The following is a 57,671-nucleotide window of genomic DNA, read 5'->3' as shown; positions in this document are numbered from 1 at the left end:
TGTAATGCTCAAACAAGGTCATGGAAAAATTATTAATTTAGCTTCTATGCTTAGTTTTTTTGGTGGATATACAGTTCCTGCATACGCTGCTAGCAAAGGAGCTGTTGCTCAGCTTACTAAAGCACTTGCTAATGAATGGGCTAATAAAAATATTAATGTTAATGCTATTGCTCCAGGGTATATGAATACTGAAATGAATGTTAATTTAGTAAATGATACTAATCGCAATCAAGAAATTTTAAATCGTATTCCTGCTGGACGTTGGGGTACTCCAAATGATATGAAAGGATTAGCTATCTTTTTATCGTCTTCTGCTTCTAACTATATTAACGGTGCAATAATCCCAGTTGATGGTGGATACTTATCTAGATAAATTAATAAGTCAATAAAATAAATAAGGAGTTTTTTTTATGAAAATTATTATTACTGATTGTGACCATAAAGATATTAATATTGAAACTAAAGTACTAAATGACGCTGGTTTAAATTTCGAACTCAAACAATGCCATAGTGAAGAAGATGTTATTCTTCAATGTCAAGATGCTGATGCACTTATTGTTCAATATGCAAAAATCACAAAAAAAGTTATGGATTCACTTCCAAATTTAAAAATGATTGTACGTTATGGTGTAGGAGTTGATACTATCGATATAGAAGAAGCTACTAAACATAATATTCAAGTTTGTAATGTACCTGATTATGGTATGAATGAAGTGGCAGATCATGCTATTGCTCTTATGATGGCTATGACTAGAAAAATAGTTTTAATGAATAATTATACTAAACAAGAAAAATGGGATTATACTTATTCTATTCCTATTCACAGAGCATGTAATCAGACTGTTGGGGTCATTGGATTAGGCCGTATAGGAAGAAATTTTGCAACTAAAGCTCATGCTTTAGGCTATAATATTATTGGATATGATCCTTATTTTAAAGAGTCTGATGATACTAAATTTATCACTATAAAAAGTTTAGATGAACTTATTTCTTCTGCAGATATTATTTCCTTACATATTCCAGCAGAAGGTAATCAAAATCTATTCAATAAAGAAACATTTAAAAAAATGAAAAATAATGCAATCATTATTAATGTTGCTCGTGGTGGTATCATTAATGAAGATGACTTATATGATGCTTTAAACTCTAAAGAAATTGCTGGAGCTGCTATTGATTGTGTTTGTAAGGAACCTATGTTACCAAAACATAAACTATTTACATTAGATAATTATATTGCTACACCTCATATGGCTTGGTACTCTGAGGAAGCATCTCAAGAATTAAAACGTAAAGTAGCAGAAGAATGCGTAAACTTTTTAAAACATTCTTTTGTTCGTTATCCAATTAATCATCTAAAATAAATTTTTTTAAAGGCACGCAAATTTATTAATTTACATGCCTTTTTTATTTATAAAAATTTTATAAAATCTTTATTGTAAAGTTTACACTTTTTTATATTCACTCTAAATCTAAATTATGTTAATATATTACTAACATAAATTTTATTTAGTCAGTTAAGTAAAATTATTATCTGTATATATTATATAAAGGTAGGTTGATGACATGATTGAGGATAGCACAAAATTTGAGCTAACAGATGAACTCAAAGAAAAAATTGATAATATCTTACAAGCTCACGATTATGATTACACTCAAATTGTTGGTATTCTAGTAGAAGTTCAAGAACAAATTCTCCAACATTATATTCCTAAAATTGTAGCTTACTATATTGTAGAAAAACTTCCTAACGTAAAACTTTCTGTCATTTATGACTGCATAACTTTCTACGATACTTTATCTGATAAACCTCGTGGACGTTACCCAATCGAAGTATGCGATAGCATCGCTTGCAAAGTAAATAATAATGAATTCTTAATTGATACATTGCGTCGTCTTTTAAATATTGATTTTGATACTGTAACTTATGATGGTAAATTCACTTTAGAAAAAGTATCTTGCTTTGGTGCTTGTGATGTTGCTCCAGCAGTGAAAATAAACGGCACAGTATATGGTCATTTAGACAGCGAAGAAAAAATTAGAGATTTATTACAAAAATTCATCTAAGAAACGGAGGTATTTTCATGAGTAGTGTAAAATACATAACTGAAAATTTTGGTAAATATGATGTATTTTCCATTGAATCATATATGAATATCGGTGGTTTTTCTGCTTTGAAAAAAGCAATTACTATGGATAAAGAAGATATTGCTAGTTTATTAACTGAAGCAAAAATCAAAGGTCGCGGTGGTGCAGCATATCCTATGGGACGTAAATGGTCTCAAGCTCGTGCTGTAGAACGTCCTCATCATTGTGTAATTTGTAACGCTGACGAAGGAGAAACTTGTACTTTTAAAGATCGTGAATTAATAAAAAATGACCCTTTCAATCTAATTGAAGCCATCATCATTGCTGGCTGGGCAGTAAATGCTGAAGATGGTTATATTTATATGCGTTCAGAATATAGTAGATTCCGCCCTCGCCTTTTAAATGCTATCAAACAAGCTGAAGAAAATGGTTTCTTAGGTGAAAATATTTTAGGTACTGGTTGGAATTACAAAATCCATCTATATTCTGGTGCTGGCGCATACGTTTGTGGTGAAGGTACTGCTCTTATCCGCTCTATGGAAGGTAAAGCTGGTCGCCCTCGCATGAAACCACCATTTATGAAACAAAGTGGTCTATTCGCTCGCCCTACTTGCATGAATAACGTAGAAAGCTTATCTATCGTACCTCATTTACTTCGTGATAGTGCTAAAACTTACATGAAATACGGTGTAGGTGAATCCTTAGGTACAAAACTTGTAAGCATTGGTGGTAACGTAAAAAAACCTGGTGTATATGAAATTCCATTCGGTACTACAATCCGTGAAATCATTTATGATTTAGCTGGTGGTATTCAAGGTGATCGCAAAATTCGCCTCATTCAATTCGGTGGTGCTTCTGGAAAAATAGCTGATGATAGTATTTTAGATGTTCCTTATACTTATGAAGATTTCAAAGAACATGATTTAGTCATCGGCTCTGGTTCTATTCTTGTAATCGATGAACGTACTTCTGTAATAGATTTCTTACGTTATACTCAAGATTTCTTCTTACATGAAAGTTGTGGTCAATGCACTCCATGTCGAGAAGGTAACCGCCATATCAAAATGTTCTTAGATAAAATCAAAGCTCAAACTCATACACAAGAAGACTTAGAAACTATGCAAACTTTTGCCAAAGTTATGCCTATGTCTTCACTTTGTGGTTTAGGAGAAACAGCACAAAATGCTTTAAAATCCGCTATGAAAATTTTTCCTGATACCTTTAAAATAAAAAACTAGGAGGCATTGGAAGTTAATGGAAGAGTTAATCAATCTTAAAATAAATAATATGCCTATAAGTGTAAAAAAAGGCACTAAAATTTTACAAGCAGCTCAAATGCTTCATATAGATATTCCTCATTTATGCTATCACCCTGACCAACGCATCAAAGCACGTTGTCGTATATGTTCTGTAGAAGTTGTCGGTCAACGCCGTTTACTTGCAGCTTGTTCTACTGAATGTTGGGAAGGTATGGAAGTATTCACTGATACAAAAGTTGTACGCGATACTCAACGTGGTATTTTACAATTAATCATGGCTGACCATGAAGAAAATTGCTTGACTTGCCCTCGTAATGGTAACTGCGTACTTCAAAAACTTTGCAGTCGTTTCAATGTTCTTCGTCCAAACATTCCTCATGTTGGTCAACATATCGAAAAACGTGGTGCTAATCCAAGCTTAGTGCATGACCCTGAAAAATGCGTTAAATGCGGTCGTTGTATCCGTGCTTGTAAAGAAATTCAAGGTATTGAAGTTTTAGGTTTTGCTGGACGCAGTACAAATATTCATGTAACAACTCCATTTGATGCTGAATTTGATAATACAAAATGTGTGCTTTGCGGACAATGTAGTCTTGCTTGCCCTGTAGGTGCATTAGTAGAAAAAGATGATACTGACCGTGTTCTTGATGCCATCTTTGACCCTAATAAAACTGTTATCGTTCAAACAGCTCCAAGTGTACGTATAGCTTTAGGCGATGAATTCGGTATGCCAAAAGGCTCTATCGTAACTAAAAAAATGGTTACTGCACTTCGCATGATTGGCTTTGATAAAGTATTTGATACAAACTACGGTGCTGACCTCACTATCACTGAAGAAGCTAATGAATTAATCGAACGTATAAAATCTGGCAAAAAAATGCCAATGGCTACTTCTTGCTGTCCTGGTTGGGTAAATTATATGGAAAAACATTATCCTGACCTTTTAGACCATTTATCTACTACAAAATCTCCTATGCAGATTTTCTCCGCTATCACTAAAACACATTATGCAAAACAAGAAAATCTCGACCCTAAAAATATTTTCACTGTAGCAATCATGCCATGTATTGCAAAAAAATATGAAATCACTCGTCCTGAAATGGCTCATGATGGTCGTCCTGATACTGACGCAGTATTGACAACTCGTGAATTAATCAAACTCATTAAATATATCGGTATTGATTTTGAAAATCTCCCTGAAAGTGAATTTGATAATCCTATGGGTACTGCTACAGGTGCTGCTGCTATCTTTGGTGCTACTGGTGGCGTTATGGAAGCTGCACTTCGTACTACTTACGAATGGCTCACAGGAGAAGAAATGAAAAATGTTGAATACACTCCTGTTCGCGGTTTTGATGGTATCAAAGAAGCTCAAATCAATATTGGCGATAAAACTATCAACATCGCTGTAGCTCATACTTTAAATAATGCCAAAATCCTCATGGATAAATTGCGTGCTGGCGAATGTAAATATGATTTCATCGAAGTAATGGCTTGCCCAGGTGGTTGCTTAGGTGGCGGTGGTCAACCTATCGGAACAACTATGGAAGTAAATAAAAAACGCATGGAATCCATCTATCAGATAGATAAAAATACTAAATATCGTAAATCTCATGAAAATCCATATTTAAAACAACTCTATAAAGATTTTCTTGAAAAACCAGGTAGTGAAATTGCTCATAAATTATTGCACACTCATTACCAAGCACGTAAAAAACAATTTGATTTTGAAAAATAATTTATTGAAATAATTCATTATGGAAACTAAATTAAATTCATTAAACATCATTGATGATTTAGTCATCAATCCCCAATTTAATAAATCAAAAATAAAAAAACTTCTTGATGAATTATCTCAAGAAGCCTATGCAGGGCCGCTTAGCAAATATCTATTTGCAGCGGCTCGCTTTGTTCGCGAAAAATCATATGGACATAATGTCTTTTTACGCGGTCTTATTGAATTTACCAATTACTGCAAAAATGATTGCTATTATTGCGGTATTCGCTGTTCTAATCATAAAGCTACTCGCTATCGCCTATCCTTAGAAGAAATATTATTATCTTGTGAAATAGGCTATAAAAATAATCTTCGCACCTTCGTCTTACAAGGAGGCGAAGATATATATTTTTCTGATGATAAAATGATACAAATAATTAAAGAGATAAAAAATAAATATCCCGAATGTGCTATCACTTTATCCATCGGTGAAAAAACAAGAGCAAGCTATCAAAAATATTTTGACGCTGGAGCAGATAGATATTTACTTCGTCATGAAACAGCTAATATTTCACATTATCAAAAACTTCACCCAGCAAAAATGGATTTAAATAATCGCTTAAACTGCCTAAAAATTTTAAAAGATATTGGCTATCAAGTGGGAGCTGGTATGATGATTGGCTCACCATATCAAACTTTAGACAATTTATTGAATGACTTAGAATTTTTAAGTGATTTTCGTCCTCATATGATAGGCACTGGCCCTTTTATTCCACATGAACAAACACCGTTTAAAGATAAAACGGCAGGTAGCGTTGATTTGACTTTAGTCATCTTGGCTATAATTCGTTTATTACTGCCTAAAATTTTATTGCCTGCAACAACTGCACTTGCCACATTAGCTCCGAATGGAACTATAAAAGGTCTTGAAGCTGGCGCTAATGTCATCATGCCTAATATTTCACCTTTAAATATTCGTTCACTTTATACTTTATATAATAATAAAAAAATAACAGGTGGCGAATCTTTAGAAGGTATCATAAAATTAACAAATGCCTTGCAAGAACATGGCTATCATGTAACCTCTGGTAGAGGCGATAGCTTAATGTCTTAATATATATTTCTAAAGAAAGAAGTTGATAGATTTGTACAATCCAAAATCCTCTAAAGCAGAAGAATTTATCAATCATGAAGAAATTTTATCTACTCTTGCTTATGCTGATGAACATAAACATGATAAAGCTTTAATCACTGAAATTTTAGCTAAAGCAAAACTTGAAAAAGGTCTTTCCCACCGCGAAGCTTCTGTGCTTTTAGCTTGTGATATTCCTGAACTCAATGAAGAAATTTTCACTCTAGCAAAAAAAATTAAAGATGATTTTTATGGCGATAGAATTGTTCTATTCGCGCCACTTTATCTTTCTAATTACTGTGTTAATGGCTGTGTATATTGCCCTTATCATGCTAAAAATAAACATATTGCTAGAAAAAAATTAACTCAAGAAGATATCAAACGCGAAGTCATCGCCCTTCAAGATATGGGACACAAACGCCTTGCTTTAGAAACAGGCGAAGACCCTGTAAATAATCCTATCGAATATGTACTTGAAAGCATCAAAACTATTTATAGCATAAAACATAAAAATGGTGCTATTCGCCGTGTCAATGTCAATATCGCTGCTACAACTGTTGAAAATTATCGCAAATTAAAAGAAGCAGGTATCGGCACTTATATTTTATTCCAAGAAACTTACCATAAAGAAAGCTATGAACAACTTCACCCAACAGGGCCAAAGCATAATTATGCTTATCATACAGAAGCTATGGATAGAGCTATGGAAGGTGGCATTGATGATGTTGGCTGTGGCGTATTATTTGGCTTAGAAAAATATCGCTATGAATTTGCAGGTCTACTCATGCACGCAGAACATCTTGAAGCACGCTTTGGCGTAGGTCCTCATACTATCAGCGTTCCTCGTATCCGTCGTGCTGATGATATCGACCCATCCACTTTTGATAATGGTATTGATGATGATACTTTTGCCAAAATCGTAGCTTGTATCCGCATTGCTGTTCCTTATACTGGCATGATTGTTTCCACTCGTGAAAGCCAAGCTTGTCGTGAAAAAGTATTGCAACTTGGTATCTCTCAAATCAGTGGTGGCTCTCGCACAAGCGTTGGTGGCTATGCCGAAAAAGAAGCTCCCGAAGAAAATTCCAGCCAATTTGATGTAAGCGATAATCGCTCCTTAGATGAAGTCGTAAATTGGCTTATGAAATTAGGTTTTGTCCCTAGCTTCTGTACAGCTTGCTATCGTGAAGGTAGAACAGGCGATAGATTTATGAGCTTATGTAAGAGTGGTCAAATCTCCAATTGCTGTTTACCTAACGCTTTAATGACACTTAAAGAATATCTTTGCGATTATGCTAGTGATGATACAAAACAAGTGGGCGATAAATTAATTCATGAACAATTAGCGCAAATTAAAAGCGATAAAGTTCGCGATATCGTAACTAAACAACTTCATTTAATCGCTGAAGGTCAACGTGATTTCAGATTTTAATAAAAAATAAGGTGTATATTATGGATTTAAATCAAACTCCACTTGCCAATCGCACCCATATCGCTTTTTTTGGTATTCGTAATGCTGGTAAATCTAGCATTATGAATGCCTTAACTAATCAAAATATCGCTGTAGTTTCTCCATTCAAAGGAACGACAACAGACCCAGTGCATAAAGCCATGGAACTTTTACCACTTGGCCCTGTAAATATCATTGATACAGCTGGTCTTGACGATATTGGCGAACTTGGCAAATTGCGTATAGAAAAAACTAAACAAATTTTAAATAAAACTGATATCGCTATTTTAGTCATTGACGCTACTTTAGATTTTACCGATTTTGACCGAAATATTTTAAAATTAATCACTGATAAAAACATTCCCTATATCGTAGCTTATAATAAAGTCGATTTAGTGCCTGATTTCAAACCTAAAAATGAAAATATTAAACAATATGTATATATCAGTGCCAAAGAAAAAACAGGTATTGAAGAATTAAAATCTAAACTTGTACAAGTAGCCAAAACTAAACAAGAAAAATTTATCTTAAAAGATATCGTAAATCCCAAAGATACTGTAATTTTGGTAATTCCTATTGATAAAGCAGCTCCTAAAGGGCGACTTATTTTACCTCAACAACAAGTAATTCGCGAATTGCTCGATATTGGCGCTACTGCCATCATGACTCAAGATGACAATTTAGAAAATACTTTAGCTAATCTAAAAACTAAACCAAAACTTATCATCACGGACAGCCAAGTTTTTGGCAAAGTAAATAAAATCGTTCCTCAAGATATAGAATTAACTTCTTTTTCAATTCTCTTTTCCCGCTATAAAGGAGATTTAAAGCGACAAGTAAATGCTGTTAAAGTCTTAGATACTATCAAAGATGATGATAAAATTTTAATTGCTGAAGGCTGTACACATCACCGCCAATGTGATGATATCGGCACTGTGAAATTACCTAATTGGATAAAAAATTATACTAAAGCCAACCCAGAATTTATTTTTACCTCCGGCACAGAATTTCCTGATGATTTATCTAAATATAAATTAATCATTCACTGCGGTGGCTGTATGCTCAATCAAGCGGAAATGCAATCAAGATTAAAAAAAGCTCATGAGCAAAATATACCCATGAGCAACTACGGTACTACTATTGCCTATATTCATGGCATTTTAAATAGAACCTTACATGTATTTTCTGATTTTTAATTTCATAAATTATAATTTTATTCTGCGTGCTACAGTTTTAATAACTTTAGCACCTTTATTTTTTATACTGCGAAGTGGTCTAAGTGGTGCAATACGAATTTTTATACGTGGTTTAACATCTTTGACCGTACCAAAATCGCCACGTTTTAAATAAGTCATTCTTATTTTTTCTGGCTTCATCAATTTTTTCAAAGCCTTAATTGCTTTTTCAGGTTTACCATCTTCTTGGCAAATAAATACATCGCTAGCAACATATTTTAATTTTGGATACGTACGCACTACTGCATGACCTTCTTGAAGTAAAATAAATACAATAGCTTGTTCTTCATTCCATAATTGAGCACGAACTTCTATCGGTGTATATCCAGCCATATTCATCGCCATGTCCAAGGACTCACGCAAATCTTCATAATTACTTAAATCTTTATTTTTACAATCGTACATATCTACAGTTAATTGTCTAGCTAAAATCTTCACATCGCTTCTCTCCCTGCCTTAAAATTTACTAATATTATATCATAGCTATAAAAATTATTATATATATCAATCGATTAATAATATATAATAATTATAGAATATATTAGCTTTAAGGAGTGATTTTTATGTTAAAAAAAGTTATGACTTTAATATGCTTTTGCTGTTATCTTTGCTTTATGCAAATAGGTTTTGCTCAAGACATTATCAAACAAGAAACACCCCAAAAACAGACATTGAAAGTAGCTATTTTACCTACGCTTTCCAGTAGCCAACGCTATCCAGATGTCAATCAATTACTCTATAACAATTTAACCCAAGAAATGCATGTTCCTCTAAATGATACCTTACAAGCAGTTGAATATATTGATGAAAACAGTATTTATGCTGCGATAAAACAATCCAACTTTACTTATAATCAAAATCTTGATACACTAAAAGATACAGCTGATTTATTAGATGCTGATGTCGTAGTTGGTTATACTATTCCTACTATGTATCAACATTATTATCATTCCATCTCTCGTTTAGATGGTTCTCCGCTTTTAAATAGTTATATATCAGTAAATCTTTGGGTATATTATCGCCCATTGAATAAAACATTTAAAATCTCTGATAGACGTCAATATTTTGATGAAATCTCTACATGGGGAATGTTAACTGAACTTGCTAAAGACGCTTCATCAAATCTCAATAAAAAAGCTGAACTAAAATCGCTATTAAAACAATCAATAAAAATAAAGAAAGGTGAATTATAATATGAATATCACTTACTCTCAAGAAAAAATTTTTGATGCTAAAACTCTTTTAGATTTCTTCACAGTATCTGGTAATCCTGATGCTAAATATGAAGAAACACTAGTTGAAGCAATCAACAATGCAGGCACTGTAGTTTCTGCATGGGATAAAGATACAAATGAACTTGCTGCACTTATCACTGTAGTTGATGATGGCAAAATGACAGCTTATATTCGCTATCTTGTTGTTGCACCAAACTATCGTGGTAAAGGTATCAATGATGAATTAATTGCTCAAGTAAAAGCTAAATATGAAAATTATCCTTATCTTTTTGCTTTTGCTCCAGATGATTTCCATGCTTCCTTCTTCTCCAAATTAGGATTTAATGTATTAGATGGTGCTAAAGTATTAGCTCGTTAATTTATAATACTAATACAAAACCGCATTTATTAACTTAAGTGCGGTTTTATTTTATACATATCGAGGTGTTTATCTATGGAATTAACTACTCTTTTATATTTTTTAATAGCTTCCGTGCTACTGACTTTAGCACCTGGCCCAGATATCATGTATTTACTTGCTAAAAGTCTAGCTGATGGCACTAAAGCAGGTATTAGCTTAGCCTTAGGCTTAACGACTGGTCTTATCTTTCATACAACGCTTGTAATCATTGGTGTTGCTGCTATCATTCAACAATCACCACTTGCCTTTGCCACCTTAAAATATATTGGTGCTGCTTATTTATTATATCTTGCTTGGGGAGCATTCCATGCTCAAGGCAATTTAAAATTAAATGCTGTAAATAATAGTACTTCCTTTTTTAAATTATATCGTCGTGGACTCATCATGAATGTTTTAAATCCTAAAGTATTATTATTTTTCTTAGCCTTCTTACCTCAATTTGTCAATTTAAATTCTGATAGTGTCAGCCTTCAAATTGCATTTTTAGGATTTATCTTTGGTTTACAAACACTTATAATATTTTCCCTAGTCGCTATCTGTGCTGGCAAAGTTCGTGACTATATTTTAAACGTAAAAAACTTCAACAAAATAATGGGCTATATTCAAGGTATTGTATTACTCTTTATTAGCTTAGCCCTAATCATAAGTTAATTTAAAAAGCTCTTATATAAATTTATAAGAGCTTTTAATATCTAATATAATATAATATTAATATAAAATAAGTTCTAAAATACTGATGGGAAAATAAAACCGTCTAAAATGTAATACATCTATCTTATCAAGCCTATTCATAAAAGAAGAACAGAAAATCTTTGCTAAAATTGCTTCAGGAGAAATTTCTACATCAGAAGCTAGAGAGCTTTTTAAAAACCTTTAAATATAAAATAATTATAACCACTAAAAACACCAATAAATAATATATCTATTGGTGTTTTTTTACTTTCTCAAAATTTATTTTTAATTTATAAATACTTAAGCCTATAAAACTAAATAAAAAATATTCATCTTTATATTTATATATTATATGGAGTCAAAAATACTTACCCTATATAATATATAACATCTTACCTAAAATACTGTATTGTAAGTTTATTAATTATGACATTATATATTTTAATAGAAATGAGAAAGCATAATTAAACTACTTAAACTATCTAACGAATTATCACTATAAATATTAGTTTCTATTTTGAATTCAAAAGATTCTTTATCCCAGCCATCGAAATTAGCTGTATCTTCTATTTGTAAAACATGTGTTATCCAATTTATATATCCTTCAGCACCAAAACATCTAAATTGTGCTTTTAAATTAATTTCAATAATTTTGGAATTATGCTTTTTAGCTGTACTTTTTATTAAACCAACAAAACCTTCATCATCAGGTCTAATACGTTGATTATCATCACTGAAAAAGATATTCACTTTGGATGATCTAATAACATCATCTACTTGGCTATCTCCTTTATACATATAAGTTCCTTTTCTTTTTAAGCGATGAGCTTCATCTACAATTAATACATCAAAAGTAAGTGTTTCACAATCATATAATCCCATTGATCCAAGAAAAACTTCTTTAAGTTTCTTTTTAGTATCTTTTTTATGTTTGGCAAGAATATCTATTATTGCTTCTTTAAAAGACACATTTGGTGCAATAAATCTAATATTTTTTTCTTGTTTCAACAAATATATAAATGCATTCATTGCAACTATTGATTTTCCCGTTCCTAGACCACCATTAACTATTATTGTTGTTCACTTATTGCTTTTTGAAACAAATTTCATAATGTTAGAATATACTATTTGTTGTTCATCTAATAATGTATAAACAGGATTTCCATCATAAAGTTCAGATACATATTCTATAAACTTTTTAGACGGTTTTATTTTCCCATTTTCTAATTCATCAACGATTTCCATCCCATTACCATTACTAACATATTCTTTTAAAAATAATTCAAGATTTTTAGTATCTTGTCTAAAAAATATAGGTGTATCTTCATATATTTTTTTATATCTTGAATTTAATAATGGTTCAGGAGATTTTTTTCATAATTATGTAAATACGCACAAGAATAAGGATGTAACTTATTAATACTTATAGCATCATTCATATCAGTTAGAAATTGCTTATATGAATAGGCTTGATAAGATAGATGTATTACATTTCTATAATCTTTACCTACAAAAGTATTAACAATATTATCTAAATCTGTTTCAGTTGCTTCACTCCATTGTTTTAATTCTACAATAACAAAATTTTTATTATATTTTTGATCATAACCACTAACAATAAAATCAATTCGTTTATTACTAGAAGAACTTTTATATTCTAATAAAATTCCACAATCGTCGGGAATATTAGCCTTTCGAATAATTCTTTCCATAAATTGTAAAGAATTATTCCAAGAATTTTTTTCAGCAGGAGAAACTTTATGTCCCATTTGTAATAAAAAAGCCTGTTCTAATTCATTTACTATACAATTATCATCTACATCATTTTTAAAACCATTAGCATTATTTTTATATAAAATCATAAATAATATCCCTCTCAAAACATATATTTTACATTAAGTCTAACACAAATAGCTATTTTAAGTATATAAAGTTAATCCCTAATCATTTGTTATTTTTCAAACATCCTTGACAGCTATATCAATTATCCCTATAATGAATATTATTAATTATTTAATGGAGGAAACTACTATGATTGAGGATATCACGCCAAAAACAGTAGGTGCACGAATAAAATATCTCAGAGAAAAAAAAGGTGAATCTCAAGAAATCCTTGGTAAAGCCATTGGATTATCTCAAAATTCCATTTCCAAATTAGAAAAAGGCGAAACTCAACTAACACTTGAAAATCAGTATAGCCTTGTAAAGCACTTTAATGTTTCTCATGACTACTTAATCTCTGGCAAAAATGAAAATTCTTTATTAGTTTTACTTGAGAAATATATATCTATGAATTACTCTCCTATTTTTGAGGGCGATCTAACATTCTATTGCCCTATATTAAAGATAGATAAAATTCTATTTAATTACTTAATTAGAACCGCTAGAGCGAAGCAAGATAATTATATTCCTGACGATATAAAACGAACTTGGATTGAGAGAGAAATTGATGCTTTCTATGAATCAAACGAAAAAAATCAGTTTACTGAATTCGAAAGCGTTATTCCTATTCCTCAAAGGTTAATTTCTCCAGATAAAAACAAAGAAAATTGGAAGCAAGCAGATTTACTACGAGAAATAAATAAAGAATTACTTAATTGTTTAAATGCAAATAATACGAGGTGATATAATGGCAGGATATACTACTAATTTAGGAAAATATATATGCGAAAGCAGTTTAAATGGTTTAGATATACTAGAAGATAATAGCATTAACTTAATTGTGACTTCACCACCTTTCAGTAATCAAAGAAAAAAGAAATATACAAATTTTGATGAAGTATCTCAAGACGAATATGTTGATTGGTTATTGCAATTTGCAAAAAAAGCATACAGCAAACTAGCACCTAATGGTTCATTTGTTATTGATATTAGGTCAGCCTACGAAAAGGGGTGCGCAGTAGAAAGCATTTATCCTTATGAGTTTTTAATTAGAATGGTAAAAGAATTAAAATATAACTTGTGTCAAACAGTTTATTGGAATAACACTAGTGCACTCCCACTTCCAATTCAATATGTTAATATCGAAAAAATCAGGCTCAAGAACTCCGTTAATATGAACATGTGGTTTACAAAAAAAGATGATGGGAGATGTAAAGCAAATAATAGAAAAGTTCTTGTTCCCTATAGCTCCAGAATGCAAAAATTAATAGACAAGCCAGAGTCTTTTATTAAAGGAGAGCAAGTTACTAGACCTAGTGGTAATGTTCTCACTATTAAGAGTTGGCAAAAAGATAACGGAGGCGCTATTTCGAGTAATTTACTTTCCTATCCAAATAGTTCAAGCAATGATAGCTATCAGAGATTTTGTAAAAATTTAAAAATAAAAGCTCATCCAGCTAGATATCCATATAAACTTGTTGAATTTTGGGTTAATTTTCTTACAGATGAAGGTGATTTAGTTGTTGATATTTTTAGTGGAAGTAACACAACTGGAAAAGTCGCAGAAGATTTAGGAAGGCATTGGATAAGCTTTGATATTAGCCAAGAATATGCAGCGAGCAGTATTTTTAGATTTTGTAATAATATAGATCAAGCCAAAAAATATTATGATAGAATAATGTCTGGTGAAAATGTGATATTAGAATAAAAAGGTGCTGTTAGTTCGCAAGAATTAACAGCACCTTTTTTTCATTTTATATTGTTTTTAAAAATTCCGCTGGATCTACTGGGTTTGAAGCATCAACTGGATAAACTCTCTTTCCATTTGTACGCACAAATTTGATAGGAATCTTAGGATTATTTAGATGGGGATTGTCCATCCCTTCCGCTGCCTTTTTGATTATCTTGTTAGTCCAATCTGCAAAATATGGTTCTAATATCCTAGGTGACATAGCATAAACCTCTTGTAGCTCAATTCCTCTATAGATCGAAAAAAGCCACCTTTCTTGTCTGAACTGAGCAATTCTTTCATGATTAGTATGATGATTAGTGCTAAATCCTGTTACAAGGTCGGCATTTGCCGTTTTTAATTCCCATTCATGACCATATCGGTCTATAGCATCACTACCTTCTCTTCCTGATTGATTCCTCAAATCAAAATATACAAGAGTTTGTAGCAACTTTAAATTATTATCTTGTGCTATATCATTTATTTCATATGTTTTAGCCAACTTTTCAATAGTGCTTAATCCATCCCAGTCAGAATTAAAAGCTGCGATTGCAGCTTGATGTGTAGCATCAAAATATGACATTTGTACCTCCTTTATGCAAAAAAAGAGGATAGAATTAGATAACTCCATCCTCCCTATGCCCTATTTAAGCGTGTCCTCTATATTTTAGTATAACTTGGCTCCTGCTGGGATATGGTTATCTACCATAATAAGATGAAGCTCTTCATCCTCGGAATCCTTAAGACTATTTACTGCTGAAAGTAACATACCACAAGATTCAATTCCCATCATTGCTCTCGGCGGAAGATTTGTAATAGCAATAAGTGTTTTTCCAACTAATTCTTCTGGTTCATAATATGCGTGAATACCAGAAAGTATTGTTCTATCTACACCTGTACCATCATCAAGAGTAAACTGTAAAAGTTTTTTGCTCTTAGGTACTGCTACACATTCCTTAACCTTTACTGCTCTAAAATCTGATTTTGAGAATGTATCAAAATCAACCATTTCCTCAAACAATGGCTCAATTTTTACATTTGAAAAATCAATTTTCTCAGATTCAGTCGCAATCTGGTCGCAATTTTTTGTTGTAATATTCTTTGATACTTTATTTTCCTGCTTTTCTGAACCTAATGGTTTCATTGTTGGGAATAAGAGTACATCACGAATAGAAGAACTGTCTGTTAAGAACATTACTAAACGGTCAATACCGATACCAAGACCACATGTTGGTGGAAGACCATATTCAAGAGCTGTGATATAATCATGGTCCATCATATGAGCTTCGTCATCGCCACCTTCACGAGCTTTTTGTTGATCAATGAAACGTTGTTCCTGATCAATTGGGTCATTTAACTCGGAGAATGCATTTGCAAGTTCACGACCATAAATGAACATTTCAAAACGGTCAGTGAATGCAGTATTTTCTTTATTGCGTTTGGAAAGTGGAGAAACTTCTGTTGGATATTGTGTTACAATAGTTGGCTGAATTAAAGTAGATTCTACTTTTTCATCGAATACTTCATATAAGATTTCGCCAATAGAATGTTTACCTTCACAAGGAACAGCCAATTCTTGTGCAATTGCTTGTGCTTCTTCTAAAGTCTGAACTTTGCTGAAGTCTTTACCTGTAGTTTCTAAAACGATATCATTCATTGTAACACGACGGAAATTACTTAAGTCAATTTCTGTACCTTCATAAGTAATTGTAGTTGTGCCACAAGCATCCATTGCAGCCTGTTTAATGATACCTTCTGCTAAATCCATTAATTCATTGAAGTCTGCATATGCTTGATATACTTCGATAGATGTGAATTCTGGATTATGTCTTACGTCAATACCTTCATTACGGAAGATACGACCAATTTCATAAACACGTTCAAAGCCACCAACTACAAGACGTTTTAAATATAATTCTGTAGCGATACGAAGATACATATCAATATCAAGTGCATTATGATGAGTGATGAATGGACGAGCATTTGCACCACCAGCGATTGGGCTTAATACAGGTGTTTCAACTTCTAAGAAGTTACGGCTATCTAAATAGTTACGGATAGATTTAATGATTTTTGTACGTGTGATGAAAGTCTGACGTACATCTGGATTTACGATTAAATCTAAATAACGTTGACGATAACGAGTTTCTACATCTTTTAAGCCATGGAATTTTTCTGGTAATGGACGAAGGGACTTCGCTAAAATAGAGAAATCAGATACTTTGATAGTGATTTCGCCACGATGTGTTTTGAATAAAGTACCTTCCACACCGATGATATCACCGATATCTAATAATTTAAATTCACCATATTTTTCTTCGCCAAGGTTATCAAGACGGAAATATGCTTGAATTTTTCCGCTAAGATCGGAAACAACAGTGAAGCTAGCTTTACCATGACCACGAACAGCCATTAAACGACCAGCTACGCGCACTACAGTTTCTTCTCCTAAAGTTTCAAATTGGTCTAAAAGTTCTTGAGCATGATGAGTTACATCATAACTACGACCAAATGGTTCAATACCTTTATCTATGAAAGCTTGCATCTTATCACGACGCACCTGCATAAGTTCATTGATATCTTGTTGTTTTTCTTCTATATGCTGTTTTGCCAACGAAAGTCCTCCTCTTCTTATTTTTTAATTTCTACAATTTTATATTCTAAAGTACCAGCTGGCACTTTTACTTGAACTACTGTTCCTACAGTTTTTCCTAAGATAGCCATACCAACAGGAGATTCATTGGAGATTTTACCTTCTGTAGTATCTGCTTCTGTAGAACCTACGATTGTATATGTTTCATCTTCATCATATTCCATATCTTTGATTACTACAGTATTACCAAGATGTACTACATCTTTATTGCTATCATCAGCTTTGATGATTTCACTATTTCTAATCTGGCTTTCTAAAGTGAGAATTTCACCTTCAATGAAAGCCTGTTCGTTTTTAGCATCATCATATTCAGAGTTTTCGCTAAGGTCGCCTAGTGCGATAGCTGCTTTCAAACGGTCAGCAACTTCTAAACGACGGACACTTTTTAAATATTCAAGTTTTTCTTCTAGCTTCTTTAAGCCTTCTTCGGTCAAAACTACTCGCTTATCTGCCATTTTAATGCTTCCTTTCAGTCATACAATTCATTATACAAAATCATACAATAGTTAAAAATAATAGAAGAAGTGCCAAGCTAACGCCTGACACTACCTTTTTTGCAATCAGCAAATATTATATAGGTTTTACGGTATTTTGTCAATTTTTGACAGTAGTTTTTGAGACATTTATACTATACATATCATAGAAAAATTTGTCTTTTACTTATAAAAATTTATACTGAAAAGGAGTTTTATTATGCGACTTTATCTAATTATTCTCTGCCTTTGTTTTAGTATCCTTTCTATGGGTATGACCTTTGCTCCTACAAAAAATAATTTGCACTACAACAACTTAGCTTTAGGCGATAATTATGAAGATATGATTGCTCAGTTTGGTACGCCTCGTTATGATGAACAAAACTATCTTTGGGGTCAAAAAATCACATATTATGTTTATAAAAATAATAACAAAATTGGCATAAATAATGATACTAAAAAAATAGTTGATATGATTATCGTTGATGATACTTATAATCACAACGACAAATTAAAAACTGGCATGACTTCCTATAAAATAGAACAAGTATTTGGTAAAGCAGACAGACAGATGTTTGAAGGCAATACTTGCTATATTTATAAAAATGAAGCTAAAGAAAAACTCATCATTCAAATCGAACCTACAGATAAATATTTAGAAAGCTTCCGCATAACTAATCTACCAGTTGAATTACCTATAGATACGACTGAATATCTTCCTGATGATGCCACTGACGAAACAGAAAATCCTTTAATGGCAGATAAACAAATCGATACTTCTGCTGTTAACACTCCTGCTAAAGATAAATTCCAAATAAATTATAATTATTCCTTCACAAAATAAGCTTTAGCTTGTTTTACATCTTTTTTCATTTGATTTAATAATGCATCAACAGAAGTAAATTTTATTTCCCTACGAAGCATTTTTAGAAAATCAACACGTATGATTTGTCCATAGATAGTTTGTTGAAAACCAAAAATATTTACTTCCACGCGACGGCTGATATCTTCAAATGTTGGATTTGTACCTACGCTAGCTACAGCTTGATATTTTTTTCCTTCCACATAAGCTTCAACAACATAGACACCATTTGGCACCATAGCACGTTCTGCTTTTATAGCTAAATTAGCAGTTGGAAAACCTAATAAACGACCACGTTTTTTTCCATGAATTACTTCTTCATCTATGCTAAATGGCTTACCTAACATTTTATTTGCACAATCTAAATCACCTTCAGCTAATGCTTTACGAATGACAGTGCTACTTACCATATTATTATGGCAATAAATAAAATGTTGCATATATGCTTTAAAACCATATTTTTCTCCAAGTTCTTTTAATAAATCCGGTGTTCCTAATCCTTTTACCCCAAAACTATAATTAGGACCTGTAACTAAAAATTTAGGAGATAAATAATCTTTCAACATTTTGACGAAAGCTTCTGGTTCCATCTGACAAAGTTCTAGATTAAATTCAATATTAAATAAAAAATCTACACCTAAAGCTTCAATATCTCTAATCTTGGCTAAAGTATCATTGATAATCAAAGGTTTACGCTTCGGAACAATCACAGATAACGGGTGATTACTAAAGGTAAAAACAGCACTTAATCCTTGATTTTCTTTAGCCAATTCGACAGCTTGCATTATGACATTTTGATGACCTATATGTACACCATCAAAAGTCCCTAAAGCAACAGCCAAATTTTTACCTTGCAAATTTAAATTTTTTATATCCAAAAGCGAGGAAAAAACTTGCATACAATTCTACCTCTTTACTACTTAAAATTTATATATAATTTAGAATAACATACTTCATCTAAAAAATAAATCTATACGCAAAGGAGCCTTGTTATGGGCAAAATAATTTTAATAACTGGTGGTGCGCGCTGTGGAAAAAGCAGTTTTGCCGAAGATTATGTAAAAACTCATGGTCAAAATATCGCCTATATCGCCACCTCACAAATCTATGATGATGAGATGGCTTATCGCGTAAAATTACATCAACAACGCCGTCCTAGTTCGTGGCAAACTTTTGAAGCACCATTTCACGCTGAAAAAGCTATCCATGAAGCTTTTTGTCATCACGATATAATTCTCTTTGATTGTTTAACACTTTATTTAAGCAATTATCTTTGCAGTGAACAAACACAAGCATACTCTATGGAACAATTATCTGCTGGAGCTAAAGATATGATGTCATCTCTAATTGAAGCAGTTCAAGCGCAAAATACAGATAAAACATGTGTATTTGTAACTAATGAAGTCGGTTCTGGCATAGTTCCAGAAAATACTCTCGCTAGAAAATATCGCGATTTAGCAGGACTTTGCAATCAACAAATCGCTAAAGCTTCTGCTGAAGTCTATTTCGTTGTTTCTGGTATTCCTGTAAAAATAAAATAATTTTTATATTTATATTTTATGTTTTTTCATCTATTATATAAATTATTCTCGTTAGTTCGTTTCTTTTGAATGAATAAAAATTTTTCATAAAGAAACGAACATATTATTTTAAAGGAGGTATTTTTTAGTGAATAATTTTTTATTGGGTCTACAATTTTTAACACGCATCACTATCAAGAAAAATCTTGATTGGTCTGAAAAAGCTTGTGGTGGCAGTGTTAAATTTTTCCCTTTAATTGGTGCAATTTTAGGTATAATATATGTTCTAGTGGGTTATGTGATATATTATTTATTGCCTAGTTTTAATATTTATCTATCAGCACATCTCATAGGTTTTATCCTTCTATTTTGCAATATCTTTTTGACAGGAGCACTTCACTGCGATGGCTTCACTGATACTATGGACGGTATTTTATCAGGAAGAAAACGCGAACGTATCTTAGAAATCATGAAGGATAGTCGCGTAGGTGCTCATGGTGCTACTTGTTTAATTCTAGTTTTGATTGGCAAATATAGTATGTTTACTGATTTAATGGTAAATCAAAATATTTATATTACTCATACTCAATTTTTCAACAGCTTATTTGCTTTATTCTTAATGCCGATTATCGCTCGTTGTTGCATGAGTATCGCTGTAGTCTTATTCCCTTATGCTCGCAAAGAAGGTCTTGGTAAAGCTTTTCATGAATATTCTTCTAAAAAAAATATGGCTTTTGCTCTTCTTTTCACGTTTATCATTTCATTACTTCTAGGCACTATTGGCGTTATTGCTCTTATCTTTACTATAATTATTATGTATTTGTTCAATCGCTATGTTGCAAATCTAATCGGAGGTTTAACAGGCGATGTATATGGTGCTACTGCAGAAATAGGTGAATTAGTAGTTCTATTTGTTTTTGTCTTAGCACAATCTTTTATATGATTTAATTTTCAAGTTAAAAATTAAGGAGGATTTTCTTTGACTAAGCTTATTTTAATTCGTCATGGTAGAACACTTTGGAATAGTTTTGGAAAATTTCAGGGACAATCTGATATTGAATTATCTCAAGAAGGAATTTCACAAGCTGAAAAACTAGCTGAAAATTTTCCTGTTACTCATATAGATAGAGTATATAGCAGTAATCTAAAACGAGCTTATATCACTGGAGAAATAATCGCTAAAAAATTTAATGTGCCAATCATCAAAGATAAACGCCTTTGTGAGGTTTCTTTCGGCTCTTGGGAAGGTTTAACTTATGATGAAATTCATGAAAAATGGCCTAATGAAATCGAAACTATGTTTTCTACTCCAGATGTTTTGACTATGCCTGAAGGAGAATCTTTTGCTCAAGTGCAAAAACGTGGCGTTGAAGCTCTTTTAGATATTGTAAACAAACACCCTGATGAAACTATTGCCATCACAGCTCATGGTGGAATTTTACGCACTTTACTTGCTTATGCTTTGCATATGCCACTTCGCTATATTTGGACTTTAAGACAAGATAACACCGCTGTAAATATCGTTACTTTTTATGGCGATAAAATCAATGTTGAATTATTAAATAGCACAGCACATCTTAGCCTTACACAATTGCCAAAATTAGGTCGTTTTTCTTAATTAACGAGGTTTATTATGACAAAAAAATATCTTATTTTACCTCAAAATGGTGGCGATAAATTTCGTCAGCTTCTTGCTTCTATGCCCGGAACAGCTCAAGAACAAAAAATCATGCAAGAAGCTACTATTAAACATGTAGAAATTGATGTAAATAACAATTCATGGGAAATCCTCATGCAAACTTACAATGGTATACCTGATGAATTATTAGCTAAAGCTTCATCATATATCTCGCAAAAATGCAATATTCCCACTGTAATTTTTTATCAAGATATTGTGGACTTGCCACAAGAAGTAGCCCGCCATTGGTCTATCATTATTCAAAATGCAGCTAATGGTAACCCTACTTTATTTTCCATTTTAAACCAAGCTAGTCATAGTGTTGATGGCAATAAAATCATGATAGATTTCAAAGGCGACCATATTGAAGATATTTTACGCTCTCATAATATTGAAGAAACTATATCTCAAGCTGTTCAAGCTATGGTACATTGCCCTTGTCATGTTATCTGTCGCATTGATAGTCAACAACAACCTGCAATAAATAATACTTTAGCTGATTTTGACCCTGAATCTTATCTTCGTCAACTTCAACAACAAGCTAAAACACAAAACCATACAGTCAGCAAAAATAATACACCGTCATCACCTACTAATAATGCAGATAATCCTGCACCAAAATTCCGTCGCAAAAGTGAACGCAAATTAATGATTGATAACATTCCTGAAGAACATATTGAAATCACTAGCATTGATGGCGAAATGAAAAATATCGTTTTACGCGGTCGCATTTTCAATATCAATAATCGTGAATTCAATACAGGAACTAATCTTTTAACTTTTGACCTAGCAGATGAATCTGATGGTATTTCTTGTAAAGTATTCTTAAAAAATAAAGATGACTTTGAAGAAGTAATGTCTGCTCTAAAAAAAGCTGATATTGTCAAAATAAAAGGCTCTATCCGTTTTGACTCTTATCTCAATGATTATGTAATGATGCCACTTAATATCTGTTTGTCTGAATTACCAAAAAGAGAAGATAGAGCTATCGAAAAACGCGTAGAACTACACGCACATACACATATGAGCAATATGGACGCTGTTGTATCTGCAAAAGAATTGATATCCACTGCCGCTCGTTGGGGCTGGCCTGCTATCGCTATCACTGACCATGGTGTAGTTCAAGCCTTCCCAGAAGCGATGAAAGCTGCCAAAGATAATAAAATAAAAGTAATCTATGGTATTGAAGGATATCTGACAGGCGATGATTATCAACAGCGCAGAGCTAATCACATCATCATGTTAGCCAAAAATTCTATCGGTCTTAGAAATATTTATCGAATGGTCTCCTTATCTCATTTGAAATATCTCTATAAATCAAGACCTAGATTACCGAAAAAAATCATCTCTGAATTGCGTGAAGGCGTAATCATCGGTTCGGCTTGTGAAGCAGGTGAATTAATCAGAGCTATTGTAAATAATGAAAGCGATGAAAAATTATTAGAAATAGCTAGTTTTTATGATTATCTTGAAATTCAACCAATCGGCAATAATGCCTTTTTAATCCGCAACGAAAATTTCCCTGATGTTCAAACTGATGAAGACTTAATAAAAATCAATTTAAAAGTTGCTGAGCTTGCTAAAAAATTAAATAAAATGCTCATAGCGACTTGTGATGTTCATTTCTTAAATGCCAAAGATAGTATTTATCGTGCTATTTTAATGAAAGGCAAAGGTTTTGAAGATGCGGAAAAACAACCGCCATTATATCTTCGCACAACTGATGAAATGCTCAAAGAGTTTAGCTATTTAGGCGAAGAATTAGCCTATGAAGCAGTCGTTACCAACCCACGCAAAATAGCAGATATGGTAGAAGTCTTCAAACCTATTCCTGATGAATTATATTCACCTATGATACCAGGAGCTGACCAAGAAATTCACGATATGTCATATGCCAAAGCTCGTGAATTATACGGTGAAAATCTGCCTAAAGTAGTACAAGACCGCTTAGAATTAGAATTAAATTCCATCATTGGTCATGGTTTTGCCGTGCTTTATTTAATCGCTCATAAACTCGTAAAAAAATCACTTGATGATGGCTATCTTGTTGGTTCTAGGGGTTCAGTTGGTTCTTCCTTTGTCGCTACTATGACGAATATAACAGAAGTAAATCCTCTACCACCACATTGGCGCTGTCCTCATTGTCGCCACAGCGAATTTATTGAAGATGGTACTTATGGTTGTGGTTTTGATATGCCAGATAAAGATTGCCCTCATTGCGGAACTAAAATGATTAAAGATGGCCATGATATTCCATTTGCTGTATTCATGGGATTTGACGGCGATAAAGTTCCTGATATTGACTTGAATTTCTCTGGTGATTATCAACCAGTAGCTCATAAATACACTGAAGAATTATTCGGCAAAGATAATGTTTTCCGTGCAGGAACTATCGCCACTGTAGCTGATAAAACTGCTTATGGTTATGTAAAAAAATTCTTTGACGAAAAAGGTATTAAAAAACGTGATGCTTATATCAACAGTCTTGTAAATGGTTGCACTGGTGTAAAACGCACTACAGGGCAACACCCTGGCGGTATCATGGTTATTCCTCGTAATATGGACGTACATCACTTCACACCAATTCAAAGACCTGCTGACGATACTACGACAAATACGATAACTACACATTTTGATTACCACTCTATCAGTAGCCGTCTAGTAAAATTAGATATACTTGGGCACGATGATCCTACAGTAATAAAAATGCTCGAAAATATAACTCATCGCGACCCTAGAACTATTCCTTTTGATGACCCAGCTACTATGAGTATTTTTTCGTCTACAGAAGCACTTGGTGTAACGCCAGAAGAACTCGGTGCTACATCTGGCACATTTGGTATTCCTGAATTTAGAACACCATTTACACGTCAAATGCTTGATGATACTAAGCCCCAAAAATTCAGTGATTTAGTGCGTATCAGTGGATTTTCTCATGGTACTAATGTGTGGCTTGAAAATGCTCAAGATTTAATCACTTCAGGAACTTGCACTGTTTCCGATGCGATTTCTTGTCGTGATGACATCATGATGCATTTAATTCACAGTGGTATTGACCCATTATTTTCCTTTAAAACTATGGAAAAAGTGCGTAAAGGTAAAGGGCTTAGCGAAGATGATATTAAAGTCATGAAAGATGGCGGTATCCCTCAATGGTATATTGATTCTTGTCTAAAAATAAAATATCTCTTTCCACGTGCCCATGCCACAGCTTATGTTATGATGGCATATCGCATAGCCTTTTGCAAAGTTCACTATCCACTTGCCTTTTATGCTGCTTATTTCTCCATTCGTGCTGCTGAATTTGATGCAGATATTATTTCTAAAGGTAAATTAGCTGTTCGCGATAAACTCGACGAAATCATTGAACTTGAAAAACAGAAAAAATTATCCGTAAAAGATAAAGGCTTCCAAGTAGTTTTAGAACTTGCTTGGGAAATGTATCTTCGTGGTTTTTCTGTAGAAAAAATAGACCTTTATAAATCAAATGCTGATAAATTCATCTTACATGAAAAATCTCTATTACCGCCATTTACTGCCCTTACTGGTATCAGTACTATGGCTGCAAACAATATCGTTCAAGCTCGCCTTGAAGGCGAATTCACTTCTATTGATGACCTCAAAAAACGTGCTAGTTTATCTACACCAATTGTTGAACGCTTGCGTGAACATGGTTGCTTAGATGGTCTACAAGAAAGTGACCAAATTTCCTTATTCAGTTAAAAATCAAAAATTAAATAAAAACTCATCAGAAAGGATTTATCATGAAACGAACACTTTCACTTTCCCAAAATATTTTAGTTGGGTCTATGCTATTTGGTATGTTCTTTGGTGCAGGAAATTTAATATTTCCTGTACATCTAGGACAAGAAGCCGGCAGTAATATTTTTCTAGCTAATATCGGCTTTATGCTAACTGCCATTGGTCTTCCATTTTTAGGTATTGTCGCTATGGGTATTTCTCGTAGTGAAGGTCTTTTTGATTTAGCTAGTCGCATTAATAAACCTTATGCTCATTTTGTTACTGTACTTTTATATCTCACAATTGGGCCTGCTTTTGCAATTCCACGTACAGCAGCAGTTTCTTATGAAATAGGTTTATCTAGCCATGTTGATGCTTCCATGCAAACAATTTATTTAGCAATTTTTTCACTTATTTTCTTTGTTTTAGCATTAGCATTTGCTTTAAAACCAGGTAAAATTCTCACATGGATTGGTAAGATTTTAAATCCACTCTTTTTAGTATTTATTGCAATTTTAATGGTAACTGCTTTAATCAATCCAATGGGTTCACCTGATGCTATGCCTGTACAGGAAGCGTATCAACAAGAAGCTTTCTTCAAAGGTTTCACTGAAGGCTACAACACTATGGACGCTTTAGCTTCTCTTGCTTTTGGTATCATCGTTATTCATACATTGCACAATCTAGGATTAAAAAATCCAAAAGATGTAGCTTATGGTACATTAAAAGCAGGTATTGTTGTTTTAATTCTCATGGGCATTATCTACAGTTTCTTAGCTTATATTGGCGCTTGCAGTCTAGGGCAATTTGCTTTATCTGCTAATGGTGGTATTGCTCTTGCTCAAATCTCCACTTATTATTTTGGTTCATTTGGTCATATTCTGTTAGCTCTTACTGTTACTATAGCTTGCTTAAAAACTTCCATCGGTCTTATCACTGCTTGTTCCACTACATTTAGTGAATTATATCCTAACTCTTTTAGCTACAGAACATATGCTTTTATCTTCACTATTGTTTCTTTCTTAATTGCTAATGTTGGTTTAACTAGTATCATTTTCTTAGCTATTCCAATTCTCATGTTATTATATCCATTAGCTATAACACTTATCATCTTAGCATTTATCAGTGCAATTTTTGGCTATCATCGTTATGTATATTCTGTAACCACACTTTTCACTTTATTTGCAGCTATCGGTGATATGTTAAATGCCCTACCTTTTGGACTAAATAACACAGCTACTATCAGCGCTATTATTGAAGTATATAAAAATACTTTGCCATTTTTTGATATGGGCATGGGCTGGATTGTCCCTTCCATCATCGGTCTTGTCATTGGCGTTATTATTTCTTTTATTAAAAAAGATTAAAAAAATGCGGTAACACTTATTTGTGTTACCGCTTTTCTTATTTTTTAGAATAAACGCCTATTGTCAATTCATTTAATTTTGGATATTTCGTATTGCCAAGCTTTCTAAATATTATAGCTACAATTAAAGTAAACAATACTACTAATACATAAAAAATCATAGAATTAACAGCTGTCATAACTATATTAAATTTTGCCATAAATAAAGCTAAATAAGTGATTGCCACAGGATGGGCTAAATATACAAAATATGAATGTCTACCTAATAGAGAAAATAAACTAGTTCCTATTTTAGCTAAAAATCCATATTGAAATTCTGCAAATAAATATAAGCTAGCACCTAAAGTATAAACAAGACCAGCTGGAGATAATTGATGAGCTGTATTTATCGCTCCTTCTGGAGAATAACCATTGTAATAAATACAATAATAATAATATGCTAATAACCCAATCAAGCTTATAAAACCAAAAGCTCTTAATTTATTCAAATTATCTCTCATGAAGATTTTAAATTCATCATAATGTACAGATACATATCCACCTAATAAAAAGATAAATACATAATGTATTACCCAATAATTTAAACGATACATAAAAATAGCTTTAACTATTTCATTTTGAATGCCATATGGGTTCATCAAAAAGCTTGAATAATAATCTACTGCCATTTGAAAAACAAATAAAACTACTAATAATACAATATTTAATCTTTTTACAATAAAAATCCACAGTGGCATTAAAGCATAAAACCAAACCAATAATATCATGAAATACAACTGATAACATGCTAAACCAAAAAATAAAATGCCAATCAAATTCAATGGATGAAGTAAATACAACGTTTGATTTGTTATTGTATAATGCAAAATATAAAAAATAGACCATACAAGATAAGGGATTAACACTGTTTTAAATCTACGCTTCATAAAATTTTTATAATTAAATTTTTCCTGTAAATCTAAATTATAAAATAAGCCAAAAGCAGAGATAAAGAAAAAAATAGGTACTGAAAATCTTGTTACAATTTCATACAAAGCCAATAATTGTAAATTAGGAGTGGGATTATTCATCAAGTATTGTGAACCCACATGTATAGCAACTACGCCTAGCATGGATATTCCACGCATATATTCAATAGCTGGCACTCTCTCTTTTTTTATACTCACATGAATACCTCTTTTATTATTTATTTTTATTCATCATAGCAAATCCATCTTCAAAATACAATAACTACTACATAATACACTAATAAAGCAGGATATTTAACCATACGTATTGAATAGTATAGATAAAGTCCCTAAAATGTAAATACGAAAAATTTTTAAATAAAATAAAAAAATAAAGCAGGATTTTTATAATTATGTGTAGAATGTATTTACGTTATGGCAAAAATCATCTATAATTAAATAGTTTTATTGAAAGGTGAGTTTATATGCGTACACAAAACTTGCACGATGATTTTGTTGAACAAGTACGTTCTTCTTCAGATATCTTATCTGTCATCTCAAGTTACGTTCATCTCAAAAAACGAGGTAATCGCTATTGGGGTTGTTGCCCCTTTCACAATGAAAAAACACCTTCATTTTCTGTAGTTCCCCAACAGGGATTTTTTTATTGCTTTGGTTGTCATGCTGGTGGTAATCTATTTAAATTTATATCTCTTATAGAGAATATTTCTTATTATGAAGCCATAAAACTACAAGCCCAAAGATTGAATATCCCTATACCGACTACGAAAAAAAGTGCTGACGAACTCAAACAAGAACAACAAAAAGATTCATTGTTTAAAATACATGAACTGGCGGGTTCTTTTTTTCATAATTGTTTAACTCGTACCTCTCTTGGAGAAGCTGGTAGAGCATACTTTTCTTCTCGCCAAATAAATTCAGATATAATTACGAAATTTAAACTTGGCTTTGCTCCTAACCTTTGGGATAAACTATTTACCTCTTTTACTAAACGAGGCATTACTAAAGAGTTACTTGCTAAAGCAGGTCTAATCACTATAAAAGATTCTGGTAAAGTCTATGACCGTTTTCGCAATCGCATAATCATTCCTATCATGAATGAACATGGTCAAATCTGTGGCTTTGGTGGCAGAATTATCAATCCAAATGATTCTCCCAAATATTTAAATTCACCAGAAACACTTATTTTCAATAAAAGACATTTGCTATTTGGTTTAGATCATGCACAAAAATCAATAAAAGAAAATAACTTCAGTATTGTTGTTGAAGGTTATATGGATGCTATCGCATTACATAGTCATAATATTACTAATGCTGTAGCGTCATTGGGTACTGCATTTACTGCTCAACAATGTAGAAAAATTCTTCGCTATTCACCAAATATCTATTTTTGCTATGATAGTGACAATGCTGGGCAAGCTGCTACTATGCGAGCTTTAGCTATCGCTAGCAGTAATGGTGCTAATGTTAAAGTAATCACCATTCCTGATGGCAAAGACCCAGATGAATTTTTACGCCATCATGGTAACAAAGAATTTTATGCATTAATTGATAAAGCTCTTCCGCTAATGGAATATCAATTGCAATATGTATTAAAATCAACAGACCGCAATACTTTAGAAGGAAAGCTTTTAGCAGTAAACCAATTAATGCCACTTTTAGCTAATATTACAAACACTGTCGAACGCAATGAATATATTATTCGTATATCAAATGTTTTGGGTATAGATGAAGGCGTTATTCGCAGTGATTTGCAACGACAAAATTCGCAAAGAAAATTTAATGCATATGATGTCTCTACAGATAATCTTCCTGGAATAAATTCACGCAAAGCATTCTCTGAAAAAAAAGATGCTTTGACCATGGCAGGAAGATGTATCATCAAAAAAATTTGGCATGAAGCTAGTATTTTAGATTATGTTCTAAATCTTATACCAGCTGAAGAATTTCCCAATAAAACTCATGGAGAAATTCTAAAATATTTAGCAAGTACACTTGCTAATAATCAGCCTTTTACAGATATTGATGCTGCTGAGAAACTAAGTGATACCGCTTATAGTGAACTTTCACATTGTTTAGTTGAAGAATTTACAACTGATGATGACATTCAACTCACTGAAGATTGTCTAAAACTTTTACGTCGTTATTATCTAAATAGTAATTATGAAAAACATCGCCTTTTAGCAGATGAATTACAACGAAATGGCGACAGTAGATTTTTAGAAGAATTAAAAATTAGTCAACAAATACGAATGGAAATGGATAATTTATCCTCGTAGAGCTCCTATAAATCTGGAGACATAAGCCCTATACCTATAATAAATTAAGAGGAGGCATGTAATAATGGCTCAATCCAAAAAAAATGTAAAAGCCGTTAAAGATACTAATGCAGCAGCTGCTGCCAGCTTAGACGCAATCAGTAAGTTATTAGATAAAGGTAAAAAGACTGGCGTTTTAACTTACAATGAAATTATGGAATCCCTTCAATCAGTTGACATGTCACCAGATGAAATAGACGAATTATACGATACATTCACCAAACGTGGCATTGACATCATTGATAATGGTAATGATATAGGACCAGATGATGATTCTAATCTCAAAGATGATGAAGATGATATTGATATTGACCTTAGCATTCCTGAAGGTATAAATATCGATGACCCTGTTAGAATGTATCTTAAAGAAATTGGTCGTGTTCCATTATTATCTGCTGATGAAGAAATAAAATTAGCAAAACGCATGGAAGATGGGGATCTTGAAGCTCAAAAACGCCTAGCAGAAGCAAACTTACGTCTTGTTGTAAGTATTGCTAAACGTTATGTTGGTCGTGGCATGCTCTTTTTGGACTTAATCCAAGAAGGTAACTTAGGCTTAATAAAAGCTGTTGAAAAATTCGATTACAATAAAGGCTACAAATTTAGTACTTATGCTACATGGTGGATTCGTCAAGCCATTACTCGTGCTATTGCCGACCAAGCTCGTACTATTCGTATTCCTGTCCACATGGTTGAAACCATCAATAAATTAATTCGCGTATCTCGTCAACTTCTCCAATCCTTAGGACGTGAACCAAGCCCTGAAGAAATAGCAAAAGAAATGGACGTAAGTGTAGATCGCGTACGTGAAATCATGAAAATAGCTCAAGAACCAGTATCTTTGGAAACACCTATCGGTGAAGAAGAAGATTCTCATCTTGGAGATTTCATTGAAGACCATGATGCACCAGCTCCTGCTGAAGCAGCATCTTTTGTACTTTTAAAAGAACAATTAGAAGATGTTCTTGATACTTTAACTGAACGTGAAGAAAAAGTTCTTCGCCTTCGCTTTGGTTTAGATGATGGTCGTGCTCGTACTTTGGAAGAAGTAGGTCAAAATTTTGGTGTAACACGTGAACGTATTCGCCAAATTGAAGCAAAAGCACTTCGCAAACTTCGTCATCCTAGCCGTAGTAAAAAATTAAAAGATTTCTTAGAATAAGCTTTGTTTAAAGCCTATTTATTGCTTATATAAATAGGCTTTATAAATTCTTTAAAAAGTTTATAAAAAAGTGTTGACAATATAGTTAATAATGTATTATAATAATTTCCGTTGGTGATGAGACATTCCTCGATAGCTCAGTTGGTAGAGCAATCGGCTGTTAACCGATCGGTCGTAGGTTCGAGTCCTACTCGAGGAGCCATTTTCTAACAAGATTGTAAGATTCCTTGATAGCTCAGTTGGTAGAGCAATCGGCTGTTAACCGATCGGTCGTAGGTTCGAGTCCTACTCAAGGAGCCATTTTTATTTGGGCCTATAGCTCAGCGGTAGAGCCCCCGGCTCATAACCGGTTGGTCCCTGGTTCGAATCCAGGTGGGCCCACCACTTAATAAAGATGATAAGCTTCCATAGAAATATGGAAGTTTTTTTGTTGCCTTTTTTACTAAAAATAATATAATTATAATTTACAAAAAGCTAGATTATTTTAATCTAGCTTTTTATTATAATAAAATATAATTTAACGCATTTGCTCTAATGTATATTGTATTTTATTTGTTAAATAATATGTTTTAAAATATTCAATAGGAATTTCTTTATTATTTATTTTTCCATAAGTAATAGAACGAAATAATAATAATGGTGTTCCTTTTTTTACATTTAAATATTTACACACATTTTCATCTGCTGATACAGCTTCTAACCTTAATTTTGAACGTACTATCTTATATAAATATTTTTTTTCTATAATATTATACAATGACTCATACTCAAAATTATATTTTTCTATTCCTTCAAAGTATTTATATGGCAAATATGCTGTAGTTAAACAAATAGGCTCACTATTTGCATAATAAATACGCTTTAACATATACAATTTACTATCAATCTCAATATTTAATTCATTGCTACGTTTACTAAAACAAGGTATTATTTCTGAATTTAAAACTTTTCTAGATACACACATTCCTAATTTAGTAATTTCTTCAGTATAACCACATATTTTTGATAAAGATTGTTCTTCTATATTATCTTTTACAAAACAACCTTTACCTTGTACCTTATATAAATATCCTTCATTAGATAATTCTTCTAATGCCTTTCTAGCTGTTATTCTACTAACATTATACTGTTGCATTAATTTACTTTCACTAGGTACCATTTGTCCAGCCGTTAAAATTTCATCATTTATCATTTTTATTAAATCTTGTTTTATAATATAATATTTAGGCGACGAATGCGACATAAGAAACCTCTTTTCTCTTCAACTATATATTTATTATAACATAATTAATATAAAATAATCCCTGAATAATTTATTAAATTTTCCGAATTTTAAAACGGTATTGCAATATTATAATATTATGTTATTATAATATTATAATAACATAATATGTAAGGTGATGATTATATGTCTTTAGAAAAAAAAATTATGGGTACTATTGCAGGAATGACTTTAGGAGATTCTTTAGGTATGCCTGGTGAATTATGGCCTAAATCAAAAATTAAAAATCAATTAGGTTTTATTGATACATTTATGGATGGTCCGCAAAACAACGAAGTAGCTTGTTATTTTTCAGCAGGTCAATTTACTGATGATTCCGCTCAAGCACTATTATTTTTAGATGCTATTTGTGAATATAATACTATTCCTGATGCAAATATATTAGCTCAAAAATTATTAAAATGGATTAAAAATGTAGATGGTTTTGAAAAAAACCTATTAGGAGCTAGTTCTAAAGCCGCATTATTAGCTCATAGTAAAAATGAAGACTACAAACTATATACATCTAAAGCTGAAACAAATGGTGCTGCTATGAGAATTGCTCCATTAGGTTGTATTATTGACTATTCTGATTTAAATAAAATGGCTCAAGCTGTCGCTAAAATTAGTAGTGTTACTCATTCTACAGATGTAACTATCGCTGGAGCTAGTATGATAGCTCAAGCTGTTGCTAGTGCTATTTATGGAAAAAATTTTGATGATATCCTAGATGATGTTTTTAAAATTCATGATATAGCATTATCATTAGGTACACCTACTTACAATGCAAATTCTAAAGCTCGATTAAAAGTAGCAATATCACTTTTAGATAAATGTACAAATGATAATGATGTAAGCAAAATGATTTATGAAGTAATTGGAACAGGTGTTTTATCTAGCGAAGCTGTTCCTGCTGCTTTAACTATTGCTTATTATTGTCAAGAACCTGAAAAAGCTGCCATCATGTCTGCTAATTTAGGTGGTGATACAGATACAATTGGTGCTATGGCTTGTGCTATCTGTGGAGCATATAAAGGTATAGATTCTATTCGTCCTGAATGGATCTATACATTAGAAAAAGCAAATAATATCAATTTTAAAAATTATACACAAAAAATTTTAACTGCAAGAAAATTTTTTAAATTATAATTAGAGGTGAGATTTATATGCAAACAAATATTTTTGTTGATAAAAAAGAACGAACCGGTAAACCTCATGAATTATTTGGAATATGGATGGCTACGCAAATAGGTATATTAGGACTTATTTATGGTGCTATTATTGTTAGCTACGAATTAAGTTTCATACAGTCTATTTTAGCTGCATTTGTTGGTGCGTTATCTTTTATTTTAGTTGGATATTTAAGTCTATCTGGAAAAATCGGCGGAACCACTATGTTTAATCTATCTCGTGCTGTTTTTGGCGTACATGGTAATTATATTCCTACATTATGTGGTTGGATTAATCTAGTTGGTTGGATGTGTGTAAATGTTGTAACAGCTACCTTAACACTACTTACTTTATTAGGTATTTTAGGTATAAATACTAATACTTTTACTACAATTATAGCTTTAATAATTCTAGCTATATTAATAGCTATTTCTGGATTTTTAAGTCAAGAATCTTTAGTAAAATTACAAAGTTTTTTCACATATGTTTTTGGTTTAATGACATTAATTGTATTAGGTTTTTTATTACTAAAAACTAATTGGGACCTCTTATTTGCTCTACCTAGTGGAAATTGGATTTCTGGATTTCTTCCAGCTGTATCTATAATAATTGCTGGTACAGGTATTAGTTGGGCAATTGCTGCTGCTGATTATAGTGTTTATCAAGATCCTAAAAATTCAGATTTTGCTATAATCTTATCTACTACATTAGCCGGTTTTATACCTCTATTCATTTTAATGTCAATGGGAATTTTAATGACTAGCACAGTTCCAGATTTTCTAAGTGTTCCTAATCCTATTGATGTAATAGGTTCTCAATTACCTACATGGATGACAATCCCTTATTTAATAACTGCATTAGTAGGTTTAGTTGCACCATCTGTTATTAGTTTACGTTCTGCTAGAGTAAATTTATCTACTTTAAATATAAAAGTAAATAATTTTACAGCAATAAGTATCCATGTAATCATTATGTTAGCTTTAGGTATATATGTATTATTTATCAGTGATAGCTTTTTAAGTATATTTCAATCATTCTTAGGTTTAATTGGTATAGCTTTAGCTGGTTGGTCTGCTGTATTTTTAACAGATTTTGTACTATTTAGAAAAAAATTTGGATATCCCGAAAAATTATTAACTGGTGAAAATAACTTTAATTTATATAACTATACCGGGATTTTTAGTTGGTTTTTAGGAGTATTTTTAGGATTTTTATTTACTAACTGTGTCTTCTTTGATGGACCTTTTGCTAATGGCATATTTTACAATAATAGTTTAGGTATGTTAATCACTTTTATTTCTAGTGGAATTTTTTATATTATTTTATCTAAAATATTTAATAGTGAGGATATCTAATATGTATAACTTAAAAGAAATTTTAAATAAATTAACATCTGAAAAAAAAGTTCTTATTATTGGCGCTGCTATAGTTGATATTATCATAAATATAGAAAAATTACCTCATTCAGGAGAAGATATTACAGCTAAAAGTACTAAACATACAATAGGTGGTTGTGCATTTAATGTCGCAGATGTTTTAAATAAATTGCATTTACCCTTTGATTTAATGATTCCTATTGGAAATGGTGATTATAGCAAAATTATTTATAAATCATTTAAAGAAAAAAATTACCCTATTTTTAAAATAGAAGAAAATATTGATAATGGCTATTGTATATCTCTTGTTGAAAATGATGGTGAACGTACTTTTATAACTATGCCTGGACTAGAACTTTCTATGAAAGAAAAATGGTTTGAACATATAAAAATAAATAATTATGATTATATTTATGTATCTGGCTATGAATTAGAAGGAAAAAATGGAGACATTTTAATAAAAATATTACAACAAAAGAAAGCATCAGCAAAAATCATTTTCGATCCAGGACCAAGATTGAATTTTATTAATAAAAATGTAATAAATTCTATATTCCATATGAATTGTATTTTTACTATAAATAATAAAGAAATCTTATCTTTAGTTAATGAAAATAATATTAAAAATGCTGGTAAAAAATTATTTAATATCACTAAGGAACCTGTTATTATTACTAATGGTAATAAGGGTGCTATCCTTATTACTAATGATGTTACTATTATTGATGGATTTAAAGTTCAAGTAAAAGATACTATAGGCGCAGGCGATTCTCATACTGGAGGAATTTTAGCTGGATTATCTTGTAATTTAAATTTAAAAGATAGTATATATTTAGCTAACAAAATAGCTTCAATTGTTGTCAGTAAAGAAGGAGCTGCTACTGCTCCTTCTTTAGAAGAATTATTCTAAGAAAAAACGTACTCTTAATTGAAGAGTACGTTTTTTTATATAAAATTATATTTAAACCTATAATTTATAAACTACATTTATTTTACATAAATATGATTTTGTTTAAATTAAATCTTTGCTATAATTTAATTATCTTAAATTATTTTTAGAAACCCAGGTAATTTTATGCAGTCTTGTATGATTTTTGTTCCTTTTATTGGTTGGCTTGTAGCAGTTATCATAAAATTTATAACTAATTACATTTACTATTCTACTTTGGATTTGAAATTATCTTTCAGTAACGGTGGTTTTCCTAGTGTACATACGGCTACTATAATTACCACTACAACTTATATCGGTCTTTATGATAATTTTAATTCTCCATTATTCATCTTAGCTGTAACTATTGCTTTTATCATTATGATTGATGCAACCCATCTACGTCGCTCTATTGGTAAACATGCCTCTATTTTAAATCACTTAACAGGGAAAGCAGACCTCCATGAAAAAGAAGGTCATACTTATTTCCAAGTCATCAGTGGTGCTATTATTGGTATCGTCACAGGATACATTCTCTATAATTTTTTCTGAAGTTGTAATATTGACGTGAAATAAAATTTATAGTATATTATGGGCAAGTAAAAGTTTTTTATATACTATAAATTTCTTTTATTGAGAAAATTCGAATTTTTATGCTAAAATTTTATAGGAGGGGATACTATTATGTCCAGTTGGTTTTCCAAACTTCAAGCTGTAGGTAAAGCGTTAATGCTTCCTGTTGCCGTTCTTCCTGCTGCCGCTCTTTTACTTCGTTTAGGAGCACCTGATGTCTTCGACATTCCTTTTATTACTCAAGCAGGTGGTGCTGTTTTCAATAACTTAGCACTTATTTTTGCCGTTGGTATCGCTGTTGGCTTAGCTAAAGATAACAATGGTGCGGCAGGTCTTGCTGGGGTTATTGGCTATTTAGTATTAACAGAAGCACTCAAAGCTATCGATAAAGATTTAAATATGGGTGTTCTCGCTGGGGTTATTGTTGGTATTATTTCTGGTATACTTTACAATAAATTCTACAATATTAAATTACCGGAATTCTTAGGTTTCTTTTCAGGCAGACGTTTCGTTCCGATCGTTACTGCTGCAACATTCGTTGTTTTAGCTCTTATTTTTGGTATTATTTGGGGTCCTATTCAGAACTTTATTCATAGCATTGGTGAATGGATTGTTGGTGCTGGTGCTGCTGGTGCCTTTGTCTATGGTGTATTAAACCGTTTACTTATTCCTGTTGGTCTTCATCACATTCTCAACTCTCTTGTTTGGTTCGTATTTGGTTCTTACACTAATCCAGAAACAGGCGTTACTGCAACAGGCGATTTAAATCGTTTCTTCGCTGGTGACCCAACTGCTGGTGTATTCATGGCTGGTTTCTACTTTATCTTTATGTTCGGTGTTCCTGCTATCGCACTTGCAATGTACAGTGCTGCTAAACCAGAAAATAAATCAAAAGTTGCTGGTATGATGTTCTCCATCGCTTTCACAGCTTTCTTAACTGGTATCACTGAACCTGTAGAATTCACTTTCATGTTCTTAGCTCCTGTTCTTTATGCATTCCATGCTGTTATGACAGGTATTGCTCTTGCAGTTGCTAATATGTTTGGTATTTTACATGGCTTTGGTTTCTCTGCTGGTCTTATCGACTATGTATTAAACTATGGTCTTGCTACTAAAGCTATCTTAATCATTCCAATCGGCTTAGTATTTGGTATCATTTACTTCATCATTTTCAGATGGGCAATCGTTCACTTCGACCTTCCAACTCCTGGTCGTTTTGAAAATGAATCTGACAACGAAGCTATTGAAAATGCTAACCCAGATGAATTAGCTCAATCCTTTATCAATAAATTAGGTGGTGCTGATAACTTAACTACTATCAGCTCTTGCATTACTCGTTTACGTTTAAATGTTAAAGATATTGATAAAATCGATGAAGCTGGTCTTAAAGCTCTAGGTGCTGCTGGTGTTATCAAAAAAGGAAATAGCGTTCAAGTAATTGTTGGTACAAAAGCTGAAGCAGTTGCTGATGATATGAAAAAAATTGCTAAAAAATAATTAAATATTAATAAAAAGCTGGTTCAATATAGAACCAGCTTTTTTTGTATCTATTATCATGATATCATATATTTAATCAATTTATTTTAAGGAGATGATTTTTTTGTCTTTAGGTGCTAGATTACAAACTGTAACAAAGTTCGTGCCTCATGGTAGTGTCATTGCTGATATTGGCACTGACCATGGTTATTTACCTATAGAATTAGTAAAAACTGGAAGATGTTGTAAAGCAATCGCTGGTGATGTAAACGAAGGTCCTTATTTAGCAGCCAAGCGTTCTGTACGCAATGCTTCATTGATGAATAAAATCGATATTCGTTTAGGTAGTGGTTTAGAAATTCTTCAACCTAACGAAGTAGATATTGCTATATTTTGTGGTATGGGCGGAAATCTAATGGTTCAATTATTACAAGATTGCCCTGAAATTGTAAATTCTTTAAAAGGTTTAATCTTACAACCACAACAGGGATTTACCGCTCTTAGAAAATATCTTTACAGCATAGATTGGCATATCGAAGATGAAGCTATAGCAAAAGAAGATGGTCGCATTTATCAAATAATTTATGCTAAACCTGGAAAACAAGCTTTACCAACTGAACTTGAGCTTGAAATAGGGCCTGTATTAAATCGTACTAGACCTATTTTATTTAAAGAAATGATTGCTGAATTTATCGCCAAAGCCAATCGCAGTTTAAATGGTATGGCAAAATCTGAGACTGCTAAAAATACTGCACATTATCATCAATTACAAACTTATGTAAAAGCTTTGGAGGAATTATTATGATTAAATGTCAAGTTGTAGTTGAAGCTATGGATAGACTTGCCCCACGTTACCTCGCTGAAAATTGGGATAATGTAGGTCTTTTAATAGGTAATCCTGCTCAAGAAATCACTAAAATTTTGACTTGCTTAGATGTTACAGAAAAAGTAATTGATAAAGCTATCTGTGAAAATTATAATATGATAATTTCTCACCACCCATTTTTATTTAAAGGTATAAAAAAAATTGCTACTGATAAACCTCTTGGCAGAATGCTTCAAAAAATTCTTAGCAATAACATTGCTATCTTTGCAGCTCATACAAATTTAGATACTACTTATGGTGGTGTAAATGATGTATTAGCTCAAAAACTTCAACTCACAGAAGTAAAACCACTTACTATTTCTTACCGTGAAGAAATTTTAAAATTAGGAGTCAATGTTCCTAGCGATTATGCTGATGCTGTTCGTGAAGCTTTAGCTAAAGCGGGAGCAGGTGCTATTGATAATTATAGCGATTGCTCCTTCACTTATAATGGCACAGGATATTTCAAACCTCTTGAAAATTCCAATCCTTTTATCGGTCAACAAAATAAATTATCTAATGTGCAAGAAGTTCGCATAGAAACTATTTTACCTAGCAAAATAAAAAATCGTGTGATTAAAGCTATGTTAAAAGCTCACCCTTATGAAGTTCCTGCTTGGGATATCATTCCTACAGAAAATATTTATCACGAAAATGGACTTGGTCGCATTGGTAAACTCACTAATCCTATCACACTTGATGAATTTGCTCAACGCATAAAACAAAGTCTTCCTGGTGATACTTTCCGTTATGTAAAAGGAAATGACAAATTAGTAAAAAAAGTAGCCCTTTGCTCTGGTGCTGGCGTTGAATTTTTAGATAAAGCTGCTATGCAAGGTGCTGACACTTATATAACTGGTGATGTTAAATATCACGAAGCACAACATGCTCAAGAATTAGGTATAAATATCATTGATGCAGGTCATTTTGGTACAGAATTGCCTATAGTTGAAACTTTGGCTCAATATTTACAAGAAGAAAATATTAAACAAAAATGGCAAATAATAATCACTGCTGATAATGACGCAACAGATGTTTTCACTACTATAAAATAAAAAATAAAATTCTATATTTAGAAAAGAGGTCTTTCCATGCGTAAAGGAATGGAACATTTTATCAACAATCCCATCTATACTATAACTGCTGAAGCAATGTCTAACGGTCGCAATAATATTGAAGTTGTAGGCAAAATGCTCAAAGCTGGCATTAAATTTATTCAATATCGTGAAAAAGAAAAACCTGCACTTGAACGCTATCAAGAATGTATGCAATTAGTAAAGATGACTAAAGAAGCTGGTGCTATATTTATCATTGATGATTTTGTAGACCTTGCTATGGCTGTAAATGCTGATGGCGTGCATATTGGTCAGACAGATTTGCCACCTCAAGTAGTTCGTCAATTAATCGGCGAAGATAAAATCTTAGGTCTTTCCACTCATGAAGAAGCTCAACTTCAAAAAGCAAATGAACTTGGTGATATTATTGACTATATCGGTGTAGGCCCTGTCTATGCTACACAGACAAAAAAAGATGCTGTACCTGTTGGTTTTTCCTATGTAGATTATGCTAGTAAATATGCTAAACATCCATTTGTAGCTATCGGTGGTATCAAAGAACATAATATTTGTGAAGTAGCTTCTCACGGGGCTAAAACATTCGCTATTGTATCTGAAATTGTCAGTGCTGATGATATCGTAAATAAAATAAAATCTATTGAAAAAACATTACAGAATAAATTATAATTTAATATAGTAAATTAACGAACGGGAGATAATTCTATGCGTTTAGAAGAACAAATGAAATCTGGATTACTTTATCGTGAATATGGTCACAAAGACCCTGTTGACCAAGAATACGAAAAAATTATTGAAAAACAACGTGTAAATGCTAAAGAAATGATGTTCGATTTCAATAATACTCGTCCTAGTGATATGGAAACAAGAACTAAAATTCTCAAAGAATTATTAGGTTCTGTAGGAAAAGGTATCTATCTTGAACCACCTGCACATTTTGCTTATGGTTGCAACACTCATATCGGTAAAAATTTCTATGCAAACTTTAATTTCCAAGTTGTAGATGACTGTGAAGTATTCATCGGCGATGATGTTATGTGTGGTCCAAATGTATTACTTTGTGTAACAGGTCACCCACTAGACCCTGAATATCGCCTTGGTGGTACTCAATTCTCCTTGCCAATTCATATCGGTAACCGTGTATGGCTTGGCGCTGGTGTAATGGTTATGCCTGGTGTTACAATCGGTGATAACTGTGTAATCGGTGCAGGTAGTATCGTAACTAAAGATATTCCAGCTAATAGCTTAGCTTATGGTTCTCCATGCAAAGTAATTCGTGAAATCGGCGAATATGATAAAAAATATTTCCGCAAAGATGTTTTAGTAAATGATTTTAAATAAAATGACAAAAGCCTTAGGTTTTCCTAAGGCTTTTTTTATAAATTAAATTTAGCCAAGATATTTCCTGCAAAAATCATTCCATGCATGCTAGAAATATCTGACTCTATCTCATCTTTAGCTACTACGGATAATCTACTTTTAAGTGCCAAATAAATAGAATAATGATACATATAGACATTTTCATTTGTATTTCGTTCAATAATCAACTGTTTATAATGATATCTATATCGTTGCAAATCAGGTTTTATGCGTTTATACATCTCTGAAATATAATCATTATGTGCAGCCTTAACGATTAAATCATGAAATCTTTCATCATTTTTACAAAACAATTCATCGTCAATTGGTTCATCATTGCCCTTGCGAAAGTTCAGCAAAATTTCCTTTAACCCCATAAGTTCTGCTTTCGTTATGCGTTTAGCTGCCAAATAAGCAGCTTGTCCTTCCAAAAATTTACGAGCTTCATATAGATAAAAACATTCTTGTGGACTTATCTTTCGCACCGTCAAAAACCTTTTACTGCGTCGCTCAAGCCAACCATCTTTTAAAGCTCTATTAAGAGCTATATTTACAGGTGTTCTACTCACATCTAATTGCTGTGCAATCTTTGACTCAACAATCTTATCACCTGGCAATAACAAGCCCTGCATAATATCATTTTTTAAATGTTTATAAATAACGTCAGCTAATACGATAAAAGGATTTTCTTTTTTACACGCTTCAATATCTAATTTATCCATATATTCTCACCACCACAAGCATAATTTCCTTAATTATACTATATAAAGCTCATCTAAGCTTAAGAAATTGCCCTTTTCGTCTGAACTTTTAAAGCAGGGAATGTAAATACAAAAATTATATATATACAACTACATACAATATAAAATACCATGGATAAATCCCAACCATAATACGAAAGTATAATGCTCCAAATAAAATTCAATACAGTATAAATAGTATAGCCCAATGCCCAAAACACACCGAACATAATAGTTAATTTACGTGGGTTCATATTTGGCAATTCATAAGGAAAATTCAGATACACAGAATACTGAGAAAACATCACAAATCCGCCAATCGCAAATAAAAAGTATGCCAATCCTGGATTTATATATGCCATATACAAACCTAAAGCCATAGCAATAATCATCATAATACCATGAACTAATAAAAACGGCTTACGCTCAAAAGGTACTTTGCCAATTAAAATACTAAATAAAGTCCCAACTATACCACCCATAGTAATTGCCAATATCATAAATTCAGCATTAAAACCATTATTGACCTGTGCAACTAATTTTACAGGTATAGATACTAAAGACATTACATATAAAAATAAAAAACCGCCAAAGCCCATAGAAAAACAATATACAAATTTATCTGTTAATGCATTTTTATATTTATATTCCTCTTGATGATGTGTATTCTCATCATTAGGTGAAAAATCCTTTGCCAACATAGTCCATAAAACTAAAAGCAAAATACTAAATAAGCTAAATATATACATTGTATGTTGCCAATCACTAATAACCACATCTTTATATAAAAAGAAAATAATAGCCACTAAACCTGCACCAATATTATACGAAGCTGTAACTAGCGCACTTGCTATAATTTTTTCATCATTAGCTATAAATCTAGCTACTACAGTATTCATATATACCATTATCATAGAACCGCCTAATGCCATAATCATACGCGCAATAGTATATAGCCAATAATTTGTAGCAAATACAGCAACAAAAGAAAAACAAAGTAATACTAATGCTACAATACTTGCCTTTCGCGGATTTAATTTCAATAAAATATACGCTGCGACTAAGTTTGCAAAAATTCTAGCAATCGTTATTGTATAATTTATAACTTCTGAAACCATCGGTGATACTTGTTCGCCATTAAAATAATGAAATACAATCTTTTCGGATAAATTTGAACCTGCTACCCAATTTGATGCAAATACTATATAAGATAATAACAAGATAATAAACATCATTATTCCCTGTGATTTTTTTACATTGGTCAAAGTATTCATAATACTATTCCTTTCTTATCATAACAATTAAAACACGACCTTATCTTTAAAATTTAAACTTATAAAAATAGCGAGATTTTCTACTTAAATAAAAACCTCGCTATTAAAATAAATATTTATAAATTATCTAATTGTATTTAAGCTACAGCTTCTGTCTTTTTCTCAATAGCTTTCATAGCAAATTTTACACTTTTAGCAGAAGCTATCATTTTACCTACTTCTTCATCAGTTAATTTTGGTGTAAATTTCTTGATAATTCCTGTGTTGTTAAGCATACAAGGCAAACTCAAAGCCACATCATGAATGCCATATTCACCAGTTAAAATAGATGACATTGGTAAAATTGTATATTCATTATATTTTATAGCTTTAATAAAACGACAAGCTACCATAGCAATACCTGTATTAGTACAACCTTTTAAATTAATTACATCATATACGACTTGCATGATTTTTTGTTCAATCATACCTTTATTTAATTTATAATCACGATTAAAAAATTCATCCATATTGCCTAAGCCTAAACTTGCAATGTCCACTGTGCTCCATGCCACAAAGCCAGAATTGCCATGTTCACCTAATACATATCCATGTACAAGTTTTGGGTCTAAATGATAATAATCAGCCAAAATTCTACGTAAGCGGAAAGTTTCTAATAAAGTACCTGTACCAATTATCTTTTCTCTTGGATAATCAAAATTAGCAGATACATAATAAGTAGCTACATCTAAAGGATTAGTTACTACTAAAATAATTGCATCTTTTGTATAACGAACGATTTGCGACATTACACTATCCATGATTTTACAATTTGTCTTAGTTAAAATTAATCTATCAGGTGTTTCTCCTGGTTTTATACTTGGACCAGCTGTGATGATAATCATACTAGCATCTTTGCAATCTTCATAATCGCCTTCATGAATATAAATATTATGACTGCTAATGCAAGCTGTAGCATGACTTGTATCCAGAGATTCACCCATGCATTTTTTCTCGTTAATATCAATTAATACAACTTCTGATGCTAAACCGAAATCCACAATTTTATTCAATACTGCTGTACCAACATTACTAGCACCAATAATAACGATTTTACCTTCATCAAACATAATTCCCGCACCTCTTTTATAATTTATAAATATTCTTATTTTTCTAACGTTTTATCTTTGACTATATTCTATCGCTATTATTTTTCCGTTTCAAAATCCATTCTATTTTTTAGAGATTTTTACAATAATGCTAGTTTTCATATACTTTATTATATTTTATATCTCTAATTTGTTTTTTATAAATGCCATAATTCACAAAATCGCCTCTAAAATATATAAAAATAACATAAATTAAAATTATTTTTTTATAAAAATCTTCAATATTTCCTCAATCTTGTTTTTAATAAATTTTTATGATATACTTTTCACTGTAAAATTGTAATATAACTAAGCGATGATAAAGAGAGTAAATTAAGATTTCTTTTACAGAAAATATTGTCTAGGCTGAGAACAATAAAAGAAAATTTAATTGAAGTTCACTTTGGAGCTTCTATGGTGAAAATAAGTAGTCATAGCGTCTGGCAGCGTTAATGCTTTTAAGTATCAATTAGGGTGGTACCGCGAAACAAGCTTTCGCCCCTTCATGGGGTGAGAGCTTTTATTTTTGTTAAAATTTTGTAGGAGTGAAATCATGGAACAAGAACTCAAAAGTTTACAACAAGAAGCGATTAATGATATTAATAGCGCTTCTAATCTCAATGCACTAAATGATGTGCGTGTAAAATATCTTGGTAAAAAAGGCTCTTTGACTAGCATTTTACGTGGTATGGGTAAATTAAGCCCTGAACAACGTCCTGTAGTTGGTCAAATGGTAAATACAACTCGTAAAGAATTAGAAACTGCAATCGCAGCTAAACAAGAAGAATTAAAAACAGCTGAACTTGCAAATCGTTTAGCTACAGAAAAAATTGATGTTACGCTTCCTGGTCGTCGTCAAAGCTTAGGACATCTTCATCCTTTAACTGTTACCTTAAACAATATAAAAAACATCTTCACTAGCATGGGCTATTCTATCGCTGAAGGTCCTCAAATTGAATCTGATTATTTCAACTTTGAAGCTTTAAATCTTCCAAAAGATCACCCAGCTCGTGATATGCAAGACTCTTTCTATATCACAGAAGATATCTTACTTAGAAGTCAGACTTCTCCTGTACAGGCTCGCACAATGCAAGCTCATGAACCAAATAGCCCAATTCGCATCATTGCTCCAGGTCATGTATATCGCCGTGATGATTATGATGCTACACATTCCCCAATGTTTACTCAAGTTGAAGGTCTTTGCATTGATAAAAACATCAGCTTTGCTGACCTCAAAGGCACACTTGTTACTTTCTTACAACAAATCTTCGGCGAAGATGTAAAAGTTCGCTTCCGTCCAAGCTTCTTCCCATTCACTGAACCAAGTGCTGAAGTAGATATCTCTTGCGTTATGTGTAAAGGTAAAGGTTGCCGTGTATGTAAAGGCACTGGCTGGCTTGAAATCTTAGGTGCAGGTATGGTTCATCCTCATGTACTTGAAATGAGTGGTTATGACCCTAAACAAGTTAGCGGTTTTGCTTTCGGTATGGGTGTTGAACGTATTGCTATGCTCGCTTATGGCATTGATGATTTACGTTTATTCTATGATAATGATGTACGTTTCTTACGTCAGTTCTAATATTAAGGAGGATTATATTTAATGCAAGTTTCTATTAAATGGCTTAAAGATTATATAGATTTTACTGAAACTCCAGAGCAGCTTGCTGATAAACTCACAATGGCTGGTATTCCTGTTGAAAATGTTGTAGACCCTGGCGAAGGTTTAGAAAAAGTTGTAACTGGTCGCATCGAAAAACTTGAACCACATCAAAATTCTGACCACTTACAAATCTGTACTATGAATGTTGGTCTTGCTGAAAATATCATCATTGTAACAGGTGCTCAAAACGTAGCAGAAGGACAAGTTGTTCCTGTAGCTATGGTAGGTGCTCATTTGCCAAACGGCATGAAAATCTCCAAAGGTAAACTTCGTGGCGTAGCTTCTAATGGTATGCTTTGCTCCGCTCAAGAATTAAAACTCGACCTTGAAAAATTACCTGAAGAACAAAAAACTGGTATCTTCATTTTACCTAGTGATACTCCTGTAGGTATTCCTGCTAAAGATGTATTAGGTTTAAATGATGTTGTATTGGAATTTGAACTTACAGCTAACCGTGCAGACTGCTTCAGTGTTTTCGGTCTTGTTCGTGAAATTGCTGCTATCACTGGCAACAAACCACATTTTCCTGAAATCAAAGTTAATGAAGATGATAATACTAAATTAAACGATATCTTCTCTGTAGAAATCGCAGACCCTGATTTATGCTCTCGTTTCTCTACACGTATGCTTAAAAATGTAAAAATCGGCCCATCTCCTGAATGGATGCAACAACGTCTTGAAGGTGCTGGCATTCGTTCCATCAATAATGTAGTTGACGTTACAAACTTCGTTATGATTGAACTTGGTCATCCTATGCATGCTTATGATTATGATAAAATCACAGGCAAAAAATTAATTGCTCGTCGTGCTATTGAAGGTGAAGAACTTCATACTCTTGATGATACTTCTCGCAAAGCAAAAGGTGAAATGCTCGTTATCGCTGATAGCGAAAAAGCTGCTGGTCTTGCTGGTATCATGGGTGGTTTCGAAACAGAAATCACAGACACTACTACTACTACTGTAGTATTAGAATCTGCTGATTTCTATGGTCCATGTATCCGCAGAACTGCTCGTGCTTGCGGTCTTTCTTCTGAAGCTTCTGGCCGTTTTGAACGTGGTGTTGATAGCGAAACTACTATTAAAGCCCTCGACAGAGCAGCTCAATTACTTCAAGAAATGGGTGCTTGCACTGTTTGCGAAGGAATTGTAGATGTATATCCAAATCCAAAACAAGCTAATTATGTTACTTTCACACCAGAACAAATCAATAATCATCTCGGCACTAATATCGCTAAAGATGTTATGCTTAATATCATTACAAGTGTTGGTTTTGATGTTACAAAAGATGAAAATGATGAAATCACTGTTAAAGTTCCATCTTGGAGAAATGATGTAACTTGCATGGCTGATATTTCCGAAGAAATTGCTCGTTTACATGGTTTTGATAAAATTAAATCCACTCTTCCAAATGGCGTTTCTATGCAGGGAACTCAATCTGCAAAACAAACATTTATTGATAAAGTAAAAGCTTCCTTATCTAGCCAAGGACTTTATGAAACAATTTCCTTTGCTTTAACTAACGAAGAAACATTCAATAAATTAAACATTCCACAAGATAGCCCACTTCGTAAAGCTGTACCTATCATGAACCCACTTTCTGACGAATATCCTCTCGTTCGTACAACATTGCTCAGCAGTATTTTTGATAATCTTGCTCGCAATCTTGCTCGTAAAAATGATGATGTAGCTTTATTTGAAGTAGGTTCTGTATTCTTCCCTAAAGCACTTCCTGTAACAGAACTTCCAGATGAAGTTGTAAAAATTGCAGGTGCTATCACTGGTCGTCGCAATGCTCAGGGTTGGAACCAAGCAAATGATATGGTAGATTTCTACGATGCTAAAGGCATTATCGAAGAATTACTTGCAAATCTTCGTGTAACTCGTTATACAGTTGAAGCTGGTACACATTACGCTATGCACCCAGGCAAAACTGCTCTCTTCAAAAAAGGTCGCGATGTAATCGCAACAGTTGGTGAAGTTCATCCTGCTGTACTTTCTGCTTATGGTATTACAAAACCTGTATATATCTTTGAACTTGACGCTACTACTGTTATGAAATACATGGCTAAAGACTTAAAATATAAAGCATTGCCAAAATATCCAGCAACTAGCCGTGACCTTGCAATGCTCGTAGATGTTGATGTAAATGCTGCTGATATCGAAAAAGCTATGACCAAAGCCGCAGGTCAAAATCTCACTCAAATCACTTTATTTGATGTTTACACTGGTAAACAAGTTGAAGAAGGCAAAAAAAGCTTAGCATTCTCCTTAACTTTCCAATCCAATGATAAAACATTAACTGATGCTGAAATTGATCCAGCAATCGAAAAAATCGTAGCTAAACTTCAAAAAGATTTCAATGCAAATCTTCGTGGCTAATAAAAATAAAAAGGCACTACAATTGTAGTGCCTTTTTTTATATTTCATCTGTTTTATCCAACCATTCTTGCAAATCATTTATAAATCTTGATAGATGAAAACCATCACATACTCCATGATGTACTTGAATAGCTAATGGCAATAATATTTTTTCACCTTGTTCAAAATACTTTCCTATAGTGAAAATAGGCAAATAATAATCATATCCTTTAGCTAAATTTAAATTAAAACCTGTAAAACTAACCTAAGGAACACGAGAAACATTAAACACATTTTTTTCTAATAATAATTTAGAGCTTTTTATCTCTTGCTGTTGGTAATTTTTCATATCCAATAAATAATTTTGATAAAACACTTCAAAATCATCATCATATTTTGTCCACACTTGATAAAACTGTTCTTGCGCTTCTTCAAAGACTGTAAAAATAGGATTTATCTCATCATAATATCCTAATTCTCCATCTTTATTTAAATCCATGCGGAATTCTTTATATTTATTAACAAACTTACTCAAACCATATAAAATTACAGGAAAAAATTTTAGCTGTTTTATCTCTATTTTATTTTTTAAACCTGTGATATCTAAATTGATTGTCATACTATAAGTACAAAGAATATCTTTGCTATACAGCTCAAAAACTTTTTTTCTTTGCCATTTTTCTTTATCTATTTTTATAAAATCCATTTCAATATCACAACTCTTTATTATTTATTCTAGCTATTAAATTATTCATTTTCGCTTTTATCTGTTCAACGATTTTAAAAAATTCCTCATCAGATTTTCCTGTAGGGTCTTGTAGACCCCAATCTTCACGATATTTACATTTAATCATAGGACAAGCTACATTACAACCCATAGTTATAACAATATCAATCTCTGGTAATTCCTGCAATAATTTAGGTCTTTGCACCTTTGTTATATCACCATAACCTAAAGATTTCATAATACGAACTGCATCAGGATTTATTTGATTTTTTAACTGTGTTCCTGCAGAAAAAGCTTCAAATACATCTTTTCCCATTTCTTTAGCTATAGCTTCTGCCATTTGAGATCTACAAGAATTATGCACACAAATAAATGCTACTTTTAACAAATTTTACACCTCTATCTTAAAATACAAAATTAAAAATATAGCCTACAAAAATAATCCCTATACTTACAATACCTATAAATAAAAACAATAATTTTCTTTGCAATACTTGGCTGAGCATAATAAGTGATGGAAGTGATAAAGCTGTTATCGCCATCATCAATGCTAAAATCGTACCAGCTGGTACACCTACTAAATATAAAGCTTCAGCGATTGGCAAAGTTCCAAATATATCAGCATAAATAGGTATGCCAATAATTGTAGCTAAAATAACAGCAAAAGGATTATTATCTCCCAAAATACTTAAAATAAATTCTTGTGGTATCCAATTATGAATTACTGCACCTATTAATACGCCCAATAATACATAAGGAAAAACTTTTCTCACGATAATTTTAGTATCATTTAAAGCATAATTTAATCTTTGTCTTTGATTAAAATACTCTGATTCAGCATAAAAATCTCTAATTGCTCCATCATATTTTTTCAAATATCTTTCAACCTTCATTATCGATAAGGCTTTACCGCCAACAACAGCTAATATTACGCCTACAACTGTATAAAAAATAGCAAATTCAGGTCCAAAAAATGACATCAACATAAGCATAGATGCCACATCTACCATAGGAGAAGATATCAAAAAAGAAAAAGTCATGCCTACAGGTAATCCTGCTCTAGTAAAACCTATAAAAATAGGCACACTTGAACAAGAACAAAATGGCGTTACAGTTCCAAGTAGTGCAGCAATTATATTTCCAGTAAAACCATCAAAATGCGTTAAAATTCGTTTTGTCTTTTCTGGTGGAAAATACGACTGAATATATGATATCAAATAAATTAAAGTTACTAATAAGATAGTTATCTTTATCGTATCATAAAAGAAAAAATGAATACTAGACCACCAATTTGAACTTTTATCTGCATTAAAATAATTTACTAAGACTTGCCAAACTAAATCATTCAGCCATTGCATTCCTAGTATTTGTTCAACAAAAAAATCAAACATTATCTCACCTCATATCAAATATTTTTGATATGTTTATTATATCAATTTTTTTTGATATGACAAGTCTATTTATTCATGTTGAAAAAATTTTATCGCCTTTTGACTAAATACTTCTGTCAATAAAGAACTATTAATACTATAAAAATTCCATTTTCCCTGTGGTTTTACTTTTATTAAATTCGCTTCTAATAATAATTTTAAATGATAAGATAATTTACTTTGAGCTATAACAAATTGTTCCATTAATTTACAAACGCAAATTTCCTCATGTTTTGCAATTTCTTGTAAAATCTTTAATCTCATTTCATCAGATAACGCTTTAAAAATTTTTACATAATCAATCTCTGTCATATTATTTATCTCACTTTCTTATTTTATTAAGAAAAATCTTTTATACTTTGCTATAATAACTATATCATATTTAAGGAGGGATTTTCTTGAAATATCTCATTGTCGGCACTGGAGGAACTGGAGCTTGTATCGGTGGTTTTTTAGCTAAAAATAATCATGATGTAACCTTTATCGCTCGTGGAAAACATCTTGAAACCATCAACGAAAATGGTCTTACCATCAATTCTGATAGAATTGGCAAATTTAATTTAAAACCCGTAAAAGCAATGACTACAAAGCAATATCTTCAAACAAATGAAATACCTGATGTAATTTTTATTTCTGTCAAAGGATATGCGCTTGATGATATCATTCCTTTTTTAGCCAAAGTAAGCAAGGAAAATACCATCATCATTCCTATACTAAATATCTATGGTACAGGTTATAGACTAGCACCTAAATTACCTCATACAAATGTAATTGAAGGATGTATCTATATTGTTGCCTATATTTCTGCACCTGGAGAAATATCTCAAAAGGGTAATATTTTCCGCATCGTCTTTGGCACACGTGGAAAAACTCCATTAAAAAATCAATTAGAACAAATTGCTCAAGACCTTAAAGATAGTAATATTTCTGTTGTCTTATCAGAAAATATCGCAGAAGATACCTTCCGCAAATTCGTTTTAATCTCCCCTTATGCTAGTTGTGGAGCTTATTTTGATATACCAGCAGATATCATGCAAAAACAAGGAAAAGAACAAGATTTATTCATTGCCTTAACAAAAGATTGTATTAATCTAGCTAAAGCTTATAATATTAATCTTCCTGAAAATATCATTGATATAAACTTAAAAACATTAAATGCTATGACACCAGATACTACAGCTTCTATGCAAAAAGACTTACAAAAAGGTAGTCAATCAGAAATTGATGGACTTATTTTTGAAGTTGTTCGCATGGCAAAAGCAAAAAATATCGCTGTGCCAGCCTATGAATTAGTAGCTAAGCATTTTGGTTTTATAGCCTAAAATATAATAAATTACAAAATATGAAAGTAAGGTTTTTTTATGATTGAAATTCTTGTATTATTTGTCGTCGGTATTGGCATAGGTACATTTGGTACTTTAATAGGTATTGGTGGTGGTTTAATCATGATACCACTTTTTACTTTTGCACTCACACCTTCTATTTTTCATAGTGCTCCTGAAATAGTTGGTACTTCATTATTTGGTGTATTTTTAAATGCACTTTCAGGGACATATGCTTATGTAAAACAACATCGCGTTTATTTTAAAGCAGCCATTCCTTTTGCTATTGCTACACTTCCTGGAGCTATTTTAGGTAGCCTTGTCAGTGATTATTTCACAGGTCCTACTTTCAGTCTTAGTTATGGTATTTTTATCTTAATCATCTCTGCTATCATGTATTGGAATTCATCTAATAAAAAAGCTATCGCTACAAATTTTGATGAAACCTTATTTATAGCTCGCAAAAAACTCGGTATTATTTTAAGTATGTTTGTAGGTTTTATCTCTAGCATCTTTGGTATTGGTGGCGGTATCATTCATGTTCCTGTTATGATCTATGCCCTTGCTTTTCCACCACATATGGCAACTGCAACATCTCATTTTGTCTTAGCTGTTTCCTCTTTTATGGGTGTTACATCTCATATATTTTTAAATCATATCGTTTGGATACCTGCTCTTGCTGTTGGTTTTGGTGCTGTAATCGGTGCTCAAATCGGTGCTAGATTATCTAAGAAAACTAAACCTCGCAGTATCATTTTACTTCTTTGCATTTCTTTATTCTTATTAGGTATTCGCATGATTGTTGAAAGCAATCTCTTATTTTAAGCAAAAAAGCTTCTGTTCTCGACTATAAAAAAGAACAGAAGCTTTTTATGTAAAAACCATGTATTTATAAATCTTTTGTGATAAAATATTCTTTGAATATATTTATAAAAAGGAGAATTATTTTGCGTTTACGAAGAAAACCTTGGATTGATGAAGCTATTTTAGATTTTAATAATTTTGTATATACTAAAGGACAAAGTCCTTCTGAAGAAATTAAAGGTCATTGGCATGAAGTATTTGACCGCCAGGCACCTCTTTATGTAGAACTTGGCACAGGAAAAGGAGATTTCATCAGTAAAACAGCAGCTCTTCATCCTGAAGTTAATTTTATCGGTATAGAACTTCAACAAGATGTTTTATACTATGCTGCTAAAAAAGTAAAAGAACTTGGTTTAACTAATGTTCGCCTAATGGTATTTAATATTGAACAAATTGAAAATATCTTTGCTGAAGATGAAGTTGACCGTTTTTATATCAATTTCTGCGACCCATGGCCAAAAGCTCGTCATGCAAAAAGACGTTTAACTTATATAGGATTTTTGGAAAAATATCGCAAACTCTTAAAAGATAATGGGGAATTATTCTTTAAAACCGACAATAGACCTCTATTTGATTTTTCATTAGAACAATTTGAACTTGCTAATTTAAAAGTAAATGCACTTACTTTTGACCTTCATAATAGTGAATATCAAGCTAACAATATCATGACAGAATATGAACGTAAATTTAGCGGTTTCGGTGAAAAAATCAATCGCTGTGAGGTAACTTTTACTAAGCAGGATAAAAAATAATGTTGACTAAGCAAAAATTTTGGATAAATGATATGGAAGCTATCACCTGTATCATGTTTATCCTGATTGTCATTGGCACTATAAATATTTGTAGTGCCAGCTTAATAACCGCTTATACTAACTTTGAAAATCCCTATTTCTTTTTAATCCGTCACTTAATAAGTTTGTTAATTGGATTTGTCGCTTTTGCTTTAACTTCTAGATTTAATTATAAAAAATTAAAAAATAAATCTTTACTACTTACAGTCATAACGATTTTATCCTTAAGTGCTGTATTAATTATGGGTGTTACTGTAAATGGTTCTAAACGTTGGCTATCACTTGGATTTATGCAATTCCAACCTTCTGAAATCGCCAAAATTGTTACCATTATCATCAGTGCCTCTTATCTTGGTCAATGTATAGATAAAAAAATTCCTATAACGGTAAATCCACAAAAAAATATTATATTTCTTCTATGTCTAATAATTGCAGGTTTTGTTGAAGCTCAACCTGATATGGGAACTGCACTTATCATCATTGGTATTCCAACCATTATGTATTTTATTGCTGGTCTATCCAAAAAATGGATTGGTATAATCTGTGGTATTGGTTTTATCTTACTTACACTTTTAGCAACCTTCCAACCATATCGTTTAGACCGTATCAATAGTTGGTATGACCCTTGGTCTCGCTCTCAAGAAGATGGTTATCAAATAGTCCAATCCATCTTAGCTATTGGTTCTGGAGGATTTTCTGGCATGGGCTTAGGTCATGGATTTAGTAAATATTCTTATCTACCTGAATCTCATACAGACTTTGCCTTTGCTGTTTTTTGCCAAGAAATAGGATTTATGGGCGCTTTTATTGTCTTTTTGCTTTTAATTGCGCTAGCTTTTTATTGTATAAAAATTGCTCTACGCACTAAAGATAATTTTGGCAAAATGCTTGTATGTGGCATTACTTTATTGATTGTAGGTCAAGCTACTGGCAATATGGCTATGGTTATCGGTATTGTTCCTGTAGTTGGTGTACCTTTACCGTTCATCAGTTATGGTGGTACTTCACTTATTTTAAATATGATTAGCATCGGTTTAGTTTTAAGCGTAGACCGACATAATCATATCATTAAAAAAAGTACCAAAAATGAAATGATAACTACTCCGCCTATTAAATATTTAAGCAAGAAAAAACATCTCTATCGTTTAAAATAAAAAATAAATAATGGCAAAATAAAAGACGATTAACATATCTTCATGCTAATCGTCTTTTATCTAGTATACTGTGTATACATCAAACTACCTCACTATTTAATTTTTTTTGCAAATCTTCCCTTAAGATAGAAGTTTTTGCTGTATTTATCAGTCAGCTAACGTGTGTAATATGCATTTAATTCCAAATACATCTTTTTACATTCTTTTATAATATTCTAACTAACTTAAAATACACCTAATACGTATTATACACTTTTTGAATTAATAATAAATTTTGTAACGTTACTATTTGTGCACACTTATAAATCAGTTTAGACTTTAACTAACAATGCCTTACTATCTATAAAATCTAGTTTTTCTTTACAAACTTGCTTTCTTTAACAGCACGAGATATCTAAGTGCACCTTTCATTAAAGCCTTTTTGCAAATCCGCTATAACCCTCACTCCTTTCGAATGCATTCTATATAAATAATTTTTAGTTCCTCTGTACAATAATTTCTATTGCTCATTCTCCATAAACTATTTTTATATCATTACATTCAATTGTTTTAAGCACTATAACTTTTCTTTCTGTCTTTATTATAGCACAGTCAAAATTTTATTGCAATAATCAGATTATTTTTTTTATATATTTTTTTCTGTAAAAATAATATTTTAATAAAAAAAATATAAGTGCCTACTAAAAAATCTCATAGTAGACACTTATGAATTATCCTTTGCTTATTAACGTTGAAAAAAGTTATATAACTCTCTAACCATAATAAGAGAAGATGTAGCACCTGGGTCTTGATGACCAATACTTCTGATACCTAAATAGCTTGCACGACCTTTGCTTGCAGAAATAGTGCGTGTATAATCTGCACCTTCTTTTGCAGCTCTTGATGCTTCACCTAAACATTGGAATAATGTTAAATCTTTTTCTTTACCTTTTACAAAAGCTGTATGTACAGGAATTAAAACATCTAACATTGTTTTTTCACCTGGTTCTACACGACCACGTTTTTTAATAGCTTCGATAGCTTCACCTAAAACTTTAATTACAGAATCAACTGTAAAAGATGTATTTTCATCACAAGCTTTAGCTGCACGGTTGAAAGCTGCTGCATATAATGGACCAGCTGCACCGCCTACATTTTCAGAAAAAGCTGTACCTATAGCTTTGAAAACTTTTGCTGAATTTCCATCATCATTCATATTGTCAATTTCTTCTAAAGCAGCTTCAAAACCAATAGCCATATTATTGCCATGGTCGCCATCACCAATAGCTTTATCTAACATATTTAAATAATCTTTTTGGGCTATTATAGCTTTTGCTATATGTTCAACTGCATCTTTAATTCTTGTCATATACGATATTTCCTCCCAAAATTTTAATGAAAATTATAATATTATTTAATTAAATAACTTATAAATAGCCTAAATATACAGATTAATTTTAACATATAATCTGCTTACTGTGTATATGTATATCTAAAAAAATGATATCTATCAATATATCACTTTTATCTAATTATACAATACAAACTATACAAAAATCACCTTTGTTGTATTTCTTTTGCTAAAATAATATAATAGTATATTATATTATTCTATTTTTTACAATATTTTAATATAACATTTTTTATAATCTATTTAAATAAAAGAGGTATCTATATGTTAAAGCCAAATGTTGGTCATATAAATTATTTAAATTGTCTTCCTTTAACTTATACATTCACTAAAAATCCTAGTGATAAATTCAATTTATTTAAAGATGTTCCTGCTAATTTAAATCAAGCAATCACGCAAGATAAATTGGATATCAGTCCTGTTTCATCTATCATTTATGCTCGCAATTTTGATAAATTAATGATTTTACCTGATATCAGCATTATGGCTGATGGCCCTGTGCAAAGTATAATTTTAGTCAGCAAAAAACCTATTCATGAAATTACCACAGATAAGATTTTACTCACATCTCAATCGGCTACTTCACATTGTCTTTTGAAAATAATCATGAATAAACGTTATCATGCTACACCAGATTATTCTATTGCTAAAGTTTCACCTCAAAATCCTTTTTCTGACGAAAACGCTACCGCTTCTCTATTCATTGGTGATGATGCTCTCTTTTTAAAATATCATCAAGATAAGAATTTATATTATTACGATATCGGTCAACAATGGAAAGAATTCACTAATCTTTGCATGGTATATGCAGTATGGGTAGTACGTAAAGATTTTGCACAAGAAAATCCTCAAAAAACCTCTATTATTCAACAATATATAAAAAATGGTTTTGCCAATGGTTTTACCAACCTTCATCAGGCTATAAAAGAAATTGCTACAGATAAGCCTTTTTCTTTCACGCAATTAGATGAATATCTTCATATAATTCAATGGAAATTGCAAAAAGAACAACTTAAAGCTTTATCTTTATTTTATCAATATGCTTTTGAATTAAATCTAATTGATGCACTTCCACAATTAAATATATTTAATCCAAATACTAAAAATTAAATACTTGACATACTCCCCATGCCTAAAGGCAGGGGATTCTTGGATACAAACGATACTTGCCTACTAAAATAGCAGGTCTTACTATATCTCTCCAAAGAAGGTTGATG

Annotated in this window: 54 protein-coding genes, 3 tRNA genes, 2 pseudogenes and 1 other annotated feature (1 of these 60 running past the window's edge); of the genes and pseudogenes, 40 read left to right on the top strand and 19 right to left on the bottom strand. The window is 31.9% G+C overall.

From position 1 onward, the window contains the following. The 8 genes from BMX03_RS04480 to hydF form a co-directional block, all read left to right on the top strand. Positions 1-373, top strand: the 3' end of a protein-coding gene (locus BMX03_RS04480) for an SDR family oxidoreductase (protein ID WP_091694085.1). 395 nt of this gene lie to the left of the window's left edge; 373 of the gene's 768 nt are visible here — the last part of the coding sequence; its start codon lies beyond the left edge, outside the window; the stop codon is at positions 371-373. 37 nt (positions 374-410) lie between these two features. After that, complete coding sequence (locus BMX03_RS04475; protein ID WP_091694083.1) at positions 411-1,361, top strand: C-terminal binding protein; 951 nt, start codon at positions 411-413, stop codon at positions 1,359-1,361. A 202-nt stretch (positions 1,362-1,563) separates the two neighbouring features. After that, complete coding sequence (locus tag BMX03_RS04470) at positions 1,564-2,064, top strand: NADH-quinone oxidoreductase subunit NuoE family protein (protein ID WP_091694080.1); 501 nt, start codon at positions 1,564-1,566, stop codon at positions 2,062-2,064. Between the two features lie 17 nt (positions 2,065-2,081). Continuing rightward, entirely contained in the window at positions 2,082-3,323 is a 1,242-nt protein-coding gene (locus tag BMX03_RS04465; RefSeq protein WP_075555138.1) for a complex I 51 kDa subunit family protein, read from the top strand. Positions 3,324-3,339: 16 nt separating this feature from the next. Then, a complete protein-coding gene (locus BMX03_RS04460; RefSeq protein WP_018998555.1) occupies positions 3,340-5,082 on the top strand; it encodes an NADH-dependent [FeFe] hydrogenase, group A6 in 1,743 nt (580 codons plus the stop codon). 19 nt (positions 5,083-5,101) lie between these two features. Continuing rightward, a complete protein-coding gene (gene hydE / locus BMX03_RS04455; RefSeq protein ID WP_091694077.1) occupies positions 5,102-6,175 on the top strand; it encodes a [FeFe] hydrogenase H-cluster radical SAM maturase HydE in 1,074 nt (357 codons plus the stop codon). Positions 6,176-6,206: 31 nt separating this feature from the next. Next, positions 6,207-7,625 (top strand): [FeFe] hydrogenase H-cluster radical SAM maturase HydG, encoded by a 1,419-nt coding sequence (hydG, locus tag BMX03_RS04450; RefSeq protein WP_091694075.1) that lies wholly within the window; start codon positions 6,207-6,209, stop codon positions 7,623-7,625. A 20-nt stretch (positions 7,626-7,645) separates the two neighbouring features. Beyond that, the gene (gene hydF / locus BMX03_RS04445; protein WP_091694071.1) at positions 7,646-8,839 is read left to right on the top strand and encodes a [FeFe] hydrogenase H-cluster maturation GTPase HydF; all 1,194 of its coding nucleotides are present in this window, start codon (positions 7,646-7,648) and stop codon (positions 8,837-8,839) included. A gap of 9 nt (positions 8,840-8,848) precedes the next feature. On the opposite strand, the gene speD is transcribed toward hydF, so the two are convergent. Further along, positions 8,849-9,316 carry an adenosylmethionine decarboxylase gene (gene speD, locus BMX03_RS04440; RefSeq protein WP_008538945.1) on the bottom strand — a complete coding sequence of 156 codons (468 nt, stop codon included), beginning with the start codon at positions 9,314-9,316 and terminating at the stop codon, positions 8,849-8,851. A 125-nt stretch (positions 9,317-9,441) separates the two neighbouring features. Between speD and BMX03_RS04435 the strand changes: the two genes are divergently transcribed. The 3 genes from BMX03_RS04435 to BMX03_RS04425 all read left to right on the top strand — a co-directional run bounded on the left by BMX03_RS04435 (position 9,442) and on the right by BMX03_RS04425 (position 11,164). Then, the gene (locus tag BMX03_RS04435; RefSeq protein ID WP_022228298.1) at positions 9,442-10,071 is read left to right on the top strand and encodes a hypothetical protein; all 630 of its coding nucleotides are present in this window, start codon (positions 9,442-9,444) and stop codon (positions 10,069-10,071) included. Position 10,072: 1 nt separating this feature from the next. Then, complete coding sequence (locus tag BMX03_RS04430; RefSeq protein WP_015562977.1) at positions 10,073-10,471, top strand: GNAT family N-acetyltransferase; 399 nt, start codon at positions 10,073-10,075, stop codon at positions 10,469-10,471. Between the two features lie 75 nt (positions 10,472-10,546). Continuing rightward, on the top strand, positions 10,547-11,164 hold the full coding sequence (locus tag BMX03_RS04425; RefSeq protein ID WP_008538948.1) for a LysE family translocator: 618 nt from the start codon (positions 10,547-10,549) through the stop codon (positions 11,162-11,164). Between the two features lie 462 nt (positions 11,165-11,626). Here the strand turns inward: BMX03_RS04425 and BMX03_RS04420 are convergent, their stop codons facing one another. The 3 genes from BMX03_RS04420 to BMX03_RS04415 all read right to left on the bottom strand — a co-directional run bounded on the left by BMX03_RS04420 (position 11,627) and on the right by BMX03_RS04415 (position 13,047). Beyond that, positions 11,627-12,256: a DNA/RNA helicase domain-containing protein gene (locus BMX03_RS04420; RefSeq protein ID WP_255361410.1), complete on the bottom strand. Its 630-nt coding sequence runs from the start codon at positions 12,254-12,256 to the stop codon at positions 11,627-11,629. Positions 12,257-12,265: 9 nt separating this feature from the next. After that, positions 12,266-12,430, bottom strand: coding sequence for a hypothetical protein (locus BMX03_RS11150; protein ID WP_177159358.1), 165 nt, complete (start codon positions 12,428-12,430; stop codon positions 12,266-12,268). 104 nt (positions 12,431-12,534) lie between these two features. Next, the gene (locus BMX03_RS04415; protein ID WP_091694065.1) at positions 12,535-13,047 is read right to left on the bottom strand and encodes a hypothetical protein; all 513 of its coding nucleotides are present in this window, start codon (positions 13,045-13,047) and stop codon (positions 12,535-12,537) included. A gap of 169 nt (positions 13,048-13,216) precedes the next feature. On the opposite strand from BMX03_RS04415, the gene BMX03_RS04410 reads away from it, so the two are divergent. Together BMX03_RS04410 and BMX03_RS04405 are read left to right on the top strand one after the other, a co-directional pair. After that, entirely contained in the window at positions 13,217-13,810 is a 594-nt protein-coding gene (locus BMX03_RS04410) for a helix-turn-helix domain-containing protein (protein ID WP_177159357.1), read from the top strand. A 4-nt stretch (positions 13,811-13,814) separates the two neighbouring features. Then, a complete protein-coding gene (locus tag BMX03_RS04405) occupies positions 13,815-14,774 on the top strand; it encodes a DNA-methyltransferase (RefSeq protein ID WP_091694060.1) in 960 nt (319 codons plus the stop codon). A 46-nt stretch (positions 14,775-14,820) separates the two neighbouring features. Here the strand turns inward: BMX03_RS04405 and BMX03_RS04400 are convergent, their stop codons facing one another. From BMX03_RS04400 to greA, 4 genes and pseudogenes are all read right to left on the bottom strand, one after another. Beyond that, the gene (locus BMX03_RS04400; protein ID WP_091694057.1) at positions 14,821-15,378 is read right to left on the bottom strand and encodes a PDDEXK family nuclease; all 558 of its coding nucleotides are present in this window, start codon (positions 15,376-15,378) and stop codon (positions 14,821-14,823) included. Between the two features lie 84 nt (positions 15,379-15,462). Further along, on the bottom strand, positions 15,463-15,804 hold the full coding sequence (locus tag BMX03_RS11235; protein WP_255361409.1) for a methionine--tRNA ligase subunit beta: 342 nt from the start codon (positions 15,802-15,804) through the stop codon (positions 15,463-15,465). Positions 15,805-15,927: 123 nt separating this feature from the next. Continuing rightward, positions 15,928-17,361, bottom strand: a pseudogene (gene lysS / locus BMX03_RS04395) (lysine--tRNA ligase); the annotation flags it as partial. Between the two features lie 65 nt (positions 17,362-17,426). Then, positions 17,427-17,903, bottom strand: coding sequence for a transcription elongation factor GreA (gene greA / locus BMX03_RS04390; RefSeq protein ID WP_008538956.1), 477 nt, complete (start codon positions 17,901-17,903; stop codon positions 17,427-17,429). Between the two features lie 238 nt (positions 17,904-18,141). Between greA and BMX03_RS04385 the strand changes: the two genes are divergently transcribed. Then, positions 18,142-18,765 (top strand): hypothetical protein, encoded by a 624-nt coding sequence (locus BMX03_RS04385; protein WP_091694052.1) that lies wholly within the window; start codon positions 18,142-18,144, stop codon positions 18,763-18,765. Here BMX03_RS04385 and BMX03_RS04380 read toward each other — a convergent pair. After that, entirely contained in the window at positions 18,747-19,682 is a 936-nt protein-coding gene (locus BMX03_RS04380; protein WP_091694049.1) for a bifunctional riboflavin kinase/FAD synthetase, read from the bottom strand. The two genes, BMX03_RS04385 and BMX03_RS04380, sit on opposite strands and share 19 nt — an antisense overlap. Positions 19,683-19,775: 93 nt before the next feature. Here BMX03_RS04380 and cobU point away from each other — a divergent pair, with 93 nt between their 5' ends. From cobU to brnQ, 5 genes are all read left to right on the top strand, one after another. Beyond that, positions 19,776-20,324 carry a bifunctional adenosylcobinamide kinase/adenosylcobinamide-phosphate guanylyltransferase gene (gene cobU / locus BMX03_RS04375; protein ID WP_091694047.1) on the top strand — a complete coding sequence of 183 codons (549 nt, stop codon included), beginning with the start codon at positions 19,776-19,778 and terminating at the stop codon, positions 20,322-20,324. 127 nt (positions 20,325-20,451) lie between these two features. Beyond that, a complete protein-coding gene (gene cobS / locus BMX03_RS04370; protein ID WP_091694045.1) occupies positions 20,452-21,246 on the top strand; it encodes an adenosylcobinamide-GDP ribazoletransferase in 795 nt (264 codons plus the stop codon). Between the two features lie 36 nt (positions 21,247-21,282). Continuing rightward, on the top strand, positions 21,283-21,921 hold the full coding sequence (locus tag BMX03_RS04365; RefSeq protein ID WP_022228289.1) for a histidine phosphatase family protein: 639 nt from the start codon (positions 21,283-21,285) through the stop codon (positions 21,919-21,921). Positions 21,922-21,936: 15 nt separating this feature from the next. Then, on the top strand, positions 21,937-25,704 hold the full coding sequence (locus BMX03_RS04360) for a PolC-type DNA polymerase III (RefSeq protein WP_091694042.1): 3,768 nt from the start codon (positions 21,937-21,939) through the stop codon (positions 25,702-25,704). 41 nt (positions 25,705-25,745) lie between these two features. Continuing rightward, a complete protein-coding gene (gene brnQ, locus BMX03_RS04355) occupies positions 25,746-27,089 on the top strand; it encodes a branched-chain amino acid transport system II carrier protein (RefSeq protein WP_075555127.1) in 1,344 nt (447 codons plus the stop codon). 37 nt (positions 27,090-27,126) lie between these two features. Here the strand turns inward: brnQ and BMX03_RS04350 are convergent, their stop codons facing one another. After that, positions 27,127-28,254: an acyltransferase gene (locus BMX03_RS04350; RefSeq protein WP_091694040.1), complete on the bottom strand. Its 1,128-nt coding sequence runs from the start codon at positions 28,252-28,254 to the stop codon at positions 27,127-27,129. 266 nt (positions 28,255-28,520) lie between these two features. Between BMX03_RS04350 and dnaG the strand changes: the two genes are divergently transcribed. The 5 genes from dnaG (at position 28,521) to BMX03_RS04325 (ending at position 31,920) form a co-directional block, all read left to right on the top strand. Continuing rightward, positions 28,521-30,335 (top strand): DNA primase, encoded by a 1,815-nt coding sequence (gene dnaG / locus BMX03_RS04345; RefSeq protein ID WP_008538967.1) that lies wholly within the window; start codon positions 28,521-28,523, stop codon positions 30,333-30,335. Positions 30,336-30,399: 64 nt separating this feature from the next. Next, positions 30,400-31,536: an RNA polymerase sigma factor RpoD gene (rpoD, locus tag BMX03_RS04340; RefSeq protein WP_008538968.1), complete on the top strand. Its 1,137-nt coding sequence runs from the start codon at positions 30,400-30,402 to the stop codon at positions 31,534-31,536. 126 nt (positions 31,537-31,662) lie between these two features. Continuing rightward, a tRNA-Asn gene (locus BMX03_RS04335) sits at positions 31,663-31,738 on the top strand. 22 nt (positions 31,739-31,760) lie between these two features. After that, positions 31,761-31,836, top strand: a tRNA-Asn gene (locus BMX03_RS04330). A gap of 9 nt (positions 31,837-31,845) precedes the next feature. After that, a tRNA-Ile gene (locus tag BMX03_RS04325) sits at positions 31,846-31,920 on the top strand. Positions 31,921-32,053: 133 nt separating this feature from the next. Here BMX03_RS04325 and BMX03_RS04320 read toward each other — a convergent pair. Next, entirely contained in the window at positions 32,054-32,779 is a 726-nt protein-coding gene (locus tag BMX03_RS04320) for a GntR family transcriptional regulator (protein WP_091694036.1), read from the bottom strand. A gap of 165 nt (positions 32,780-32,944) precedes the next feature. Here BMX03_RS04320 and BMX03_RS04315 point away from each other — a divergent pair, with 165 nt between their 5' ends. The 9 genes from BMX03_RS04315 to BMX03_RS04275 all read left to right on the top strand — a co-directional run bounded on the left by BMX03_RS04315 (position 32,945) and on the right by BMX03_RS04275 (position 41,599). Continuing rightward, positions 32,945-33,946, top strand: coding sequence for an ADP-ribosylglycohydrolase family protein (locus tag BMX03_RS04315; protein WP_091694034.1), 1,002 nt, complete (start codon positions 32,945-32,947; stop codon positions 33,944-33,946). A 17-nt stretch (positions 33,947-33,963) separates the two neighbouring features. After that, the gene (locus tag BMX03_RS04310; protein ID WP_015562993.1) at positions 33,964-35,322 is read left to right on the top strand and encodes a purine-cytosine permease family protein; all 1,359 of its coding nucleotides are present in this window, start codon (positions 33,964-33,966) and stop codon (positions 35,320-35,322) included. Position 35,323: 1 nt separating this feature from the next. Further along, on the top strand, positions 35,324-36,253 hold the full coding sequence (locus tag BMX03_RS04305; RefSeq protein ID WP_091694031.1) for a PfkB family carbohydrate kinase: 930 nt from the start codon (positions 35,324-35,326) through the stop codon (positions 36,251-36,253). 165 nt (positions 36,254-36,418) lie between these two features. Further along, positions 36,419-36,823 carry a divergent PAP2 family protein gene (locus tag BMX03_RS04300; RefSeq protein WP_022227832.1) on the top strand — a complete coding sequence of 135 codons (405 nt, stop codon included), beginning with the start codon at positions 36,419-36,421 and terminating at the stop codon, positions 36,821-36,823. Between the two features lie 132 nt (positions 36,824-36,955). Continuing rightward, the gene (nagE, locus tag BMX03_RS04295; protein ID WP_015562996.1) at positions 36,956-38,341 is read left to right on the top strand and encodes an N-acetylglucosamine-specific PTS transporter subunit IIBC; all 1,386 of its coding nucleotides are present in this window, start codon (positions 36,956-36,958) and stop codon (positions 38,339-38,341) included. A 94-nt stretch (positions 38,342-38,435) separates the two neighbouring features. Further along, positions 38,436-39,125: a tRNA (adenine(22)-N(1))-methyltransferase gene (locus BMX03_RS04290; protein WP_255361407.1), complete on the top strand. Its 690-nt coding sequence runs from the start codon at positions 38,436-38,438 to the stop codon at positions 39,123-39,125. Then, positions 39,122-40,240, top strand: coding sequence for a Nif3-like dinuclear metal center hexameric protein (locus BMX03_RS04285; protein WP_091694025.1), 1,119 nt, complete (start codon positions 39,122-39,124; stop codon positions 40,238-40,240). Before BMX03_RS04290 ends, BMX03_RS04285 begins: the two co-directional genes overlap by 4 nt. Positions 40,241-40,276: 36 nt before the next feature. Continuing rightward, positions 40,277-40,927, top strand: coding sequence for a thiamine phosphate synthase (thiE, locus tag BMX03_RS04280; RefSeq protein WP_015562999.1), 651 nt, complete (start codon positions 40,277-40,279; stop codon positions 40,925-40,927). A gap of 36 nt (positions 40,928-40,963) precedes the next feature. Then, complete coding sequence (locus tag BMX03_RS04275; RefSeq protein WP_008538975.1) at positions 40,964-41,599, top strand: sugar O-acetyltransferase; 636 nt, start codon at positions 40,964-40,966, stop codon at positions 41,597-41,599. Between the two features lie 35 nt (positions 41,600-41,634). Here BMX03_RS04275 and BMX03_RS04270 read toward each other — a convergent pair whose 3' ends face one another. The 3 genes from BMX03_RS04270 to BMX03_RS04260 all read right to left on the bottom strand — a co-directional run bounded on the left by BMX03_RS04270 (position 41,635) and on the right by BMX03_RS04260 (position 44,740). Next, positions 41,635-42,339 (bottom strand): GntR family transcriptional regulator, encoded by a 705-nt coding sequence (locus BMX03_RS04270; RefSeq protein WP_008538976.1) that lies wholly within the window; start codon positions 42,337-42,339, stop codon positions 41,635-41,637. Positions 42,340-42,398: 59 nt separating this feature from the next. Then, positions 42,399-43,631 carry an MFS transporter gene (locus BMX03_RS04265; protein ID WP_015563001.1) on the bottom strand — a complete coding sequence of 411 codons (1,233 nt, stop codon included), beginning with the start codon at positions 43,629-43,631 and terminating at the stop codon, positions 42,399-42,401. A 137-nt stretch (positions 43,632-43,768) separates the two neighbouring features. Beyond that, positions 43,769-44,740 (bottom strand): L-lactate dehydrogenase, encoded by a 972-nt coding sequence (locus tag BMX03_RS04260; protein WP_015563002.1) that lies wholly within the window; start codon positions 44,738-44,740, stop codon positions 43,769-43,771. Between the two features lie 325 nt (positions 44,741-45,065). Beyond that, positions 45,066-45,264 (top strand) — a binding site (T-box leader). A 47-nt stretch (positions 45,265-45,311) separates the two neighbouring features. On the opposite strand from BMX03_RS04260, the gene pheS reads away from it, so the two are divergent. Both pheS and pheT read left to right on the top strand, forming a co-directional pair. Continuing rightward, positions 45,312-46,337 (top strand): phenylalanine--tRNA ligase subunit alpha, encoded by a 1,026-nt coding sequence (pheS, locus tag BMX03_RS04255; protein WP_022227837.1) that lies wholly within the window; start codon positions 45,312-45,314, stop codon positions 46,335-46,337. Between the two features lie 21 nt (positions 46,338-46,358). Next, entirely contained in the window at positions 46,359-48,797 is a 2,439-nt protein-coding gene (pheT, locus tag BMX03_RS04250) for a phenylalanine--tRNA ligase subunit beta (RefSeq protein ID WP_091694023.1), read from the top strand. 37 nt (positions 48,798-48,834) lie between these two features. Here the strand turns inward: pheT and catA are convergent. The 4 genes and pseudogenes from catA to BMX03_RS04230 form a co-directional block, all read right to left on the bottom strand. Beyond that, positions 48,835-49,482, bottom strand: a pseudogene (gene catA / locus BMX03_RS04245) (type A chloramphenicol O-acetyltransferase). A 7-nt stretch (positions 49,483-49,489) separates the two neighbouring features. Then, on the bottom strand, positions 49,490-49,891 hold the full coding sequence (locus tag BMX03_RS04240) for an arsenate reductase ArsC (RefSeq protein WP_091694020.1): 402 nt from the start codon (positions 49,889-49,891) through the stop codon (positions 49,490-49,492). A gap of 16 nt (positions 49,892-49,907) precedes the next feature. After that, positions 49,908-50,894 (bottom strand): permease, encoded by a 987-nt coding sequence (locus BMX03_RS04235; RefSeq protein WP_091694018.1) that lies wholly within the window; start codon positions 50,892-50,894, stop codon positions 49,908-49,910. 69 nt (positions 50,895-50,963) lie between these two features. Further along, positions 50,964-51,245 carry an ArsR/SmtB family transcription factor gene (locus BMX03_RS04230; RefSeq protein ID WP_091694015.1) on the bottom strand — a complete coding sequence of 94 codons (282 nt, stop codon included), beginning with the start codon at positions 51,243-51,245 and terminating at the stop codon, positions 50,964-50,966. Between the two features lie 86 nt (positions 51,246-51,331). Here BMX03_RS04230 and BMX03_RS04225 point away from each other — a divergent pair, with 86 nt between their 5' ends. The 4 genes from BMX03_RS04225 (at position 51,332) to BMX03_RS04210 (ending at position 55,064) form a co-directional block, all read left to right on the top strand. Beyond that, entirely contained in the window at positions 51,332-52,255 is a 924-nt protein-coding gene (locus tag BMX03_RS04225) for a ketopantoate reductase family protein (RefSeq protein WP_091694013.1), read from the top strand. A gap of 39 nt (positions 52,256-52,294) precedes the next feature. Next, positions 52,295-53,080, top strand: coding sequence for a sulfite exporter TauE/SafE family protein (locus tag BMX03_RS04220; RefSeq protein WP_091694010.1), 786 nt, complete (start codon positions 52,295-52,297; stop codon positions 53,078-53,080). Between the two features lie 122 nt (positions 53,081-53,202). After that, a complete protein-coding gene (trmB, locus tag BMX03_RS04215) occupies positions 53,203-53,871 on the top strand; it encodes a tRNA (guanosine(46)-N7)-methyltransferase TrmB (protein WP_022227843.1) in 669 nt (222 codons plus the stop codon). Further along, positions 53,871-55,064: an FtsW/RodA/SpoVE family cell cycle protein gene (locus BMX03_RS04210; protein WP_091694008.1), complete on the top strand. Its 1,194-nt coding sequence runs from the start codon at positions 53,871-53,873 to the stop codon at positions 55,062-55,064. Before trmB ends, BMX03_RS04210 begins: the two co-directional genes overlap by 1 nt. A 724-nt stretch (positions 55,065-55,788) precedes the next feature. On the opposite strand, the gene dhaL is transcribed toward BMX03_RS04210, so the two are convergent. Then, complete coding sequence (gene dhaL, locus BMX03_RS04205) at positions 55,789-56,412, bottom strand: dihydroxyacetone kinase subunit DhaL (protein WP_091694005.1); 624 nt, start codon at positions 56,410-56,412, stop codon at positions 55,789-55,791. 306 nt (positions 56,413-56,718) lie between these two features. Between dhaL and BMX03_RS04200 the strand changes: the two genes are divergently transcribed. Next, positions 56,719-57,564, top strand: coding sequence for a menaquinone biosynthesis protein (locus BMX03_RS04200; RefSeq protein WP_075555118.1), 846 nt, complete (start codon positions 56,719-56,721; stop codon positions 57,562-57,564). Positions 57,565-57,671 lie beyond the last annotated feature (107 nt).

The organism is Megamonas sp. Calf98-2, assembly GCF_900110235.1.
Taxonomy (GTDB): Bacteria; Bacillota; Negativicutes; order Selenomonadales; family Selenomonadaceae; genus Megamonas; species Megamonas funiformis.
The sequence above is the reverse complement of the archived record's forward strand: the minus strand, read 5'-3'. Positions and strand labels throughout refer to the sequence as shown.

Excerpts from the sequence above, each read along its gene's own strand:
- BMX03_RS04315 (WP_091694034.1), top strand. The coding sequence starts at position 32,945 with ATGTCTTTAGAAAAAAAAATTATGGGTACTATTGCAGGAATGACTTTA.
- BMX03_RS04275 (WP_008538975.1), top strand. The coding sequence starts at position 40,964 with ATGCGTTTAGAAGAACAAATGAAATCTGGATTACTTTATCGTGAATAT.
- BMX03_RS04220 (WP_091694010.1), top strand. The coding sequence starts at position 52,295 with ATGATTGAAATTCTTGTATTATTTGTCGTCGGTATTGGCATAGGTACA.
- BMX03_RS04400 (WP_091694057.1), bottom strand. The coding sequence starts at position 15,378 with ATGTCATATTTTGATGCTACACATCAAGCTGCAATCGCAGCTTTTAAT.
- BMX03_RS04270 (WP_008538976.1), bottom strand. The coding sequence starts at position 42,339 with ATGGATAAATTAGATATTGAAGCGTGTAAAAAAGAAAATCCTTTTATC.
- BMX03_RS04305 (WP_091694031.1), top strand. The coding sequence starts at position 35,324 with ATGTATAACTTAAAAGAAATTTTAAATAAATTAACATCTGAAAAAAAA.
- hydE (WP_091694077.1), top strand. The coding sequence starts at position 5,102 with ATGGAAACTAAATTAAATTCATTAAACATCATTGATGATTTAGTCATC.
- BMX03_RS04230 (WP_091694015.1), bottom strand. The coding sequence starts at position 51,245 with ATGACAGAGATTGATTATGTAAAAATTTTTAAAGCGTTATCTGATGAA.
- BMX03_RS04360 (WP_091694042.1), top strand. The coding sequence starts at position 21,937 with ATGACAAAAAAATATCTTATTTTACCTCAAAATGGTGGCGATAAATTT.
- BMX03_RS11235 (WP_255361409.1), bottom strand. The coding sequence starts at position 15,804 with ATGGTTGATTTTGATACATTCTCAAAATCAGATTTTAGAGCAGTAAAG.
- BMX03_RS04460 (WP_018998555.1), top strand. The coding sequence starts at position 3,340 with ATGGAAGAGTTAATCAATCTTAAAATAAATAATATGCCTATAAGTGTA.
- BMX03_RS04385 (WP_091694052.1), top strand. The coding sequence starts at position 18,142 with ATGCGACTTTATCTAATTATTCTCTGCCTTTGTTTTAGTATCCTTTCT.
- dnaG (WP_008538967.1), top strand. The coding sequence starts at position 28,521 with ATGCGTACACAAAACTTGCACGATGATTTTGTTGAACAAGTACGTTCT.
- BMX03_RS04425 (WP_008538948.1), top strand. The coding sequence starts at position 10,547 with ATGGAATTAACTACTCTTTTATATTTTTTAATAGCTTCCGTGCTACTG.
- BMX03_RS11150 (WP_177159358.1), bottom strand. The coding sequence starts at position 12,430 with ATGGAAATCGTTGATGAATTAGAAAATGGGAAAATAAAACCGTCTAAA.
- dhaL (WP_091694005.1), bottom strand. The coding sequence starts at position 56,412 with ATGACAAGAATTAAAGATGCAGTTGAACATATAGCAAAAGCTATAATA.
- cobU (WP_091694047.1), top strand. The coding sequence starts at position 19,776 with ATGGGCAAAATAATTTTAATAACTGGTGGTGCGCGCTGTGGAAAAAGC.
- BMX03_RS04290 (WP_255361407.1), top strand. The coding sequence starts at position 38,436 with ATGATTTTTTTGTCTTTAGGTGCTAGATTACAAACTGTAACAAAGTTC.
- BMX03_RS04210 (WP_091694008.1), top strand. The coding sequence starts at position 53,871 with ATGTTGACTAAGCAAAAATTTTGGATAAATGATATGGAAGCTATCACC.
- pheT (WP_091694023.1), top strand. The coding sequence starts at position 46,359 with ATGCAAGTTTCTATTAAATGGCTTAAAGATTATATAGATTTTACTGAA.
- BMX03_RS04310 (WP_015562993.1), top strand. The coding sequence starts at position 33,964 with ATGCAAACAAATATTTTTGTTGATAAAAAAGAACGAACCGGTAAACCT.
- BMX03_RS04465 (WP_075555138.1), top strand. The coding sequence starts at position 2,082 with ATGAGTAGTGTAAAATACATAACTGAAAATTTTGGTAAATATGATGTA.
- BMX03_RS04430 (WP_015562977.1), top strand. The coding sequence starts at position 10,073 with ATGAATATCACTTACTCTCAAGAAAAAATTTTTGATGCTAAAACTCTT.
- BMX03_RS04380 (WP_091694049.1), bottom strand. The coding sequence starts at position 19,682 with ATGCAAGTTTTTTCCTCGCTTTTGGATATAAAAAATTTAAATTTGCAA.
- BMX03_RS04265 (WP_015563001.1), bottom strand. The coding sequence starts at position 43,631 with ATGAATACTTTGACCAATGTAAAAAAATCACAGGGAATAATGATGTTT.
- BMX03_RS04405 (WP_091694060.1), top strand. The coding sequence starts at position 13,815 with ATGGCAGGATATACTACTAATTTAGGAAAATATATATGCGAAAGCAGT.
- BMX03_RS04300 (WP_022227832.1), top strand. The coding sequence starts at position 36,419 with ATGCAGTCTTGTATGATTTTTGTTCCTTTTATTGGTTGGCTTGTAGCA.
- BMX03_RS04475 (WP_091694083.1), top strand. The coding sequence starts at position 411 with ATGAAAATTATTATTACTGATTGTGACCATAAAGATATTAATATTGAA.
- thiE (WP_015562999.1), top strand. The coding sequence starts at position 40,277 with ATGCGTAAAGGAATGGAACATTTTATCAACAATCCCATCTATACTATA.
- BMX03_RS04285 (WP_091694025.1), top strand. The coding sequence starts at position 39,122 with ATGATTAAATGTCAAGTTGTAGTTGAAGCTATGGATAGACTTGCCCCA.
- pheS (WP_022227837.1), top strand. The coding sequence starts at position 45,312 with ATGGAACAAGAACTCAAAAGTTTACAACAAGAAGCGATTAATGATATT.
- BMX03_RS04200 (WP_075555118.1), top strand. The coding sequence starts at position 56,719 with ATGTTAAAGCCAAATGTTGGTCATATAAATTATTTAAATTGTCTTCCT.
- hydF (WP_091694071.1), top strand. The coding sequence starts at position 7,646 with ATGGATTTAAATCAAACTCCACTTGCCAATCGCACCCATATCGCTTTT.
- greA (WP_008538956.1), bottom strand. The coding sequence starts at position 17,903 with ATGGCAGATAAGCGAGTAGTTTTGACCGAAGAAGGCTTAAAGAAGCTA.
- BMX03_RS04235 (WP_091694018.1), bottom strand. The coding sequence starts at position 50,894 with ATGTTTGATTTTTTTGTTGAACAAATACTAGGAATGCAATGGCTGAAT.
- BMX03_RS04415 (WP_091694065.1), bottom strand. The coding sequence starts at position 13,047 with ATGATTTTATATAAAAATAATGCTAATGGTTTTAAAAATGATGTAGAT.
- rpoD (WP_008538968.1), top strand. The coding sequence starts at position 30,400 with ATGGCTCAATCCAAAAAAAATGTAAAAGCCGTTAAAGATACTAATGCA.
- BMX03_RS04260 (WP_015563002.1), bottom strand. The coding sequence starts at position 44,740 with ATGTTTGATGAAGGTAAAATCGTTATTATTGGTGCTAGTAATGTTGGT.
- BMX03_RS04470 (WP_091694080.1), top strand. The coding sequence starts at position 1,564 with ATGATTGAGGATAGCACAAAATTTGAGCTAACAGATGAACTCAAAGAA.
- brnQ (WP_075555127.1), top strand. The coding sequence starts at position 25,746 with ATGAAACGAACACTTTCACTTTCCCAAAATATTTTAGTTGGGTCTATG.
- BMX03_RS04410 (WP_177159357.1), top strand. The coding sequence starts at position 13,217 with ATGATTGAGGATATCACGCCAAAAACAGTAGGTGCACGAATAAAATAT.
- nagE (WP_015562996.1), top strand. The coding sequence starts at position 36,956 with ATGTCCAGTTGGTTTTCCAAACTTCAAGCTGTAGGTAAAGCGTTAATG.
- BMX03_RS04320 (WP_091694036.1), bottom strand. The coding sequence starts at position 32,779 with ATGTCGCATTCGTCGCCTAAATATTATATTATAAAACAAGATTTAATA.
- BMX03_RS04435 (WP_022228298.1), top strand. The coding sequence starts at position 9,442 with ATGTTAAAAAAAGTTATGACTTTAATATGCTTTTGCTGTTATCTTTGC.